This is a genomic window from Micromonospora sp. NPDC048842, assembly GCF_040649935.1.
Taxonomy (GTDB): domain Bacteria; phylum Actinomycetota; class Actinomycetes; order Mycobacteriales; family Micromonosporaceae; genus Micromonospora; species Micromonospora hortensis.
The window spans coordinates 171,149-227,598 of sequence record NZ_JBEZGK010000001.1 but is presented as its reverse complement, the minus strand read 5'-3'; the positions used below and the strand labels follow the sequence as shown (position 1 = coordinate 227,598).

The window sequence follows — 56,450 nt, the reverse complement described above, 5'->3', positions numbered from 1 at the left end:
GGATGGCACGGCCAGTCCGGTCCCGCCGCCCGTCCCAGCCCCCGCGCCGGGCCTTGACCGGGTGCCGAGTCAACGGCCGGCTCGGGCGCGCACTCTGGCAGCGGAGCCGGCGGCCATCTCGGAACCGGCATCCACCCCAGCGTCGACGCCGACGCTCAGGAGAGAGCCCACGCCGAAGCCAGCGGCCGTCGCACCGCGTGTTCGAGATGAGCTGCGGGGGGAGACGTCCTCGACGGCTGGGCGGTGGCCCGCGACGGTGGCGCATCCGACGTTGTTCGCCGTTCTTGTGGCCGTCGGACTGATCGCTGTCGTTCAAGCCGTCGAGATGGTGATCGTCGGCCATGATGCCCGCAACTTCACCGGCATCAACGTGCTCGCCGTCGTCCCGGTCGTCGCTGCGTTCGCCCTGGTTGCGTCTGCGCGGGCCCAGGAGTGGCGCTGGGCGGCCGGGATGGCCGCGGTCCTGGCTCTCACGCTGGGCCAGGCGCTTCTCACATTGTTCAGCGACACCGTCTACGACCACGGTGTGGTGCGTAGCGGTGTCCTGTGGTTCGACGGCAACGCCAGCGCCGAGGGTCCCAACGGATTTCTGCTCCGGCTGGCGGTCAGCGTGCCGCCGATGCTCTGGTTCGCGCTGGTTGGCCCGGCGTGGTCGCCCCGGCCGCGGGCGTGGCGCCGGCTGCGCCAGCCCGGCCTGCTGTCGACCGTCGTCGTCGCCCTTGCCGTGTCGCTGACCGGGGCGGCGATACTCGATCCCGTATCCGATGGCAGCGCAAGTGCGTTCGGCCTCATCCGGCCTCAGCACGGCGCTTCCTACCGGCCGAGCGCCGTCGTCGGCCTGGGCAATGTGTCATCGACGTACGCCCAGACCGGCCACAACTGGGCGACCGCACTGTGGTGCGCCGGTTGGTTGGCGTTGATGGTCACCGCGGCTCTCACGCTCGTGGCGCTGATCCGGGGGCGGCGGATCCGCTGGGCGGTCGTCGTCGGCGTCGGGGTTCTTGCCTCGGTCGCCGGCGGGCTCGTCGCGGGTGGCCGCTACGGACCGTCGGCGCAGTACCTCCTCGCTCGGTACCTGGCGGTGATGACCGTCAGCGTTGGTGTCGGTGTGCTCGCGTACGCGCTGTTCGGCGCTCGGCGGGAACCCTCGGCGAGCCTCGTCGGCGGGAAGTAGCCGCGCTCACCCATCGGCGATGCTCCAGTTCCTCATGGCAGACCGGCGACGTTCAGTTGTCCTCGACGAACAGGTGGGCGTAGCGGGCCAGGTAGAGCGGCCAGCCTTCGTCGTGGGCGACACCGTCGCGGACCGCGGGCCAGCCGGGGCCGTGCCGGTCGAGGTTGCGGTGCTCCAGTTCGACGCGGGTGCGCTGTGGGGTTTCGGCGGTGAAGGTGACCTCCACTTCGCTGGTGTTGGCGAGGTCGGTCTCGACCTGCCAGGTTGGGCTGATGTCCCAGCTGAACACGACGCGTTTCGGGGGTTCGTAGGCCAAGACCCGGGCCCATCGGCATTCTTCGCCGTCGGCGCTGCGATCGTAGATGTGGCCGCCGACCTTCGGCTCGAAGACGGTCTCGGCGGTCCCGGCGCTGAGCAGGGTGTGCTCGCGCGGTTTGAAGTCGCCGAACCGTTCGGTGAACACGGTGAAGGCGCGCTCAATGGGCGCCTGCACGATGATGTGCCGGCGCACGACGACTTCGGCGGTTTCAGTCATGACTCCTCCTCGGTGGGTTGTTCGGCGGCGTCCTGAAATCCTGTGAGGGCGCGGTTCCAGTACGTGTCGAGCTGGTCTCGAAGGGCGGCGACGCCTGCCGGGTTGAGCCGGTAGACCCTGCGGGTGCCGGCGGCGCGGTCGGTGACGAGGCCGGCGTCCTTGAGCACTTTGAGGTGTTGGGAGACCGCCGGCCTGCTGACCGGCAGGACGTCGGCGAGTTCGCCGACGGCGCGGGGTCGCTCGGCCAGGCACGCGACGATGGCGCGTCTCGTTGGATCGCCGAGCGCGTCCCATCCATCATCGGCTTGGTAAGTCGCCACGAACGGTAAGCTAGTACTTACCAAAGGCGGGGTCAAGCGTGCCCGGCCAGACCACCGTCAAGGTCACCTGACCCTGGTGCGCCCGACGGGTCGCCGTCCGGGCCGGAAAAGAATCCGGGCCGAGACCAATCCGCTGAACGGGAGGCGACGAATCCCCCACGACAGCACCTGAGCATCGACGCCGTACCCAGGCGGAGACGGAGATTTGTTGTGAGAGTGTCCCGAGCCCTGCTCGCCGTGCCCGCCGCCGCGCTGGTCCTCGCGTTTCCGGGCGTCGCGCACGCCGACGAGAGCGTGCAGGTCCAGTTGCAGGACCTCAACGAGACCGGCGCCACCGGCACCGCCACGTTGACCGCCACCAGCGGCGGTGACCTGAAGGTCATGATCCGCTCGAAGGGCATGACGCCGAACTCGCCGCACGCCCAGCACGTGCACGGCGCGGCGAACGGCATGGACTTCCACTGCCCGGACAAGTCCGCCGACACCGACGGCAACGGCTACGTCAGCACCGAAGAGGGCCTCAAGATGTACGGGGACATCTTCATCTCGTTGACCACCACCGGAGACACGACCAAGGCCAGCGGCCTGGCGGTGGACCGGATGCCGACGGCCGACGCGAAGGGCAACCTCAGTTACGAGCGCACCATCCCCGCCGCCGACCTGCCCCAGGGCACGATCGCGCACCTGAAGGACCTGCACCTCGTGCAGCACGGCATCGACGCCAACAACAACGGCGAGTACGACATGGATGCGCTCGGGGAGTCGACGTTCGCCAAGTCCGTCGGCGTCAACGGCATCCCCGCCGAGGCCACCGACCCCGCGACGTGCGGCATGGTCAGCGGCGCGGCCGCCGGCTCCGTACCCGCTGGGGGTGTCGCCACCGGCGACGGCAGCACCTCCGGCGGATCGCCGATGATGATCTACGCCGTGGGTGGCCTCGCGCTGCTCGGCGCCGCCGGCGCCGTCGTCGCGCGTCGCCGGCTCGCCGGCGAGCGCTGAACCGACGGCGATCGTGATGGACACCGGCGGCACACCAGTGCCGGCCGCCCGTCGCCGGGGGCGCTACGCGCTCCTGGCGGCGGCCGGCATCCTCACCGTGACGGCGGCCCTGACGATCGGTGTCGCAGTCGCCAACCGGGGCGGCGACCCACCCCGACCCGACGCGTCCGCTGCGACACCAGCCGCGAACGCGTCGCCTGCCCCGGCCACCAGGCCGGGTGAGTTGACCTCCGGACCGCTGATGGCCGGCTCACCGCCGACGCGGGTGTCGATCCCGTCGCTGAAGGCCACCGCCGCGATCGTCGCCCTCGGCCTGCAGGCGGACGGTGCGATGCAGGTTCCTGACAGCGCCACCGACGTGGGCTGGTTCACCAGGGCGCCGACGCCCGGTGCCCTCGGCCCGGCCGTGCTGGCCGGGCACGTCGACTGGAAGGGCCGCCGCGGGACGTTCTTCGACCTGGGCAAGCTGCCCGTCGGCGCCGGGATCACCGTCGACCGTCAGGACGGCAGCACCGCGATGTTCACCGTCACCAAGGTCGAGCAGCAGCCCAAGGACCGCTTCCCCACGGCTGAGGTGTACGGGGCGACCGACCACGCGGCGCTACGCCTGATCACCTGCGGCGGCGAGTTCGACGACACCACCCAGCACTACCGCGACAATGTCATCGTCTACGCGCGCCTCGCCCACGCTCATCCCGCCTAGGCACGAGTGCGGCGGCTCACCGAGCCGTCGCCAGCACAGGAGAGGACATGCCGAGAATGAGCGGTGACCCGGAACAGGGGCGGCGGTTGCGTTCGGTGCCGCCGGACACCGCGACCCCACCGAACGCCGACGAGTTGTTGCCGCGGGTGGCGCGGGGTGACGAGGCGGCGTTCGCCACGCTGTACGACGCCATGGCGGGCAGGGTCCTCGGGATGTCCCGGCGGGTCGTACGCGATCCGGCGCAGGCGGAGGAGGTGACGCAGGAGGTGATGGTCGAGGTGTGGCGCACCGCCGGCCGCTTCGACGCCGGCCGCGGCTCCGCCTCGGCATGGATCCTGACCATGGCGCACCGCCGCGCGGTGGACCGGGTGCGCTCCGAACAGGCCCACACCAACCGCGCCCAGCAGGTCGCCGCGACCGAGACCCACGTCCCCTACGACGAGGTGGTCGAGGATGTGACCGCCCGGTTGGAGCGGGAGCAGGTCCGCCGGTGCCTGGGCCGGTTGACGCCGGTGCAGCGGGAGTCGGTGACCCTGGCCTACTACGGCGGTCACACGTACCGAGAGGTCGCCGAGAAGTTGCAGACGCCCCTGCCGACGGTGAAGACGCGAATGCGCGACGGACTGATCCGGATGCGCGACTGCCTGGGCATCGAGATGGAGGGACGGGCATGAGCGCCGATGTTCACACCCTCGCTGGTGCGTACGTCCTGGACGCGGTCGACGACGTCGAGCGGGCTGCGTTCGAGCGGCACCTGGCCGAGTGCGAGCCGTGTCGCGTCGAGGTGGCCGAGTTGCGGGAGACCGTCGCACGCCTCGCCGACGCCACCGTCGTCGAGGCGACCCCGCCGGGTCTGCGGGAGCGGACCCTCGCTCAGGCGGCCCGTACCCCGCAGCTGCGCGTCAGCGCCGCGGGTGCCAGCGGCGGACGGCCGGCAGGCAGGTGGCGACAGCTCACAGTGGCCGCCGCCGCGGCCGTCCTCGTGGCCGGTGGCGCGAGCGCGGTCACCTGGACCGTCAGCAACGATCGGATCAGCGACGAGCAGGCCAGCAGCGATCAGGCCCGGCAGATCGCCGCCGTCCTGGACGCCCCGGACGCCCGGGTGTTCGAACGGTCACTGCCGCCCGGGGGTGCCGCCACCGTGGTGGTCTCCCGTGGCCGCGACAGCGGTGTGGTGCTGCTGCGTGACCTGCCCGCGCCCGGTCCCGGGCGGATCTACGAGCTATGGCTCATCCAGGGCAGCGAGCCCCGCAAGGTGGGACAGCTCGCCGAGGGGGACAGGGCGTCGACCACTGTCATCGGCCCGGTCGCCGAGGCGGGCACGTTCGGGGTGTCCAACGAGCCCGTCGGTGGCTCGGCCACCCCCACCCGGATCGTGGGTACGGTCGAGCTGAGCTGAGACCGGGCTGGGCTGGGGGCCGGTACATCGGCGCCCGGCCCAGCCCGGTCCGCTGCCCGAGCCCTGGTGCTTCCGGTCACCCCACCCATCCGGACGGCGGACCGCTCCGAACCACTCTCATGGATGACGAGTTGCTCGCCGGCCGGTACCGCAGGCTCCTGCTGATCGGGGACACCGCGACCCCGGGACGCGTCTGGCTGGCACGCGACGAGGTGCTCGACCGGCACGTTGCGCTCAAGCAGATCACCCTCCCAGGATGGGTGAGCGCCGCCGAGCGGTCCCGGCTGCGGGACAGAACACTCGCGGAGGTAAGCGGCATGGCCGCGCTGGATCATCCGGGCGTGCTCGGGATGTGGGACGTGCTGAGCACCGACGGATATCTGTGGCTGGTCATGGAGCACGTACCCTCCCGGTCCCTGTCTGAGGTGGTTGCCACCGACGGTCCGCTGGCACCGGCGGAGGTGGCGCGGGTCGGGCTGCACCTGATCGCCGCACTGAGTGCCGCCCACGCGAGGGGGGTGACGCATCGGGAGGTCCGGCCGCAGAACGTGCTGCTCGTTGACGATGGGCGGGTCATGCTCGGCGGATTCGGTCTGTCGATCTTCGACACCCGGGATCCGGCGACCGTTACCGCGGCGAGCCTGTCGACGGTCCAGTACACCGCGCCGGAGCGGGCCCGCTACGGCAGGGCCACCCCCGCCACCGACCTGTGGGCCCTCGGCGCGACGCTCTACCTGGCCACGGAGGGTCGCCCGCCTTGGAGCCGGCCGTCGACAGTGGCCATGTTCGCCGCCCTGGCCACCGAGGCGCCGGACCGGATGACCGTCGCGCCGCTCGAACCCGCGATCACCGGTCTCCTGTTGCGCAACCCCCGCCAACGCCTCTCCGCGCAGGAGGCCCGTGACCAGTTGGAGCAGGTGGCCGCGGCGACGCCGGCGCCGGTGCCGCGAGCGCGCCGCTGGCCGCGGGTACGCGCCGCGTCGCGCCGTCGGCCCCCGGCCGTCACGCCGACGGTTCCGATCGCCGCGGACGCGATCACTACAATGGTCATTCCGGTTCTGGCGCCCACCACCCGCGATCGGACGACCGGCTGGGCGTTCGCTGGCGCCGTGATGGGCCTGCTGGGAGTCGTGGCCGTCGTCGTCACGGCAACCGGCGTCGTGATCGGCGGCTGGCGCGGCCAGGACAGCACTGTGGCGGCCGAACCTGGCGGTGCGGCGGCCGGCGTGGTGGTGCCGACCGCGACGGCACCGCCGGCCCACCCCTGCCTTGACGATGCCGCCTCCAGCGAGGCCGAGCCGCTGCGGGAGGCCGACGCGCCGCTGCCGTACGCCTTGCCCAACGGGTGGGCGTGGCACCAGGACCCCGCCGGGTTTCTGCTGGCGGTGCCCGAGAGATGGACCCGGCACACCGAGGGCGCACTGGTGTGCTTCCGCGACCCCGCCGAGGTGCGGGCCATCGCCGTCGACCCCGCCGCCGCGGCTTCCTCCGTACCGTCGAGGCGATGGGAGGCCGCCGAGCGCGACGCGCTGACCACCGGGGCGCTGGCCGGCTACCAGAAGATCAGCATCGGGCCGGTCATCCGCCCCGGTGGCGCGGCGGAGTGGGAGTACACCTGCGACCAGGCCGGCGGGGTGCGGCTGCACGCCCGCCGGCTGCTGGTCAACGAGAGCAGAACCCGCGCTTACAGCCTGTCCTGGATCACCCGGGACAGCCAGTGGAACGAGTCCGAACCCTTCCAACGACTAGCCCTCGCAAGCATCCGCCTCGACTGACGCCGAAGGTCACTGCCGCAGGAGCAGGGCGAGATCGACGACCACGTGCCCGTTGAACAGGCCGGTCGTCTGAGCCGCGCCGGTGAGCAGGTCGACCCGGTACAGCCGGGAGCCGGCGATGCCGTTGAGTACGGCGTAGGCGTTGTTCGCCACGGCGCGGTCTCCGCTCAGCGGACTGTGGATGTCGAAGCCCGCGTGGAGGTTCGCGTTCACTCCCAGTGCGCCGGTGGCCACCAGTTGCCCGGAGTTGGCGGGAGATTGCAGGGCAACCTGGTCGAGGGTGGTGTCGATGTCGAACAGAGTCGTAGCGGTGGCGGGGTTGAGGTCGTTGTTGGTGTACGCCGCGCCGGTGACACCGACGGCTGCGGTGCTGGGCGGGTAGGTGAGAGGGCCGTCGACAACTGTCGTGCCGCCGGCGTTGATGTTGTGGCGCAGGTTCTGGCCGGTGTCGCTGATGATCCGGAGTCGGTCGGCGGCGGGGTTGAAGTCGACGCCGAACGACGTGCCGCTCAGTGCGACGGTCAGTTGACTGACCTTTGTGGCCGCTGCGGTGCGCGTGTTCAGCGCGTAGACGCCGCCGGTGTTGCCGACGCCGTAGAGCTGGCCGTCCTGGACGCGAAAGTCGATGCCGATGAGGATTTCGGTGCCGGGCAGGTCGACCGGGCCGATGGTGCAGGCCAGCGCGGGGCGGTTGGCGGCGAACTTGATCAGCTGCTGGTTGGCGGTGAGGCCGATGGCGACGAGCCCGTTGCGGCCTCCGGCGTTGAGCAGGTCCCACAGCAGGGTGCAGGTCCCATTGCCCAACGAGGGTAGGCCGCTGGACGGGACGGTCGCTGTTGTGCGTTGGCTTGGTTGGGCGGCGGTGACCGGCGTCGCGGTGATCCCGATGCTGGCGACCATCGTTGTGGCGGCCACGAGCAGCCCTCGGCGAAGCGTACGGTGCATGAGAGGCACTTCCTTGATCAGATGCACCGACGGGCTCCTCGGCGGAGTCCGACGCCGTTATCGGCGATGGTGCAGGGATGAACTCCCTGCTCAGAGCCTATGTAGAGGCGATCCGCAGCATCTGTCGGGATTTGGCCCCTCCTCCAACTTTCGCACCTTCTGCACAGTGCGGTCGGGATCCGCCGGCCGGTACGCCATCCGGCGGGGTGGGATGGAGGGCAGGGCCGGAAGAACGATCCGGCTCAGGGCACCAACGCCCTGAGCCGGAACGGTTCTGTAGCTGTTGGTTCTGTCGATCAGGTGACGTTGATGTCGCTGCACCACATGTAGGTCTGGTCCAGGTGCGACGCCCTCCAGAGCACGAACAGGATGTGGTTCCCGCTACGCGACGGGAGCGAGACGTTGAACGAGATGTTCTGCGCCGGCGCGTAACGCCCGGTCGTCGTGATCAGGTCGAGGTTGCCCCATCCGAGCTTCTGGGTGGATGGGTTGAACCCCTGCTTGGTGACGTAGACCTGGAAGTAGTCAGCGCCGTGGCTGGCCTGGTCGTACAGCTGGACCGTGAGGTTGCGGCTGACGGTGGTCGTCTTCCACGCCCCTGGCTGGTTCACGCTGTCGTTCCTGGACAGGGCGTTGCTGCACAGCTGCCCGTCCGGGGTGCGAGCCTGGTACTGGCCGCCGAGGCCGTCACGCAGCTGGCTCATCCAGTTCCACATGGTGTCGGGATTGGCCTGGAACGCCCGCCAACACATGGGGTCTTGCTGCTGCATGGCGGGGTTCATGTGCTGGTTGCCCCACGCCTTCCAGCATTGGTAGGCGCGACTCATCGGGTTGATGATCGTGCCGTGGGCCTGGGCTGCCCCGGTGAAGGGCAGCATGCCGGCCACGATGGCGAACACCATGACGAATGCTCGCAGGGACCGACGGACTGGTGACCGGGATCGTCCGCCGGATCGATCGGACTTGAGTGAACGCACTGTTCATCCTCCGCTCTTCGGGACTACAGATCAGCTTGGGAACGCTCCCAAGCCAACTGTTGCATCTATCGACTCAAATATCAATCGTTATCTATCTATGGTCGGATGTGGATCGAGCTGACCGGCGTGTCCGCAGCCGCCCGGTTCGGATCCGGGTGCGGGTGACGACCGCGCCACCGGCCGCCCGGCACTGTCACAGGCCGGCTGCGGCGTCGTACCGGCGACGCTGGTCGGCCATCTCCGACTCCGACAGCGCCTCCTTGAGCGCCAGATCCGCGTACTTGGGCGGGAGCATCTGCCGCACCCGGTCGGTGAACATGACCTCGGCGGTCGCCTCGACCACCTGGATGCCCGGCGGGTCGCTGGACATATCCATGATCACGGGACCGGCCAGTTTGACCGCCACGTCCCACGGGCGCTTCTGTTCGGCGACCCCGCAGAGGTGGAAGCCGTAGACCGTCTGCACCTCGGTGAGCGCGGTGGCCTCGGTCGGCTCGTAGCCGTAGACGCGGACCCCGCAGATCACTGCCGGCTTCTCCGTGCTGGCCGCCTGCTGGGCCCCGTGCCCGGCGTGGTTGTGCTGCCCCGGGTCCGCCTGTTCGAGCGTGGTACGCATCCGGGCGATGATCTGCGATTGCAGATCCGCCGGTTTCGCGTCCGGGTCGGCCCGGTTGACCAGTACGACCGCGCCGGCCGACACCACCAGCAGGATCACCGCTACCCACACGAAGCGGTTCCGGTACCAACCCGCGAAACTCTCTCGGGACATCACGATTGCTTCTCACCTCGTCGCCGGTTCTGGTGCTGGCAGGCCGAATCAGACGCCCCCGGCGGGTCAGGCGTCGAGCGCGTCAGCCGTTGGGGGGACGTGCCGGGGGGTTACCTACGGCGGGCGAGGATGATTGCCCGGCAAGGCGCCCGTCGTCGTAGAGATGGCCCGGCGATCCGGCAGGCGAAGGTCCGCCAAGGCGGCGCGCTGCCGGCGCTGCGATGCTCCCGTGCTGGCCGTTCCCAGCGCGGTTGCCCCCGCGCTGCGGCGATATCAGCCATTCCAACACGTCTGGGCCGGCTCTGGCAACATCGACGAGCATCAGCGTGGATTTGACCCGGCCACCGGCGCCTTCGTCGCGCACGCGTGCTCATCGCCGCACCGCCGCCGGTCTCCTCGAACGGATCCGCAGCGAGCGCAACCGGGATCGGATATGGTGCGTGACACCCGATTTGCCGCTTCCAAGGGGAAATATGAGTCGCTTGCCGTACGTGAACCCGGCCGAGGCCCCGGCGCCGGTCCGCGACGCTTTGCAGGCCGCGCTTCCCCTGAGCTTCTTCCGCGTCATGGCCCACGCCGAGACGGCGTTTCCGGACTGGATGCGCTGGGGCGGCACGCTGCTCAAGGACCTGGCCCTCGACCCACTGCTGCGCGAAATCGCGATCCTGCGAGTCGCCCAGCTGAGCGACGTGCCATACGAGTGGGCTCAGCACGAGTCCATCGCCCGCTCCGTCGGCGCCACGGACGAGATGATCCACGCGCTCGGGCGCGACGAGATCGGGGACGACTGTTTCACGTCGGACCAGCGGATCGTCCTGCGTTTCACCACCGACGTCGTCCGCGACGTCCGCCCGCCCGACGACACCACCACCGCACTGACCGGGCTGCTCTCCCCGCGCGAGGTGGTCGAACTCCTGATGGTGATCGGGCAGTACATGATGATCGCCCGGGTCGCCGCGGTAACGGACCTGGACGTCGACAAGCCGATGGGCGCCGCCGTCTACGGTGGGCGGGCCTGACTAATGTCATGAGTACCTGTGCACCCCGCATCGAACGTCGTGACTAAGTGCACTGGAGCCCACCACGTCCCGTCGATGAGACTCGACTCGACGCCGGAACAACAGCCGGCCGAGTTCGAGGGGCGGCGGGACGGTGGACGAACGCTACGACAGCTACTGCGCCGCGGATCGGCTGTTCTACGACTCGCTCGGCAGCGCCGTCGCGCAGCCCGTCTTTCCGGCCGCCGACCGGCCGACGCCGACCGGCTGGCGCCGCGAGCCGCTCGACGACTGGCTGATCTACGCGCCCGACGGCGGATCGCTGCCGCAGCAGGGCTGGAAGATTCATGTGTCGGCCGGCCTGGCGAACGCCGAGCGGGTGCTGGACGCGGTCTGGAACTACTGCGTCCCCCGCGGGCTGTCCTTCAAGTTCCTGCGCGGGCCGCGCACGCTGCTGCTGCGCAATTCCAAGTACGCCGCCCGGGCCGCCAGCGGCAAGTTCGTCACCGTCTATCCCCGTGACGACGCGGAGCTGGAGCTGGCCTGCAAGGAACTCGACGAACTGCTGACCGGCGAGACCGGGCCGTACATCCTCAGTGATCTGCGCTACGGCGCCGGCCCGGTCCACGTGCGCTACGGCGGCTTCGCCGCCCGCTACTGCCACTCGCCCGACGGCCAGGTGGTGCCGGCGATCGAGGACGACTCCGGCACGCTGGTGCCGGACCGCCGGGAGCCCGTCTTCCACGTACCTTCCTGGGTCACAGTGCCCGACTTCCTCGGCCCGCACCTGGCCGCCCGCAGCGGCACCAGCACTGACCAGGTGCCGTACCGGATCGAGCGGGTGATCCACTTCTCGAACGGCGGCGGGCTGTACGTGGGCAGGGACCTGCGTACCGACACCGCTGTGGTGCTGAAGGAGGCCCGACCGCACGCCGGCCTGGACGCCGACGGCACCGACGCCGTCGCCAGGCTGGCCCGCGAGGCGCAGGCCCTGCGGCAACTCGCCGACCTCCCGCAGGTGCCTCGGGTGCACGACGAGTTCGTCCTCGGCGAGCACCGGTTCCTCGCGCTCGAGTTCATCGAGGGCCGACCGCTGAACAAGGTCCTGGTCGACAGGTACCCCCTGATCGACGCCGACGCGACCGACGGCGACCGGGCGGCGTACGCCCGGTGGGCCCGCCAGATCTACGAGCAGGTCGAATCCGTCGTGGCGGCGATCCACGAGCGCGGCCTGGTCTACGGGGACCTGCACCTGTTCAACATCATGATCCGGCCGGACGACCGCGTCGCCCTCGTCGACTTCGAAGTGGCCGCCCCGATCGCCGGGCACCGCCGACCCGGGCTTCGAAACCAGGGCTTCGCGGCCCCGAGGGACCGCAGCGGGCCGGCTGTCGACCGGTACGCCCTGGCGTGCCTGCGGTTGGCGCTGTTCCTGCCACTGACCCAGCTGGTCCGGCTCGCCCCGGCGAAGGTGACTCACCTGGCCGACATCATCGCCGCGAACTTCCCCGTGCCGAGGTCCTTCCTCGATCCGGCGGTCGAGGAGATCACCGGCGAGCCGCGCGTCACCGCGGAACAGCGAGGGAATCTCGGCGCCGACGACTGGCGCACCAAGCGGGAACGGCTGACGACAGCGATCGTGGCCAGCGCCACCCCCGAGCGCGACGACCGGCTCTTTCCCGGTGACATCGAGCAGTTCCGCAGCGGCGGCCTCAACCTCGCCCACGGGGCGGCGGGAGTGCTGTACGCGCTCGACAAGAGCGGTGCCGGACGGTGGCCCGAGCACGAAGACTGGCTGGTGCGGCGGGCGACAGCGCCCCCGTCCGGCACCCGCTGCGGCTTCTACGACGGGCTGCACGGCGTCGCGTACGTTCTGGAACACCTCGGACGGCGGCAGGACGCGCTGGACGTTCTCGACATCTGCCAGCGGGAACCCTTGGACGGGCTCGACCACAGCCTGGCCAGCGGACTGTCCGGGATCGCGCTCAACCTGGCCGAGATGGCCGCGCGTACCGGGGAGGTGTCGCTGCACGACGCCGCGTGGCGGGCCGCCGAGCGTGTGATCGGGCAACTGGACGACGACGCGGGCCCGGACGTCAGCGGCGGACGTAACCCGTACGCCGGGCTGTTGCGGGGCCGGACCGGACCGGCGCTGATGCTGTTGCGGCTCTACGAGCTCAGCGGCGACGACGAGCTGTTGGGGCACGCCGCCACGGCGCTGCGTCAGGATCTGCGCCGGTGTGTGCTGCGCCCGGACGGTGCCCTGGAGGTCAATGAGGGCTGGCGCACCATGCCCTACCTGGCGCACGGCAGTGTCGGGATCGGGCTGGTCCTCGACCAGTACCTGCGCCACCGGGCGGACGACAGCTTCGCCGAGGCGAGCGCGGGGGTCCGCCGTGCGGCGCGCTCACCGTTCTACGCACAGTCCGGGCTCTTCGCCGGTCGGGCCGGCATCATCGCCTACCTCGCCGCCTCGACCGACGGCGCCGACCGCCGCGAACTTCGCGCGCAGGTGGATCGGCTGGCCTGGCACGCGCTGCCGTACCGGGACGGGATCGCATTCCCCGGTGAGCAGTTGCTGCGGCTCTCCATGGACTTCGGCACCGGCACCGCCGGGGTGCTGTACGTGCTGGCCAGCGCGCAGCACGACCAGCCGCCGGCACTGCCCTTCCTCGCGCCCCTGCCGGGCGCGGACAGACTCCCTCGCGACAGCGGGGGCGACCCGATCGGCGAACGGATGGAAGGGAGGTGAACGACATGGCACTTCTGGACCTCCAGGGCCTGGAGATGGCTCCGGCCGACCGCACCGGTGGCGGAAGCCGGGCGAGCCTGCTGCTCTGCGGCGACAGCTCGCTCTCCGTCACGACCTGCAACTGATCCACGCACACGTGGGGCCCTGGGTGGGCAGACGTGCCCACCCAGGGCAACCGCGTACCAACGGGAGGACCGATGCCGACGTTCGCCGTGGGGGACAGGCTGCTGCGGCAGACGGTCCTGGCGGGTGGCGGCTGGACGGCCGGACTGGCGGCGGTCGCGCTGCTCGGCGCGGCCGCCGAACTATTGCTCCCCGCGGCCCTCGGCCGCGCCGTCGACGCCGCCCTCGATGGCGGCTCCGCCTGGTGGGCGGTGTCCGCCGGCGCCCTGGTCGTCGTCCTCATCTGCGTCGACACCCTGACGGACCTGGCCGGCGGTCTCGGCGCGGCGCGCGCCACCGCCGCACTGCGTCGGCGGCTACTGCGTCACCTGTTCGCCGTGGACGTTCGCGCCACCCGCCGGCACCCGGTGGGTGATCTCGTCGGCCGGTTGGTCGGCCAGGCCGCCGACGCGGGACAGGCCGGCAACGCGGTGGTCCTGACCATCGTGGCGGTGCTTCCGCCGCTCGGCAGCGTCGTCGCGCTCGCCATCATGGAACCGGTCCTCGGTCTCACACTGCTTGTCGGTCTCGGCCTGCTCGCCGTCCTCATGCGCGCCTTCGTGGCCGACGCCTCGGCCGCGACCGCCGGGTATCAGCGGGTGCTCGGCAGCATCGCCGGCCGACTCTTGGAGTCGCTGACGGGTGCCCGGACCGTCGCCGCCGCCGGCACCACCCGCCGCGAGGAGGACCGGGTGCTGGCGGCCCTACCGGAGCTGAACCGGCACGGCCGGCGCACCTGGGGGCTGCTGGCCCGGGCGAGTGCGCGCACCTCGGCAGTGGCGCCGCTGCTGAACCTGAGCGTCATCGCGGTCGGTGGGTACGCCCTGACCGCAGGCTGGCTCACACCTGGCGAACTGGTCGCGGCGGTCCGGTACGCGGCCATGGGCGCCGGCCTCGGTGCGGTGCTCGCCACCCTGAACCACCTGGTCCGCAGCCGCGCGGGAGCACACCGGGTCGCCGAGCTGCTGACGCAGCCCGCCACGTCGGCAGGCGATCGGCCTCTTCCACCCGGCGGCGGTGCCCTGCGACTGCGTGGGGTGTGCGTGCACGCCGACGACGGCCGCCCCATCCTGGACGGCGTCGACCTGGACGTGCCGACCGGCGCTACAGTGGCCGTCGTCGGAGCGTCCGGTGCCGGCAAGTCGACCCTGGCGGCCGTGGCGGGACGGCTGTACGACCCCGACCGTGGTGAGGTGCGACTGGACGGGGTGCCGCTGCGGGACCTCGACCCTGTGGCGCTGCGCCGGGCCGTCGGCTACGCCTTCGACCGGCCGGTGCTGATCGGCGCGACCGTCCACGACGCGATCGGCCTGGCGCTGCCGGTCGACTCGGCGCCACCGGCCGATCGGAGCCCGGCCACACAGGCGGTTCTGCGGGCGGCCCGGATGGCGGCGGTCGCCGACGTGATCGAGCGTCTGCCCGACGGTTACCGCACCCTGCTGGTGGACACACCGCTCTCCGGTGGCGAGACCCAACGCCTCGGCCTGGCCCGCGCGTTCGCCGCCGAACGACTGCTCATCCTGGACGACGCGACGTCCAGCCTCGACACAGCGACCGAACACCGGATCACCGAGGCGGTTCTCAGGCCCGCCGGGGGTCGTACCCGACTGGTGGTCACCCACCGGACCGCGGCGGCCGCGGCGGCCGACCTCGTCGCTTGGCTGGACGGCGGTCGGCTGCGTGGCCTGGCACCGCACCGGCAACTGTGGGTCGACCCGGACTACCGTGCCGTCTTCCAGCCGGCCGGCGGTGGGTCGTGAGCCGTCCCGGCGTGCGCCGGGTGACCTGGCGGGCGCTGCGGGCCCGTCGGCGGGAACTCGCCGGGCTCGCCGGCTGGTCGCTCGTCGAGTCGCTGCCCGCGCTGCTCGCCGGCTATCTGGTCGCGCGCGCCGTCGACGAGGGTTTTCTGGCCGGACGTCTGCTCGACGGCCTGGCCTGGCTGGGGGTCCTCGCCGTGGCCGTACTGGTCGGCGCGGCGGCCACCGGTCGGACGTACCGGAGCCTCGGCGCAGTGGTCGAGCCGTTCCGCGACGAGGTGGCCGCTCAGGTGATCCGGGGAGCGCTACGCGACGCCACCAGGGCGGGTGGCCGCCCGGACAGCGCTGCCGTGACCCGGCTGACCCACCAGATGGAGATCGTCCGCGACACCTTCGCCGGTCTGCTGATGGTGACCCGCGGTTTCCTCTTCTCCGCTGGCGCGGCAGTGCTCGGTCTGCTCGCCCTGGCGCCGGTGGTGGCGGCGCTGGCGGTCGCGCCGCTGGTCGCCGGTCTTGTCGTGTTTCTCGCCGCGCTGCCGGCGATGGTCACGCACCAACGCGCCTACGTCCGGGCCGGTGAGCAGCTCGGCCAGTCGGCGGCGACCGCGCTGGCCGGTCACCGCGACGTGCTGGCCTGCGGCGCACAGACACGCGTGACGGCGGAGGTGGCCCGCTGGGTGTCGGCGCAGGCCGCGGCCGAACGCATGCTCGCCCGGATGGCGGCGATCCGCAGCCTCAGCCTCGGCATCGGCGGCTGGCTGCCACTACTGGTGCTGATGGTGACCGCTCCGTGGCTGGTCGAGCGTGGTCTCACCGCCGGCGCGGTGCTGGGCGCGCTGATCTACGTCTCCACCGGGCTGCAACCCGCCCTGCACACACTGGTGCAGGGCCTCGGCGGCGGCGGGCTCCGCTACGCGGTCACCCTGGAGAACATCCTGCGCACCTACCCGGTCTCCGACGACCAGCGCCCGCCGGCCCTCCGGATAGCCCGCTGTCGACCACCCGTCGGTCCTGCCGATCGCCCGCCAGCCCTCGAGGTCCGGGGACTGACCTTCGGCTACGGCCCGCGCGCCCGGCCCGTCCTGCAGAACTTCTCGCTGACGCTGGCCGAGCGGGACCATCTCGCAGTGGTGGGCCCGAGCGGTGCGGGCAAGTCCACACTGGCCGCCCTGATGACCGGGCTGTTGCCGCCGCAGGCAGGCACCGTCCACCTGGCCGGCACGAGGGTCGCCGAGGTGGAGCCGGTGGTTCTCGCCCGGATGCGAGTGCTGGTGCCCCAGGAGGCGTACGTCTTCACCGGCAGTCTCGCCGACAACCTCCGCTACCTCCGGCCGGACGCTGACGACCACACGCTGGAGGTCGCCCTCGACACGCTCGGCGCGCGTCCCCTGGCGACCCGCCTGGGCGGCCTGGGCGCACCGGTCGCGCCGGCCCTGCTCTCCGCCGGCGAGCGGCAGCTCATCGCGGCGGTCCGGGCCTGGCTGGCACCCGCCCCGCTGGTGGTCCTCGACGAGGCGACCTGCCATCTGGACCCGGTGCTGGAAGCGACTGTGGAGGTCGCCTTCGCCCGGCGGCCCGGCACCCTCGTGGTGATCGCACACCGGATCAGTTCCGCGCTGCGGGCCCGGCGGGTGCTGGTTCTCGACGGCGACGAGCCCGCGGTGGGGACGCACGAACAGTTGATGGCCCACTCGACCACCTACCGGGTGCTCGTCGGCTGCTGGGACGACCCGGGGGTGCCGTCCCCGGTGGCCTCGGCACGGCGGGACTGAACCCCGCCCATCCGGGCCGACGGTGCCGATCAGATCCAGCCCGCCTCGCCAGCCATCCGCACGGCCTCCACCCGGGTACGCGCGCCCACCTTGCGGGCGATCCGACCGAGATGGTTGCGGACGGTGCCACGGGTGAGCCCGAGCGACACCGCCACCTCCACGACCGGCGCGCCGGCGGCCGTCAGCCTCAACACCTCCGTCTCGCGGCTGGTCAGTGGGCTGTCCGAGTGCAGTGCCGCGACGACGAGATCCGCGTCGAGCACTGGCTCCCGGCGGGCGAGCCGACGGATCCCGTCGATGACCCGCTGGGGGGCGGCGTCGCTGCGCAGGATGCCGACCGCCCTGGTCGGGCACAACATGCCTCGCAGCCGCCGGGCCCGATGCGGGTGGGTGAGCACCAGGACGGGGCACCGGCCGAGACGGTCGGGATGGACTCCCTCGACGAAGTCGAGGTCGGCCACCAGCACGTCGGGGCGTTGGGCGCGGACGGCAGCGGAGACCGCGTCTCCGCGATCCACCTCCGCCACGACACTGATGTCGTCCTCGGCGGCGAGGACGAACGACAGCGCGCCCAGCACCAGGGCACCGTCCAAGGCGAGCAGGGTACGGATCACGATGAACCTTCCCGCACTCCGACGACGATCACACAACGTCAACATTCAAACACGCATCCGGTGGGGCCGCACGGCGACGGGGGCGGGCCGGTCATCTCCACCGAGCCCGCCCCCGACGGTCACAGCCAGCCGTTACGTCGCGCGCGCGACACCGCCTCCAACCGGTTGCGGGCCCCGGTCTTGCGCAGGATCACCGACAGGTGATTGCGCACCGTTCCGTGTGCCAGGTAGAGGCGGACGGCGATCTCCTTCAGGGGCAGACCCTCGGCCGCCATCCGCAGCACGTCCATCTCCCGAGGCGTCAACGGCGTCTCCGGGGGACTCAGCACCGCGATCGCCGCGGCCGGGTCGATAGCCCGTTCCCCGGCCGCGAGCGCGCGGATCGCCCGCACCAACTCGGCCAGCGAGCTGTCCTTACCGACGAGGCCGCGTGCGCCGGCTGCCAGTGCCGCCTCCACCAACGCCGGGCTCCACCGAGGGCTCATCGCCAGCACTGCGGCGTGCGGCGCCTCGACGTCGACCCGGGCGACCACCTCCACCGGGTCGGGCAACTCCGGTGTCAGTGCCAGCACCACCACCTGCGGCCGGCACCGCCGAACCACAGTCAACAGTTCACCGACACCCTCGACGTCGGCGACCACCTCCATGTCCTCCTCGCTTGACAGCGCGGCGCAGAGCGCCCCGCGGAGCAAACCCATGTCCTCGGCGACGACAACGTGGATCACCACGTTTTCTCCGATCTCCGGTACGCGTCACGACGGCCACCGATCCCGGAACATCCACGGGTTGGTCAGGGCGGTCGTGCGCTACAGACGGGTGGGCGTCGGCCCGCCGCACCGTCGAGGCGGACGGGCGCGGGCACTGATCGACCGACCAGCGGGTGGAACAGGCAGGCCGCTCGGGCCAGCCACTGGGGTCGGTCGACCCGCCTCAGCCTGGGCGGGCGATCGCAGACGGGGTTCGGCTCTCGACCAGAAGTGGCACGAGATCGCAGCGTGGCCCGGCGCCGAGGTGCGACTGCCGGTCCAGCGGTCGGACCAGCCCTGACCCGGGGGTCGGTCCATTGTCGACGCGAACGGCGTCCTGGTCGGTGGGTGCGACGGGCTGGACAGGAAGCACACCCCGCGCGGCCACCGGTACCGGGCGTGCGGCGAAATGCCCCGCCGGGGCTGCGGCACGCGCGGGGCCGTCGGCGGAATCCGGCGGTGGCGCGGCCCGGGTCGGCGGTGCCGTGACGCGTACTGATGCCACTGCCGGAACCGCCGGTGACGTCGGAGCTGTCAGTACGGGCGCCGGCTGGGTCACCGGCGGGACGGCCGGCCCGAGCACCGGGGGAACGGGCAGTGCGGGTGTCGCCGCCGGAACGATCACCGGGCCGGGAACCGGCGGCAGAACGGCATCGACGACACGGAGGAGCGCCATGACGACGGGCCTGATCGGCACCGTGCGCACGATGTCGACGACGTACGGTAGGGGAGCGGTGACCAAGCCGACCACTGGCGGACCGGGCGGCGTACGCACCGCCGACGGATCGGGGCTGGCGGTGGTCGGCCGTCGCGGCGGATCGGCGGCCGGCCGCGACAGGTCCACCCGGTGAGCCGAACGATGAGCGGCGCGGGTCACGGAGGCCGGTCGGAGTCTTTCGCGCTCCGCCGCGCCGGCTGGGACGGATGCGCCGAGCCTCGACGCACCCGCCGGCCGTCGGGTCTCCGTCGAGGGGGGATCCTCGCGGGGGGCGGCCACCGAGTCGGTGGGTACTGCCAGCGGGGCACGGGGCCGGTCATGAGGGCGGTCGTCGGCAGCCGCCGCTCGCTGACGGTCCTGGCTGGGGCGCTCGGCGACAGTGAGCCGCGCGACCGACTCGACCAGACCGCCGATCCTCCGATGAGGCTCGTCACCGGACCCGCTGCGCACCCCGTCGGCGGCGGCCGGCCCCTGCAACAGGGCGGCCATGACGAAACCGGCCCCGACGGCGGCCGAGATCAGCGCCAACCAACGGGCGAGCCTGCGCAGCCGTCCGGCCGCAAGCGGCGCGGACCGGTCCGGCGCAGACGCCGACGCGGTTCCGCTGACGGGACTTCGCACGCGGGCACGACCCCTTCCCTCTGGGTTGCTGACCCATAGTAGCGATGCGCTCACGTAGCCGCATCCGGTGGATGCGCGCTCGTCGGCAGCACTACGTCTGATCTGCCAGCCGGGCGTCCCGCTGTCCGGCTGGTCGCTGATGGCGAACGTCCCGGACCGGGGAGGGGCCGCCTACGCGGGTGGCGGCGCGGTCGTCCCTCGGATCCGCAGCGACGGGCTGATGACGACCCGGTGGGTGGGGCGGTCGGGGTCGGCGAGCCGGTCGGCGACGAGACGCACGGCGGCTCGTCCGATCGAGCGTCGAGGCGGTCGGACCGCGGTCAGCGGCGGGCTGAAGAGCCCGGCGACCTCGTCGTCGTACGCCACTATCGAGAGGTCGCCGGGTACGGACAGGTGCCGTTCCTCGCAGTGCTGCACCAGCGCGATCGCCTCGGCGTCGGCGTGCACGAGCAGCGCCGTCGTCCCGGTCGCCTGGCACTGGTCGAGGATGCCGTTGAGCACGCTGTCCCGCTCGGGCGACCGCGCGTCGGGCACCACAGCCACCACCGTCGCGTCCGAGTCGAGGCCGCACTCGGTAGTGGCGTCGCGCCAGCCGCGCCGTACGTGCTGACTGGTGGGGCTGTTGGCGTCGAGCACCAGGCCGACCTTGCGGTGGCCGAGCGAGGTGAGATGGCGTACCGCCATGGCCGCACCGAGCGCGTGGTCGGTGACCACCGACTCCATGACAGCGTGGTGGCTGCCTACAGTAGCGGTGCGTTCCAGCAGGACGACCGGGACGCCGACCTCGTCGAGCCACTCGATGGTGCGCTCGGCGGTCGGTGTGTCCATGCTCGGCGCGATGATCAGGGCGTCGACGTCCATCCGCCCCACCATGCGGGCCAGTTGCGGCTGGTCGTCCTCACTGTCGTAGGAGGAGCCGCGCAACACCACACGCATGTCCAGCTCACGGGCGGCCCCCTCGACGCCGCGAGCCACGTCCGGCCAGTAGTAGTCAAGGGAGGGCACGAGCATGCCGAGGGCGCGCCCGACCAGCGGGTCCCGACCAGCGGCAGGTGGCTCATCGGCTGCCGGGACGTCGTCCGGCAGGAGCAGGGCGACCCCGCCGTGGACCCGGCGGACCAACCCTTCGGCGGCGAGCTCCGCGATGTCGCGCCGGATGGTGACCGGCGCGGCACCAAGCGCGTGGGACAGGTCAGAGATGCGCATCGAGCCGTCGCGTTGCAGGGCCGCCAACAGCTGCTGTCGGCGGGCGACCTGGAGCGGCCCTCGGGGGGCCTCCGTCGTGGTGACGACGGGGCTGTCCTTGGTCATGGGTGACCTCCGAGGAGCGCTTTGTGCGGCGAGAGCTCTTGCATGGTGCGGACGACCTCGCCGGCCGGGCCGAACGCGGTGACGTCGATCGCGAGCCGGATCGGCTGATCTCCCCACCCGACGAAGAGCATAGGAGTCGTGCTCCGCCGGGCCGGTCATGACTCCTCTGGCGGTGGAGCGGCTATGAACGATTGTGATCGTATCAGAGCGTTTGGCGTTTCACGGCGGTGTTGTGCGCTCCCTTGATCGGGTGTGCTCATATCGGTTTGGGAACGGCATTGACTTGCTCCTTTGTGAGCGTTTTACTTCGGAAACCCTGGGATGCCTGCACGTCACATTCATGGGCAACGCCCCGCTCGCCACAGTCGACGGAGACGGATCGATGCGACAGGACCACGGATGACGTTCAGGACGACTGGCCGGGTGGCACCGGCGACGGACTCGGATGTCGCTACCGCCGCGACCTGGAGCCGCGATGACTGGTTGGCCCTCGCCGACCGGATCCTCGCCGCCGCCCGACCGTTCGCGTCTCCCGGGCACGCCCTCGTCACCTTCCCCGGGCCGGAGGGCGGCTACGGGCGGGCCGTCGACGGACTGGAGGGTTTCGCCCGCACCTTCCTGCTGGCCGGGTTCCGCATCGCGGGTGCCCGAGGGGTGGGCGTGGACGAGCTCGTGGACCGGTACGCGGCAGGCATCACCGCCGGCACCGACCCAAGCTCCGCAGACCGTTGGGTGCGCTTGGACGAGCACCCCCAGGCCAAGGTGGAGGCCGCCTCCATCGCGCTGGTCCTGGACATGACCCGCCCGTGGATCTGGGATCGACTGCCATCCGTGGTGCGCCAGCGGGTGGTGGACTACCTGCGCCCGGCAGTTGGCGACGACACGTACCCACGGATCAACTGGGTCTGGTTCCGGCTGGTCGTACAGACGTTTCTGCGTTCGGTGGGCGGGCCGCACTCGCTCGACGAGATGGCCGAGGACCTGCGCTCGCACGACGGCTTCGCCCGCCGGGACGGCTGGATGTCCGACGGGCCGGACCGCGCCTACGACCACTACGTGGGCTGGGCCCTGCACCTCTACCCGACGCTGTGGGCGCGGATGGCCGGCGCCGCTGACCTGGCCGAGCAGCGCCGCGAGCGGGACCTGGCCGGCCTCGACCGCTTTCTGGGCGACGCGGTCGCGCTCGTGGGCGCGGACGGATCACCGTTGATTCAGGGGCGGAGCCTGACCTACCGCTTCGCCGCGGCGGCGCCGTTCTGGGTTGGCGCCATCGCCGGTGTGCCATCGGTCAGCCTCGGCCGGTTGCGCGGCGCGGCCACCCGCATCGTGCGTCACTTCGTGGCCAACGGCGCCCCGGATCAACGAGGCCTGCTCACCCTCGGCTGGCACGGGCCGTGGCCGCGACTCGCGCAGTCGTACTCCGGGCCGGGCTCGCCGTACTGGGCCAGCAAGGGCCTGCTCGGCATCGCGCTACCCGCCGACCATCCGATCTGGACGGCTCCCGAAGAGCCGTTGCCTGTCGAGGAGCGGGACGCGGTGCGGGCGATACACGCGCCAGGCTGGCTGATCTCTGGCACCCGTGCCGACGGCATCGTCCGCGTCGCCAACCACGGCACCGACCACGCCGTCGAGGGTGCCACCGTCTCAGATTCCCCGCTCTACGCCCGACTGGGCTACTCCACCGCCACCACCCCGGTCCTCGACGACAGCGGCTGGGACGGTCCGCTCGACCAGTCCGTCACTCTCGTCGACGACGCGGGCCGGGTCACCCACCGCGCCGGCATGCGCCTGCTAACCGTTCGCGTCGGCACCGACGGCATGGGCGTGGCCGGGTCACGTGCCCTCGCCCACTGGGTCGACCCGAATCCCGGTCAGCGCGATCACGGCGGCGGCCGGGTGGGCAGGTCCCGACCGGCCGGGCACCTCACTGTGTACTCGCTGGTCCGCGGCCCCTGGGAACTACGTCTGACCCGTGTCGACGGCCTCGCCGACGGCGTCGAGGCGGCTGCGCTCAGGCTACGGATCGGCGGCTGGGCCATCGCCGGGAATGCGACGGCCACCGCCGGCGGCGGTGTGGCGGTCGCGACCGGGGCCGACCTGACCAGCCGGCTCGAAAGCCTGCACGGCGGCGGAACGGCCGGCGTCACCGCCGTTGCGCACGGCGGGCCCCTGGCCGGCGGGCTGGTCGTGCCCTGGCTGGACCACCCCGTCCGGCCGGGCGCGTGGGCCGCCACCTTCACCGAACTGTCCAGGGTGCCGGTGGCCACGGCCGAGCAGGCATGCCAGGTCGCGGTCGACGAGGACGTCGACGGCCTTCACCTGGCGGTCGACTGGCCCGACGGGATCAGCACGTCGACCCGTCTGGACACGGAGCATGCCAGGCCCACCCAGGCGTCCTGGTAGCAGTGCGGGCCCGTCCGGGCCCTTTGACCTAAGGAGAGAGGGATGAAGCGTGCGATACCGGCCGTCATCAGCGCTGCGATGGCCCTGACGCTTGTTCTTACCGGTTGCGGCGGCGGAGACGAGCCAGTCGACCCCAATGCCCCGGTGACGATCAGCCTGGCTGGCTGGAGCCTGTCGTCCACGCCGGAGTTCAAGGCGCTCGCCGACGGCTTCAAGGCGACCCACCCGAACGTGACTGTGGAGCTCAAGGAGTACGCCCCAGGCAACGACTACGACACCCAGATGATCACGGACCTGGCCGCCGGCACCGCCCCGGACGTCTACGTCATGAAGAACCTCAAGAACTTCTACACGTACCAGAGCGGTGGTCAGCTGCTCGACGTCTCGGACGCCACCTCCAGTCTCGGCTCGAGCCCGGCGCTCGCGTCGTACCAGGTGGATGGCAAGTCGTACGCGGTGCCGTACCGGCAGGACTCGTGGGTGCTGTTCTACAACAAGGACCTGTTCGCGAAGGCGAAGGTGGCGCCGCCGGACGGCAGTTGGACCTGGGACGACTACACCGACGCGACGAAGCGACTGCACACCGGGCTGAAGGGGGCCGGTTCGAAGGCGACCGGCGCGTACCAGCACACCTTCCAGTCGACAGTGCAGGGATTCGCGCTCGCCCAGACCCCCAACGCGGACCTGCTCTCCGGGGACTACGGCTACCTGAAGCCGTACTACGAGCGGTCACTTGACCTGCAGGCGGCGGGCGCGCAGCCAACCTTCGGCACCGCGAAGACCAACAAGCTCACCTATCAGGCGCAGTTCGGCAAGCAGCAGTCGGCGATGCTGCTGATGGGCACCTGGTACGTGGCCACGCTGCTCAACCAACGACAGAGCGGTGACGCCGACAAGTTCCAGTGGGGCATGGCGCCGGCGCCGCAGTTCGACAAGTCCACCACCGGCACCTCCGCCACGCCTGTCACCTTCGGTGATCCGACCGGCCTGGGGATCAACCCGAAGATCAGCAAGTCCAAGACCGCCGCGGCCAAGGACTTTCTCAAGTACGCGGCCGGCCCGGAGGCCGGCAAGGCGCTGGCCGGGATCGGCATCACCCCGGCCCAGGTCACCGACGCGGTCACCGCGACGCTGTTCGGGCTGGACGGCGTACCGCAGGACGACCTGTCGAAGTTCGCCTACTCCAAGCACACCATCAAGCCGGAGAACCCCGTGTCGAAGCACACCGCCGGCCTGCAGAACCTCCTCAACGAGACGCACTCGGCGATCCTCTCCGACAGCAAGGGCGTCGACGCGGAGCTGAGCAAGGCGCGGGACCGCGCCAAGAACGAAGTCCTCAACCAGTGAGCCGATGGCGGGCCCGGCGCGCCTGCGCCGCACGCCGGTCCCGCCCCCAGGCCGAACGCTTCCGGAGACTCCCTATGGCAACCCTGCCGCGCACGAGACCCAGGAACCGGCGGCTGGTGTCGCGCAACACGGTCGCCGGCTGGTCGTTCATCCTTCCCAACTTCATCGGCTTCGCCGTGCTCACCCTGCTACCCGTCGTCGTGCTGTTCTACGTGGCCTTCACGAACTGGAACGTCTTCGGGGTGGCCGAGTGGACCGGCACCGCCAACTTCCGGCGGATGTGGGATGACTCGAGCTTCTGGACCGCACTGCGCAACACCGTCTACTACGCCGTCTTCCACATTCCGCTGACCCTCGCGGCAGCACTCGGGCTGGCGCTGCTGCTCAACCGCAAACTGCGCGGCGTGCGGTTCTTCCGTACCATCGCCTTCTTCCCCTACATCACCTCGATCGTGGCGATCGCGGTCGTCTGGAACCAGCTGTTCAGCCCTGAGTACGGCCCGATCAACGCTCTTCTCGGTGCCGTCGGGGTGGACAATCCGCCGGGCTGGACCGCGTCGGCGACCTGGTCGATGCCGGCGGTCATCATCGTCGGCACCTGGCGGTACATGGGCTACTACATGCTGCTGTTCCTGGCCGGCCTGCAGACCATCCCGGCCCAGCTCTACGAGGCGGCCGAGACCGACGGCGCCTCACCGTGGCAGCGGTTCGTGCACGTGACCCTCCCCGGGTTACGAACTACTACCTTCTTCGTCACGGTGCTGCTCACCATCGAAAGCTTCAAGGTCTTCGACCTCATCCTCGTGATGACCGGCGGCGGACCGGGCCAGTCGACACTCGTGCTCTCGCAGTACATCTACCAGAAGGGCTTCGAGGAGAACCAGTTCGGCTACGCCTCGGCGGTCTCCATCGTCCTGTTCGCCATCTGCTTCGGCATCACGGTCATCCAGTTCATGGTCAACAAGCGGAGGAACAGCTGATGACCGCTACCGACCTCTCCCTGCCCACCCCGGCCGTCGCCGCGCCCGGCAATCGCCGCGCGCCCCGCCGGCCGGTCCGGTCCCTGGGCGGGCGGCTCCTCGGGTACGCCGCTCTCGTGCTCGCGGCGGCCGGGCTGCTGCTGCCGTTCTTCTGGATGGTGGTGGCGTCGTTGAAGACCAACAACGACGTCTTCACCATCCCGATCACCTGGCTCCCCGATCCCGTGGTGTGGCGGAACTACCTCGACATCTGGCAGCGCTCGGACATGACGACGTGGCTGTGGAACACCCTGCTGCTGTCGGTGATGGTCACCTTCCTGCAGGTGTTCACCGGCAGCTTCGCGGCCTACGGCTTCGCCCGCGTCCGCTTCCCCGGCCGCAACCTGCTCTTCCTGGCGTACGTCGGGACGATCGCGGTGCCCTGGCAGTCGTACATGATCCCGCAGTTCATCCTCATGTCGAAGCTGCACCTGTCGAACACGCTGTGGTCGATCGTCGCGATACAGGCGTTCGGCGCGATCGGCGTGTTCCTGATGAAGCAGTTCTACGAGACGATCCCCGAGGAGCTCAGCGAAGCGGCGCGGGTCGACGGGCTCAGCGAATACGGCATCTACCGACGGATCATCCTGCCGTTGTCCCGGCCGGCGCTGGCCAGTCTGGCCCTGCTGATGTTCACGACCACCTGGAACGACTACCTCGGCCCGCTCGTCTACCTGCGCAGTCCGGAGCTGCGCACCATCCAGCTGGGGCTGAACACCTTCATCTCCCAGTACAACGCCGAGTACGCGCTGATCATGACGGGCTCGGTGCTGTCAGTGCTGCCCGTCGCTGTCATCTTCCTGCTCGGCCAGCGCTACTTCATCGAGGGCGTCGCCTCGACCGGACTGAAGGGCTGACCGATGATGCCGCGTCCGCGCCACGACACCATCACCGCCGTCTTCGACGGGATCTACGCCGCGCTCGCCACCAACCTGCTGCTGCTGCTCGGTTGCCTGCCACTGGTGACGCTCGCGTTCACCACCGACGCGGCGCGCTCGTGGCCGCTGTACGCGCTGACCGCTCCGCTCTGCGCGCCAGGGCTCTGTGCGGCCTTCGCTGTCATGTCCGCCTACTCGGCAGGCGACACCGGCGGCGTGCTGCGCACCTACTGCCGCGCCTGGCGAGCCACCGCCCGACCGGCGATGCTCTGGACGGCGGCGGCCATGACTGCCCTGGTAGTGCTCGCCGTCGACGCCCGCGTCGCGTGGGGCCACCGGGTTGGAGCGCTCGCCCTGCCGGTGCTGGCGACCCTGATCGTCCTCACCGTCGCTACCACGCTGCTCGGGCTGGTGACCCTCGCCGACCGACCCACAGCGCGGCTGCGTGAGGTGGCCCGCGCCTGCGTGTACCTGGCGGTGCGCCGCTGGTACCTCAGCGCCGTGTCTCTGCTCGTCCTCGTGCTGCTCGCCCAGATCCTGGCGGCCCGTCCCGCGATCGCGCTCGGCCTCGCCGCGGCGCCACTGCTCTACGTCGTCTGGGCAAACAGCCGCTTCACACTGCGCGCCGCCCTCGACCCACCGACGACCGCACCCCAGACCACCTGAGCATCAGGTTCCGGCCATCGAGCCGGGACGCCGACGACACACCTGCCCGGCACCGGACCGGACCCACGAGGGAGAACAGCATCCATGACGGCGACCGACGTCCGTCCCAGCTCCGACGCAGAGGCCACGGCGGCCGCGGTGGCCGCCGCGATACGTACCGTTGACGCGAACATCGCCACCTTCGGCGACCGGTACCCGGCGGACACCACCGACGCCAACCGCTACCCGCTCCGGCCAGCGAGCGGTGGCCAGCCCGAGGGCGCCAACGTCGGCTGGACCACCAGCTTCTGGCCCGGCATGCTCTGGCTCGCACATGACCTGACCGGCGACGAGCGCCACCTGCGGGCCGCGCTCTCCCACGTGGACAGCTTCGCGGCCCGGGTGACCGACGGCATCGACCTCGACACCCACGACCTCGGTTTCCTCTACACCCTCGCCTGCGTCACCCCGGCCCGCCGTACCGGCGACCCACAGGCCCGAGAGGCGGCCCTCGCCGCCGCCGACCACCTGATGACGCGCGTCCTCGAACCAGCCGGAATCATCCAGGCCTGGGGCGACCTGAACGACCCCCGCCAACGCGGGCGCACGATCATCGACAGCCTCATGAACACGCCGCTGCTCTTCTGGGCCAGCCAGACCACCGGCGACGACCGCTACGCCGCAGCGGCCCGCCGGCACACCGCTCAGCTGCGCCAGCACATCCTGCGTCCGGACGGAACCACCTTCCACACCTTCTACTGGGACCCGGCCAGCGGCGCGCCACTACGCGGCGAAACCGAACAGGGCCACTCCGACCACTCCTGCTGGGCGCGTGGGCAGGCATGGGGCATCTACGGGTTCAGCCTCAACCACCGGCACATCGGCGACCCCGCGCTGCTCGCCGCCGCGAGGACCTGCGCCGACCGCTTCCTCGCCCACCTGCCGGACGACCACGTCGCGTACTGGGATCTGGAGTTCGGCGACGGCAGCGGACAGGAGCGGGACAGCTCGGCAGCGGCCATCGCCGCCTGCGGCCTTGTCGAACTGGCGGACGGCCTCACCGACGACACGGCCAGCGCCGACCGGTACCGGAAAGCCGCCGCCGAGATCCTGCGTTCGCTCATCGGCCACTACTCCACCGACGGTCATCCGTTCTCGAACGCGCTGATCCTGCACGGCGTCTACGACAAACCCAAGAGCGTCGGCGTCGACGAGGGAACCCTGTGGGGCGACTACTTCTACCTGGAAGCCCTCACCCGCGCCACCATCCCGGGCTGGACCAGCCCCTGGTGACCACCGCGCCCCGACCCGCCCCGCCCCGCATTCCGAAAGGTGACCATGGACTACCGCTACCACTGCTCCATTCCCGCCGTCGACGGCCGGAACACGCTGCCCTTCAATCCCTGCCGGCTGCTGGACTTCACGCTGCTGCGGCTGTCGGCCGGCGAGTCCTGGACCGGCGAGTCCGGTGACCGGGAGATCCTGGCCGTCATCCTCGGTGGCACTGCCAGCTTCACTGTCGCCGGCCGCCACTTCCCGCAGGTCGGCCAGCGTCCGGACGTCTTCTCCGGCAAGCCGCACTCCGTCTACATCCCGGCCGGCTCGGCGGTGACAGTCGAGGCGGTCACCGCCGTGGAGATAGCCCTACCCAGCGCACCCAGCGAACTGGCCACGGACCCCTATGTCATCGCACCGGAGCAGGTCGTTACCGGCCGCTGGGGAGCGGCCAACTTTGGCCGTACCTACCACCAGATCCTCACCGAAATCTCCCAGCCGGAGTTGCCCGCCCGCCGGCTCATCGTCGGCGAGACCTACACGCCCTCGGGCAACTGGAGCACCTACCCGCCGCACCGGCACAAGGTCGACGACCTGCCCGCCGAGGCCGCACACGAGGAGATGTACTACTACCGCGTCAACCCGGCGAACGGGTTCGGCATCAGCCGGGTCTACACCGACGACGGGTACGAGGAGAACGTCACCATCCGCGATCACGTCATGCAGATGATGCCCGAGGGGTACCACACAGTCGTCAGCGCGCCCGGCTACACCACCTATTTCCTGTGGTTCCTGGCCGGCACGCAACGCACCCAGGGCGCTCGCGAGGACGCCGACCTCGCCTGGGTGGGCCAGACCGTACCGACCCTGCGGAGCCTGGGCCTGTAATCACGTCGGTGGGACCCATCGCAACGAGGTAGCGGACAGACCCTCCGTGGCCCTATTCTACTAGGCAACTAGTGGAATGGGGTGGCGAGGTGATCGAGTTTCACCTGGACTCACGGTCCGGGGTCGCGCCGTACATGCAGCTCATCCGACAGGTACGGCACGCGCTCCGGCTCGGAGTTCTCAACGAGGGCGACAAGCTGCCCACAGTGAAGGAGGTGGTCGCCCGGGTCGCTATCAACCCGAACACCGTGTCCAAGGCGTACCGCGAGTTGGAGTACGAGGGCCTGGTCACCGCCCGGCCCGGGCTGGGCACGTTCGTCACCCGCACGCTGGTCGGTGACTCGCTGAGCAAGCACGAGCCGCTGCGGCAGGGCCTGGCCCGCTGGCTGACCGAGGCACGGGAGGCGGGCCTGGACGACGAGAGCATCGAGGCGCTCTTCCTCAGCAGCTTTCGGACATTTTCGGAGGCCCGAGGATGACTAGCGCCCTGATCACGGACGGTCTGACCAAGCGGTACGGTCGGCGCTCCGCACTGAAGGACTGCACTCTGGACATTCCGGCCGGCCACGTCGTGGGCCTGGTCGGGCCGAACGGCGCCGGCAAGTCCACGCTGCTGCAACTGGCCTGTGGGCTGCTCGATCCGACCGCGGGGCGGATCGAGGTCCTCGGCGCACTGCCGGTCAGCGGGTCGCCGCGGGTCGGGTTCGTCGCGCAGGACACCCCGGTCTACGCCGGCCTGACCGTCGCGGACCACCTGCGGATGGGCGCGCACCTCAACCCGTCCTGGGACGCTGCGCTCGCCGAGCGGCGCATCGCCCAGGTCGGCCTGGACCCGGCACAGAAGGCAGGCAAGCTCTCCGGCGGCCAGCGCGCCCAACTGGCCCTGACCGTGGCAGCGGCGAAGCGTCCCAATCTCCTGCTGCTCGACGAGCCGGTGGCGGCACTCGACCCGCTCGCCCGACGCAACTTCCTGCAGGGGCTGATGGAGCTGGCTGCCGAGCAGGGCATGAGCATCGTGATGTCCTCGCACCTGGTCGCCGACCTGGAACGGGTCTGCGACCACCTGATCGTGCTGGTCGCCTCCCGGGTACGGGTGGCCGGCGACGTGGACGACCTGCTCGCCACCCACCACCGTCTGGTCGGGCGGCGGCGCGACACCACCGAGCTGGGCGTCGGGCGAGCCTTGGTCGAGCAGAGTCACACCGAGGTGCAGTCGACACTTGTGGTGCGCAGCACCGCGCCGATCGTCGACCCGTCCTGGCAGGTCGACCGGCTGGACCTGGAGGACATCGTGCTGGCGTACATGAGCGGTGCCACCAGCGACGGTACGGGTCGGGTTCTGGAGGGGCAGCGATGATCTGGATGACCTGGCGGCAGTTCCGCACCCCGGCCCTGGCCACCGGCACCCTGTTGCTTGCGCTGCTGGGCGCTCTGGCGCTGACCTGGTCGGAGGTCACCGAGCTGGCCACGCAGACCGGATACACCGGCTGCCAGGGCGATGCCTGTCGTGCCGCCGCCGAGACGTTCCTCCAGGCGCTGCAACCGGGATGGGCGAGTGAGGTCCACATCGCCGCCATCGGCTCCCTCTATCTACTGCCTGCCCTGGTGGGCATCTTCTGGGGCGCGCCGTTGGTGGCTCGGGAGTTGGAGTCTGGCACGTACCGCATGGTTTTCAGCCAATCCGTCAGCCGCGGGCGTTGGCTGCTGGTCAAGCTCGCGGTCGGGGGCGGCGCCGCCGCGCTCGGTGCCGGCCTGCTCAGCCTGGTGCTGACCGAGTGGGCGCAGCCGATCGACGGGGCCTCGGCGGACCGGATGAACCCGCTGGTGTTCGCGGCCCGGGGCATCGTGCCGATTGGCTACGCGACGCTGGCCTTCGTGGTGGGTGTCGCCACCGGGCTGCTGCTGCGGCGGACCCTCGCCGCGATGGCGGTGACCCTGCTGGTGGTGGTCAGCCTCCAGATCGCCGCGCCGTTCGTGGTGCGCCCCTGGCTGGCCCAGCCGGTCACCACGGTCAGCCCCCTGGCGTTCGACGGTGACTTCGGGATCTCGATGAGCCCCGACACCGGGCGGATGACGGTCCACGTCGAGCCCGACCGCAGGGGTGACTGGGTCGTGTCGAGCACCACGATCACCTCGACCGGAGCGGAGTTCACCGGTCCGGCCGACATGACCCAGTGCGGGCCGAGGGCGCCCGGTGGGCGCGATGCGTGCCAGAGGTGGCTGGGGGAGCAGAACCTCAGCCTGAAGGTGAGCTACGTGCCCGGCTCGAAGTTCTGGGGCCTGCAATGGCGGGAGTTCGGCGTGCTGATCGCGTTGACCGTCGTGCTGTCCCTGTTCTCCTTCTGGTGGGTCCGCCGCCGACTGGTCTGACGGCAGAGCCGGTGGGGGGCAGGCCGAGCGCCTGGCCCCCACCGGTCTGGTTGTCCCAGCGGGAAGTGTCAGAAGCTGCTGACCAGCTTCACGAACGCCTCGTCGACCTTGGTGGGGTCGGTGGCGTCGTAGGCCTTGCCCGACGATGCCTTGGCGATCCGGTCCAGGGTGGCGAAGTCCGAATCCCGGTCGAAGGCGATGCAGAACACCTTCACCGGACGCCGCGGGTCCAGGGCGACCTCGGCGAGCAACCGGGCCAGGTCGTTGTCCTTGCTGTACTCGTTCTTGCCGTCGGTCAGCACGACGATCGCGTTGATCCGCTGCGGGTCGTACCGTTCGAGCAGCTCTCGGTGTGCGGCCCGGACCGTCGCGTAGAGCGCGGTATCGCCAGCGACCTGCAGGCCGGCGATCTTGCTGTTGAGCCGCTTCTGATCGAACTCGCCGAGAGGGACCTCTTGCCGATAAGGGCTCTTCGGCTGCTGCTTGGTCTCCGAGGAGAACGACCAGAGCCCCACCCGGTCTTCGCTGTTGAGCAGTGCGAGACCCTTGCCCGCCGCCGCCGCGGCGACCTCGAATCGGGAACGGGTGCCGACCTTCGCCAGCATGGACCCCGAGGTGTCCAGGGCGATCAGGATGTTGGCCTTCTTGCGGAGCGTGCGCCAACCGTCCAACATCGCGCCGACCACCTCCGGGGCCGGCGGCTCGAAGTAGTTCAGCCCGCCGCTGGGCTCGGCGCCGACGCTGGCGAGCAACTCCGCCGAGGCGCGCCGCTCATGGTCCCGGAAGCCGAGGCGGGCGAAGCTCTCCTGCTGGGCGTCCTCGGTCAGGAACTTCTGGAAGTCGGCCGCTGCCGCGCGCTGGCGCTCGTCGGCGGAGGGCAGCACCACGAAGGGGTGGTCCAGGTTGAACGTGCCCTCCTTGGGATGGACCGCGACCAGCGGGACGTTCGGCCTGCGGCCCCGCTCCTGCCCTTCCTGCCGAGGGCTCAGCGCACCCGTGTTGTAGAGGTCCACCAGCTCCTCCTGCAGGACGATGGCACTCATGTCGTCAGTGCTGCCCGCGCCGCCGGCCAGGTCCGCCTCGGCGAGGCTGCGCAGCAGGTCCACCGAGTCGTCGCTGTAGTGCGACACGTTGGCCTCGATCCGGCGGACGAACTGGGTGACCGCCGGGTCGGCCAGGTCGGACCGTGTCAGGTCGCTGGCCCGTTGCACCGCCGCGTAGTAGGTGGCGATGGTCGCCGCCAGCCCGGAGGTGGACAGGTTCGGGTTGTCCTTGCCGAAGGTGAAGCGACCCCACTCCGGCTTGCCGAAGTCCGCCCACCCGTCCCGCCCGGACAGGCCCAGGATCTCTCCCCAGCCCAACGATCCGCGCTTGCGTACCAGTTCGGCCTTGGGCTGCGGCATCGCGATCACCAGCGGGCTGTTGGCGATCGACGGGTAGCGGTCCGGAGTTTGTAGCTCCCGCCCGGCGGCTTCGTCGAGCAGCCGGAGCTGGCCGGTCCACAGGCTCGACGTCGGCAGCCAGACCTGTGGTTGCGGCAGACCGGTGTGGGTCCAGCCGGAAGCCAGCGCCTCGGTGGCCTTGCCCGAGTTCAACGCGCTGACGTGCACCTGGGCGCAGCCACCGCCCTTGATCGACCGATCGCTGCTGTTGTAGCGCTCGGCCAGGTCGACCAGCAGAGCCGCCTTCTCCGTCGAGGAGTTGACCTGGAGGATGATGGCGCAGTCGTTGCCCGCCTCGCGCTGTCGGACGAACACGAACGCCCCGGCGATGACCACCAGCCCGGCGGTGACGGCGGCGGTGTACGGCAACCACTGCCGCGTGCGCGTAGCGGGTGGGGCCATCGGGACGTCCTCCTCGGCGGGCGACTGGTGGCAGTCAACCTATCGATGCGGCGCCAGTCGGCGACCCCGACCCCGGCGCGCCGGTCACCCGCGGCCGGGCCGTCTCCCGAGGGCCGTCGCGACCAGCAGCCGAACCAGGTAGACCACGACGAAGGCGACCGCACCGACCGTGGCAGCCGGGCCAACGGCGCTCGACGCGACGTAGCCGGCGGCGGCGCCAACCGAACCGAGGAAGAGCGCTGTCGAAATGCCCCAGGCGTCAAGGGCCTCACGACGCAGCCGCCGCAACGCGCCGCCGCCTTCAGCACCAACGCCCGGTTCCGTCGCCGGCAGGTCCGCCGGCTGCGTAGGCACCGTTAGGTGCGCCGGCTGGATCGGTTGGGCCTGGGTCGGCACCGTCGGCCGGGCCGGCACCTGCGGCTGCGTCGCGCCCGGTTGCGGTGCCGTCGGCGTGAGCTGGGGGAGCGGTTGGTCGGGAGTCGGCGCGCCCGCCGTCTCGTTGCCGACCTCGAGCAGGCTCTCCCGACGTAGCGGCTCGGTGACCCTGCCGTCCTGCCGAAGCAGCCGCACCAACACCCGCTCGGCAGCCGGCCGGTCCGCCGGATCCTTGGCCAGGCACTCCCGGATCAGCTCGTCCAGAACGGGAGGCATCGCCGGCAGGTCGGGCGACTCGTTCAGCACCCGGTGCATCACGGCGAACAGCGAGTCGTTGCCGAATGGCGGCCGACCACCGGCGGCGAAGGCGATAGTGGCCGCCCAGGCGAAGACGTCGCAGGGTGGACCGATCGGGTCGTTGCGGAACCGCTCCGGCGCCATGTACGCGGTGGTCCCCATGACCCGGCTCGACGCCGTCTCCGTGTTGCCCAACGCCCGGGCGATACCGAAGTCGATCACCCGAGGACCGTCCTCGCCCAGCACCACGTTGTCCGGCTTCAGATCGCAGTGCACCACCCCGGCACTGTGGATCGCCGCGAGCGCCGTGACGGTGCCGACCGCGAGCCGGTGCAGGGCGTTACCCGTCACCGGACCACGCTCGCGGACGTGCCGGTGCAGGGTCAGGCCCTCGATGAACTCACTGACCACGTACGGCCGCTCGCCGTCCACCTCCGCGAAGAGCACCTGCGCGGTGCAGAACGGGGCGACCCGGCGGGCGGCGGCGATCTCCTTGACGAACTGCGACCGCGCCCGTGGATCACTCAGATCGACGTTCACCATCTTGACCGCGACCCGGTCACCGGCGTCGTCCTCGCCGAGATAGACGACCCCCTGCCCACCCGCGCCCAACCGCCCGACCAGGCGATACGGGCCGGCGGTGACCGGGTCGTGCGTCCACAGTTTCGCCAACCCTGGCACCGGCGGGCCGGCCAGCTCTGACATCCCGACTCCATCAGTGTCGTGCCCGGCCACCGGCGGCGCAGGACACGGCCATCGTGCCATGTCGGCCGCCGACGACCGAGAACGGCGCGATTGCCGTCGGTTATCGCAGTACATCCGAATCAGCTGCCACAGCGGCTTGATCCGGTGGTGGTTGGCGGCGGATGACCAGCAGGGCGATGTCGTCGTTAGGGTGCTCCTCCGCGCTGGTGGCCATGATGTGGTCGCACAACGCCTCGGCTGGCCCCGACTGCACGGCGTCGGCGAGGCGCTCGATGCCAGTGTCGATCAGTTCGCTGCGACGTTCGACCAGTCCGTCGGTGTAGAAGACGAGCGCCGCGCCCGGCGGTAGGTCCAGAACGGTGGTGCGGCGATTGACTGATGGTCGGCCCACCCCGAGTGGCCGGTCCACCGTCAGGTTGACGAGCGCGGTGGGATGGCCGGGGACGGCCAGCAGTGGTGGTAGGTGGCCCGCGGAGGAGAGATGCACCCTCGTCCGGTCGGGTGTGATCAGGGCGTAGACGGCGGTGGTGAGAGTGCCCGCTTCGAAGTGGTGGATCTTGCGGTCGAGGGAGGTCAGCGCCGCGGCGGGATCGTCGGAATCGAGGGCGTAGGCGCGTAGCGCGCTGCGGATGCGTCCCATGACAACGGCGGATGGCAGCCCGTGGCCGGAGACATCACCGATGACGGCGCCCAGCCAGCCCGAGGGCAACGTGAACACGTCGTACCAGTCGCCGCCGATGCCCAGGTGATGGCCGGGCACGTACCGGGCGGCCAGGTCCAGGCCGGGAATGTCGGGTAGCCGGCCAGGTAGCAGGCTGTGTTGCAGGGCCAGCGCTGCCTGCCGGTCGAGGACCTGTGCTCGGGCCTGACCTGCGAGGCTGGCACGATCGGCGACGAGCTGCAACAGCTTCACGTCTTCGGAGCCGAACCGCCGCAGGGCCAGGGAGCCGACGTGCAGCACGCCGACGAGGTTGCCGTTGGCGAGCATGGGCACACCCAGCAGGGCACGTATGCCAGTGGCGAGCAGGATCGGATTGACCACGTCGTCGGGCGTGACGTCATGGATCGTGACCGGCGCGCGTGTCGCCGCCACCCGCCCGGCGAAGCCGCGTCCGACCCGGATGCGGAATCCGCGGCGTACCTCCTCCTCCAGGCCCTTGGCCGCGGTCGCGACGAGCTCGCCGGTGTGGTCGTCGAGCAGGAGGATGGTGGCGGTATCGACCTTGAGTAGATCCCGGACCCGTTCGAGGAGCTCGTCGAGCAGGTCGGCGACGTTCAGCCCTGAGAGGGCAGCATCGGTGATCGCCTCGATACGACGCAGCCGTTCCTCGTTCGTCACCACCTCGGCATCGGCCACCCAGGCAGCCTAGACGCCGGCACGCCGCCGATGGCACGTCAGGAGCGAGATCAACAGTGTTGTGCCTTCGATGTGGGGTATCTTCCCAGGCTCCATGTCCGACAGGGAGGGGAGTTGATGGTGAACCCGCCGCTCGACCACCATGCCCCCACCGCTCGGGAGCCCCTGCTCTCGACGTCGTTCACCCTCGCCGACCTCAACCGCGTCCGACACGAGGTCGAGGCCGTCAGTCGCCGGTGCGGCCTCGACCATGACGAGATCGAGAACTGGGTCATCGCGGTCAACGAACTGATGATCAACGTGATTCGGCACGGGGGCGGCGAAGGTGACCTACGCCTGCTCCTGAACGGTCAGCTCACCTGTGAAGTCACTGACCAGGGACGGGGCTTCTGCGCCCCTCGCTACGTTCCGTGCGCCGAGCGACCGCCGCTGTCCGACACCGGAGGAATGGGCCTCTGGGTGGTCGGGAACATGGCCGACTACCTCCTCGTCGACAGCGGACCCGCAGGCACCACCATCCGCATCGCGGCACGCACCCGCAGTACTCTCGGATAACTGTTGCACGGTCCAATCTGGAGCATGAGCGGGTGTACCGTCGCCGCATGACGGTGCTGCAGGAGTTTGTCGCCGCTCTTTCCAGCGGCCGGATCCAGGTTGTCGACCTCACCGCTCCGCTCTCGGACCAGACCCCGATCCTGGGCCTGCCCGAGCAGTTCGGCCAGACCTGGCCGTTTCAGCTCAGCGAGATCAGCCGGTACGACGACAGCGGTCCGGCCTGGTACTGGAACAACTTCTCCACCGGCGAACACACCGGCACCCATTTCGACGCTCCGGTGCACTGGGTCACCGGTCAACAGGGCGCCGACGTGTCGCAGGTCCCGGTGAGCCAGCTGATCGCCCCGGCAGTGGTGATCGACCACGCCTCCGACGCCGCCGCCGACCCTGACTTCCTGCTAGAGGTCGAGCACGTCAAGGCATGGGAGGCGGAACATGGCACCCTGCCCACCGGTGGCTGGCTGCTCTACCGCACCGGCTGGGACACGTACGGCGACGACCCGGAACGGTACGCCAACGCGGGGCGTACCCCGGGCATCTCCGTGGAGTGCGCCCGCTGGCTGGCCGAGGATTCACCGATCCAGGGCGTCGGGGTGGAGACGGTCGGGACCGACGCCGGCGCCGCCCACTCGTTCGACCCGCCGTTCCCGTGCCACTCGTACCTGCTCGGCCAGGACAAGTACGGCCTGACCCAGCTCCGTAACCTGGGGCAGTTGCCGGCGACCGGCGCGGTGGTGATCGCCGGGCCACTGCCGATCGTCTCCGGCTCCGGCAGCCCGTGTCGGGTCCTCGCTCTCGTCGAACGGTAGGCCGGGCCACCGATGCGGGTAGCCGAGGTGGTCGGGCGGGTCCTGTACGGACACGGCGCACGGCACGTCTTCGGGGTGGTCGGCAGTGGCAACTTCCATGTCACGAACGCGCTCGTCGCGGCCGGTGCCCGGTTCGTGGCGGCGGCCCACGAGGGCGGCGCGGCCAGCATGGCCGACGGGTACGCCCGCACCGCCGGGACGGTCGGACTGCTCTCGGTGCACCAGGGCCCAGGCGTCACCAACGCGCTGACCGGCCTCACCGAGGCCGCGAAGAGCCGTACCCCGATGGTGGTCCTGGCCCCGGAGGCGACAGCGCCGCTGTCGAACTTCTTCATCGACCTGCCGGCGCTCGCCGCCGCGGTCGGGGCCGACTTCCATCGGGTACGCGCGACGCACGCGGCCGAGGACACGGGCCGGGCGTACCGGGCCGCCGCCCGGGGCGCGACTGTGGTGCTGGGCCTCCCGTTGGAGGTGCAGCAAGCCGTGACCGAACCGTGGTCCGGCCCGGTCCCTGCGGCCGCGCCTATCCCGGTCACCGCCCCGCAGGTCGAGCCGTTGTTGGCCGCGCTCCAGGCCGCACGTCGACCGGTCTTCATCGCCGGTCGGGGCGCCCGGTCGGCCCGGGAACCGCTGACTCGGCTCGCCGACGCGTGCGGCGCGCTGCTCGCGGTCTCTGCCGCGGCGAAGGGACTGTTCGCCGGCAACCCGTGGAACCTCGACGTGGCCGGTGGCTTCGCCACCCCGCTCACCGCCGAGCTGATCGGCACGGCGGACCTGGTCGTGGCGTGGGGCAGCACGCTGAACATGTGGACCACCCGGCACGGCGAACTGATCCCGCCCTCCGCCGTCGTCGTCCAGGTGGACCATGACCCGGCCGCGTTCGGGGTGAACCGTCCGGTCGACCTGACGGTGGCCGGTGAGGTGTCGACGGTCGCCGAGGCGCTGCTCGCGCGGTTGGGCGTCGGCACCACCGGGCCCGCGGGCGCCGGAACCGGCGGGTGGCGTACGCCGGAGCTGGCACAGCGGATCCGCGACCACGGCCGGTGGCGGTCGGTTCCATACCAGGATGAGGGCGGCGGTGCCTCGGCGACGATCGACCCGAGGACGCTCTCGACCGCCCTGGACGACCTGCTGCCGGCCGACCGGACGGTGGTGGTCGACTCGGGCAACTTCATGGGCTACCCGTCGATGTGGCTCGACGTACCGGACGTGGCTGGGTTCTGTTTCACCCAGGCGTTCCAGTCGGTCGGGCTCGGTCTGGCCAGTGCGCTCGGCGCGGCGGTCGCCCGGCCGGACCGGCTCACCGTCGCCGCGGTCGGCGACGGTGGCTTCGTCATGTCCGCGACCGAGCTGGTCACCGCCGTCCGGCTGGCGTTACCCCTGCTCGTGGTGATCTACGACGACGCGGCGTACGGGGCCGAGGTGCACCACTTCGGCCCGGACGGACACCCGTTGGAGGCTGTCACCTTCCCCGAGACCGACCTGGCCGCGATCGCCAGTGGCTACGGCTGCGACGGGTTGACCGTCCGGACCGTCGACGATCTCGAACCGGTACGCCACTGGCTCGCCGGTCCCCGTACCCGGCCGTTGGTGATCGACGCCAAGGTCAGCGCGGCGCGCGGCTCCTGGTGGTTGGAGGAGGCGTTCCGTGGCCACTGAGCCACCACCGCCGTGCCCAAGGTCCCCAGCGCTCCCGGGCGTCAGCCGGGTCGGTGACAGGGCGTCATAGCTGACGTACGTTGACGCGGTGGCCACTCTCTGGACCCTGGGATGCGATGCCGACGATCCCCAGCGGATCGCTGCCTTCTGGGCGTTGGCCCTCGGCTATGTCAAGGAGCCCGGTTTCGACGAGCCCGACAACGCGTCCATCGTCGACCCGGACGGCAGGGGTCCTGCCATCAGCTTCCTCAAGGTCCCCGAGGGAAAGTCCGCCAAGAACCGGATGCACATCGACATCCGGGTGGCCGGTCCAGGCTCCGGGGACCTGGCCGAGCGCGCCCGGTTGATCCGGCAGAAGGTGCCCGATCTGGTTGCCGCCGGCGCGACTGTGGTCCGCGAGGAGTGGTACGGCGATGTCCTCGGCCACGTCGTCATGCTCGACCCCGAGGGCAACGAGTTCTGCGTCGCGTGATGCATGATCACGGCCCCGGTAGCCCTGCGGCCGGCTGATCGGGCAGCTCCGGCGGGACCGTTTGCTGGGGGAGCCGGAGGGTAGTGGGAATTCATGACGACGCCTGAGCAGAGCCAGCAGGAGAGGGCCCTCGAGACCGGGGCGGTGTATCAGGACGCCGAGGGGCGCCGGACGACGGATCCCGGCTCCGGGGCCGCGCACGCCGACAGCGAGGCCGACCGCAACGCGGAACACCTGAGGCGGGGAGAGGTCGGGCCGCGCGTCCCGGAGGAGTAGTGGGCGGGGGTGTGTGGGAAACATCTGGGGGTAGCGGTAGGGGCGAGGCAAAACCCCCAAGGAGGACGAGATGACCGATCCCAGGTACGTACCAATCGGTGTGGCCGACGCCGGGCGGCTGATCGACGACGACGGCGCGGATGCCGGTCCTGTCGGGGAGATCGTCGGCGCCGACGACGCGAAGGCGGACGCCGTCCGGACCGGTGCCGAGGTGGACCTGTCGCACGCGACCCGCGACGGCGACGGCACCCCGACCGGCGCGACGGACACCGAGGCCGAGCGGTAAGCCCGCGGCCCGTGCCCGGCCCTGGTCAGCGCCGAGGCTTTCCGGCTGCCCGGTCCACCAGTGTCTGAGCCACGTCGCGGAGCTTGCGGTTGGAGTCCTGCGAGACCTTCGCCAGGATGTTGAACGCTTCGGTGGCGCTGCACCGGCGCTCAGCCATGATGATGCCCTTCGCCTGCTCGATGACCGCGCGGCTGGCCATCGCGTCCTGCATCTGGCGGGCGAGGTTCGCGGTGCTCTCGTAGAGTTGGGCGTTGGCCAGGGCGACGGCGGCGTACGCGGCGAAGGTCTCCAGCGCGGCGACCGTGTCGTCGTCGAAGGCGTGCGGGATGCGGGCGTAGACGTTGAGCGCGCCGACGACCGCCTCCTGGATCGGCATGCCGACCGAGACGGAACTGCCGACTCCCGCCTTACGGCCGCGTTCGGCCCAGTCGGGCCAGCGATCCTCGGCGGTGAGTTCGGGCACGGAGAGGATGTCGCCGGCGGTGGCGGCGGCCAGACACGGACCGCTTCCCTGGGCGTACTGCCGCTCGTCCATGTCGAGAGCCAGTTCGTCGGTGAACGCCGCGGTGTACCCGGTCCCACCGCGAACCAGCGTGACCGACACCTCGACCGGCACGGGCAGCACCCGTTTGGCCAGCTCCGCGACTCGCTGCAGAACGTCGTCGAGGCTGGTCTCAGCGAGCTTGATGCGGCCGAGTTCGGCGAAAGCCTCGGCGGGGTCCGTCGGCGAGTGGGTCATGGCACCGAGTCCTGATGGCCGGTACGCCCGCGGGAAGTCGAAGATCGAGGTGGCCTGGGCGCGGGGATGGCAGCCCGCGTGACGCGGACCGCTGCACGGACCCCCTACCGAGCGGAGCCGGGACCAACGCCGGTTGCTCGACGCCGATTCGTCACATCCGATACGCGGACGTGGACTACAGGCCCGCCAGGATACCCGGATTGTCAGTCGGCGACGACGAGCGCCTGGGGCGCGGCAGCCTTCATCCGGGTAGGCAGCCACTTGAGCTGGATCGCGGTTTCTCCCTCGCGGCGCCGTACGACCGCGAGCAGTTCTGTATCGCGGGCTCACTCCACGCGTCGGCGATCCGGTCCACCACGATGTCCTCCTTCCGGTGACGACGCGGGCGCCGCCCACAGCGGCATCGGCCGGCCCGACACCCGTCCGTACAGCCAGTCGACGACCGTGACCAGCACCACCGCGCCGGCCACGACGAGCAACTCGGTAGGGGTACGGAGCAGGCCCAGGCTCACGATCAGTGTCGTCGCACCCGCCGGGGCGTGCGACGCCTTCAGCAACACCAGCACCGATGCAGTCACCGCCAGTGACCCGGCCACCGCCACGATCCTCAACCCGGTCACCCCCTCCTGGAGCGCCGAGGGTTCGTCGGCAAGCCCGCAGGCCACCAGGAACAGGTATCCGGCCAGCAGGGCCACCCCGTGCCCGATGAACGTGTTGCGCGGCGAGGACTCGGGCGACGCCGGCTTCTCCACGTGCAACATCACCGCCGGACCCAGACTGGGAAACAGCCACGGCTGATGCGTGACGAGTGCGACCAGCCCGGCGAGCACCACCGCCAGCGCGCCGCCCGCGAAGGCGTGCGCGGAGCGCACCGCTCGGCCCATCACGTTCCCCCTGTCGCTCGTGCCGCTCCGCGTCTGATTGGGGACGTCCGCCCTTCAGCATGTGCCCTACCCCGGGCCGGCGGACCGAACCGGATAGGCAACACCTCTTCGAGACTCGCCACCGCTCACGAATGGTGTCAACGGCGAACGCCGTGGGTAGGGTGGTTCGCGGGTCAAGACATGCGCCCAGGTCCGCCGCCCGCGTCTCATCGCCGCGGGAGGGTCCGACTCACCGATGCACCAGATCGGGAGGCGTCATGTCGATCCTCGAACAACCCACCCGCCAGCACGCTCAGCCCACCCGGCAGCACGCTCAGCCCACCCGGCAGCACGCTCAACCGACTCGGCGCCTCGCTCAGCCCGCCAAGCCGATCATGACGCTCGACCTGCGCAACGACCGGCATGCGCCAATGATCACCGTTTCCGGCGAGGTCGACATGAGCACCGCTCATCTCATCAGTGAGTTGGCCGAACACGTGATCACCCGGCGACCCGCACGTTTGGCGCTCGATCTCTCCGGGGTGACCTTCTTCAGCGCTCACGGCATCAGCGCCCTGCTGCGAACCCAGCACGCGGCCGAGACCGCCGAGGTCACGTTGACCCTGCACGCCACCGCTCCGTGCGTCACCTACCTGCTGGCAGTGACCGGCACCGGGTTAGACCTGGACATGCCGGCGACCAACGCGAGTCGATGATCCCGCCGGCTGGTGGATCTTTGACCGCGCACGTGTCGGTCTCCGCCATCCCGCCTTACGGCGACGCGCCGCCCGGGACAGGACCCGGGCGGCGCGTCTCCGACATGGCGGTTGGCGCGGTACTAGGCGCGCCTGGCCCACTGCTGGTTGGCGCCGCCGTGGCAGGCCCAGAGGTGAAGCTGCGTCCCGTTGGCCGTGCCGGAGGCGATGGCGTCGAGGCACAGCCCGGACTGGGCGCTGGTGATGGTGCCGTTGGAGTTCAGGTTCCACTGTTGGTTGGCCTGGCCGTTGCAGTCCCAGATGAGGACCGCTGTGCCGTTGCTGGTGCCCGCGCCGCTGGCGTCCAGGCACTTGTTGCCGTAGACGGTCAGGGTGCGGTTGGCGGTGTGGGTCCAGCGCTGGTTGGTGCCACCGTGACAGTCCCACAGTTGCGGGCGGGCGCCGTTGGCGGTGCTGGAGTTGGGGATGTCGATACACCGGCCGGACGGGCTCCCCACGATCTGCACGTTCTGCTGGCCGGGCGGCGGGGTCGTCGGCGGGGGAGTGGTGGGCGGCACGTCCGACCCGAACTGGGTGAAGAACCGCCACACCTCCTGCTTGACCCAGCTGCGCGCGCCGCTCTCACAGCCGGCGCACCCGTCCACCGGGCCCTGCTGGTGGCCGCCGTCGAACGCTGCCCAGAGCACCGGGTATCCGGGCTGGCAGGAGTACGCGGTGGTGATGTGGGTCAGGCTGCCGGCCCTCGGCTCGGGCGGGCTCTGTGCGGCACATCCGTTGTTGCGGACGAACCTGTCGCGCAGCGACCGTCCACTGGGAATGTTGTCGTTGATGCCGTGAATGCCCAGGTACGCCACGGGCTGGGTGCCGCCGCTGCATCCGCTGATCGCCCCCGGCGCCGCGATTGCCGCGACCGCCCGGAACACCGTCGGCCGGGAACACGCCAACGAGTAGCTCATCGCGCCGCCGTAGCTGAACCCGACCGAGAAGCGTTGGGTGGTGTCGACGCAGAGAGCGTTGTCGATCATGCGGATCATGTCGTCGGTGAAGGTGACGTCCTCACCGTTGGAGTTTCCCCAACCGTTGTTGAGGCCCTGCGGGGCGACGAAGATGGTGCTGTTGTTCGACTGCGAGAGCATGCCGTAGTAGGCCCACGAGGCTCCGTCAGAGCCCCCGCCCGCGACCTGGCTGGCGGTGCCGCCCAACCAGTGGAACCCGAAGGCCAGCCGGTGGGCGTAGGTGTTGTTGTAGTTGTCCGGCAGCCGAAGGATGAAGCTGCGGCTTTTTCCGCTGCTCTGGATGGTGTGGGTGCCGCTGTTCAGCCCGGGCGCCTTGCCGCAGCCGGCAGTGGTGGCCGCGGCCGCCGGTGCGACGGTCGTGAGGACGTACGTTCCGACGGCGATCAGAACCATGACCGCCATGGCTGCCCCCAGCCAGGGGGCGGAGAGTTTGCGAAGTGGCACTGTTGAGCCTCCTTGTGGGTGGTTGAACATCCGTTGGGCCGGTCCCCTCTGCGGGAACCTCGCCGGGCTCAGCTCCGGCTCCATCGTTGGTTGGCCGCGCCGGTGCAGTCCCAGATCTGGACGCGCGTGCCGTTGGCCGTGCCGTTGCCGACCATGTCCAGGCACCGGCCCGAACCAACTCCGGTGATCGAGCCGTCGGTGTTGAGCCGCCACTTCTGGTTGGACTGGCCGTTGCAGTCCCAAATGATCACCGAGCTGCCGTTCGCGGTGCCGGCGCCGTTGACGTCGAGGCACTTGCCACCGAAGACGCGCAGTTCCTGGGCGGCGGTCGAGGTCCAGCTCTGGTTGCTCTGGCCGTGACAGTCCCAGATGATCGCCGCCGCGCCGTTGGTCTGCGAGGCGCCGTTGACGTCGAGGCACCGTCCGGAGGACGTGCTGCGCAGGGCCGACGTGCCGCTCGGTGGCGGGGTGGTCGGTGGTGGCGTCGTCGGGTCGGTGCTGCCACCGAACTGGGTGAAGAACCTCCACACCTCACCCTTGGTCCAGGTCCTGGCGCCGCTGTCCCCGCCGCCGTCCACCGGTCCGGGCGTGTGCCCGCCGTCGAAGGCGGCCCAGACCACCGGATAGCCGGACCGGCAGCCGGAGTAGGTGGTGGTGATGTGGGTCAGGCTGCCCGCCCTCGGCTCGGGTGGGCTCTGTGCGGTGCACCCGTTGTTCCGCACGAACGTGTCGCGCAGGGACCGTCCGGCGGAGACGTTGAGCACTGAGTCTCCGATGCCATGGATCCCCATGTACGCGACCGGCTGGGTGCCGCCGCCGCACCCGCTGAGCTGCCCCCCGGAGTAGACCGCTACAGCGCGGAAGACGCTTGGCCGGGAGCAGGCCAGCGAGTAGCTCATGCCGCCGCCGTAGCTGAAGCCGAGGGCGAAGCGTTGCGTGGTCTCGACGCAGAGGTCTGCCTCGATCACCCTGATCATGTCGTCGACGAAGGTGACGTCCTGGCCACCGGGGTTGGCCCAGCCGTTGCCGTTGCCCTGGGGGGCGACGAAGATGGTGCTGTTGTTCGCCTGCTGCCGCAGCCCGTAGTAGGACCAGGCCGCCCCGTCGGACCCGCCGCCGTCGACGTCGTTCGCGGTGCCGCCGTTCCAGTGGAATCCGAAGATCAAGCGGTAGGCGTGGTTCCTGTCGTAGTTGTCAGGAATCCTCAGGATGAAACTACGGTTCTGGCCACTGCTCTGGATGGACCGTTGGCCGCTGGTCAACGTGGGCGCCTTGCCGCACCCGGCGGTCGCTGCGGCCGCTCCGATGTCCGCGGCCGACGCGGTGGTGCTCGAACCACCGGCCAGTGCCCCCGCGCTCACTGTCACGACGACGGCCGCCGCCGTCGCAAGCAGTCCAAGGATGGGTCTACGTCTTGTCATGAAGGGGCTCCCGCCACTCGGCACGAACTGGTTGAAAGCGGTCCACGGCAACCCGTACGCCGCCACGACGCGCCGCCGAGGGCCACCCTCGTCGACTACGTTCGACGCGGACGAACTCCAGAAGACGCGATGTGCCGGCGGCGCCCGGCCGGTCGTCGACGCAGGTTTCCGCCACTGGTCTCGCCGCCCACGCAGGACCAGTCGGTCGTCGAATCGACTGTGGCCACACCGTGTGCCCGAACACCACGCGACCGTTCGCCCGACGGTGCCTGAGCACCTGACTCGGCGTCGAATCGATTCGCCCCGACGCTAGATCGCGCAGTGAAAGATGTCAATGCTATGTCCGGCAGGTTGCGACTCCGGGTGGGCCGCTCAGGCCCTCGTGAGATCTGCCGCACCGAAGGAGACCGCGAACCGCTTGCACCAGATGGAGACGCTGCGGAAGTCGCCCGGCTCCACCGACGCCGGTAGCTCGTACACCTGGTTGCCCCTGTTGCCCTTGAGCTTCGCCAGCTCGACCCATTCACCGTCGTCGAACACCCGCCAGCCGGCCGTGCCCCGGATGACCGGCTGGTCGGTCAGCCACACCCGCAGGTCCGGACCGTTGGACGTGTTCAGGTCCCGGATGACGAGCTGGTGACGCCCGTCGGCGAGCCGATGGATCTCGGCACTGCCGGTCGTCCGGTGCTCATGGGTGACGAACTCGCCGGCGGTCAGGATCTCGTTCGCCGCTGGGGTGGGCGCCGAGGTCGCGGGGGCCGGCGTCGAGGACTCCGCGGTCGAGGACTCCGGGGTCGCGGACGCCGGGATCGGCGCCGCCGATGTCGTCCCTACGCGGGGAATCGCTTCGTCGACGTAGGTGTCGGTGAACAGCTTCCACGGCTGGAACCAGTAGAGGCCGAGCATCGCCACGACGACAGCGGCTGCGAGACCGGCTCGGACCACCGGCGACCGGAACATCCGTTTTCTCACCCTCGCAGCGTACGACCGCAATCGCCGTCGAACTGTTCGCGAACCCTTTCGGAACTCTTACGACACTCACCGCCCGGTATCTGCCAGCGCCTGTCCGCACGGGCAGGTCCCCTGGTCCTCCGGCAACGTCTGCACTGCGTCGCCGAGAAGGAGCCGCAGGCGATCGATGTTGCGGGCGAAGACAGTGAACACCTCCTGCTGGGTCACGCCCTGACCAACCTCGACGCCCGAGTCGAGGTCGGTCACCAGCGACAGCGCGGTGTAACACAGTGCCAGTTCGCGGGCCAACACCGCCTCCGGGTGGCCGGTCATGCCGACGACCGACCAGCCCTGCTGGCCGTACCACAGCGATTCGGCGCGGGTGGAGAACCGGGGCCCTTCGATGACGACCATGGTCCCGCCGTCGACCGGCTGCCAACCGGCCGATCGGGCGGCGTCGAGGACGGTGGCCCGTCCGACCGGACAGTAGGGGTCGGCGAAGGGCACATGAACGACCTGGGTGGGCTTCCCGTCCGCGCGTGGCTGCCCGTCGTAGTAGGTCTGCTCCCGGCCGCTGGTCCGATCGACCAGTTGGTCCGGTACGACGAGCGTCCCCGGGCCCAGTTCCGGTCGCAGGCCACCCACGGCACCCGGTGCGAGCACCTGGCGAACGCCGAGCGCGCGTAGCGCCCACAGGTTGGCCCGGTAGTTGATCCGGTGTGGAGGGAGAGTGTGCCGGCGCCCGTGGCGCGGCAGGAACACCACCGGCCGCCCGGCGACACTCCCGACGGCCAGTGTGTCGCTCGGCGGTCCGTACGGTGTGTCGACGGTGACCTCGGCGACGTCGTCGAGAAACTCGTAGAACCCCGATCCGCCGATCACGGCGACCGGCGGGCGATTGGTCGTGCTGGCGTGTCCTGCTGACATGTGTAACCCCTCCTGGGCGAACAGTGAAAAGCGGCTGGGGGTCGACTCAGCGACGGTCGGCCCGTCGGTTCGCGACGCGTCGGTCGACAGTGGTGGCGACGACCAGGACGACCACTATCGCGGCCCAGAGGACAGCCAGCCCGACAGTGAGCCCCAGCGGGTAGTCACGGTCCGGTAGGCCCGGATTTGGAGGCGCCGAGGGTGGTCGCCACAGCAGGGGCACCGCGATCAGCACCACCGTGGCACTGGCCAGCAGACCCGCGGTGATCCAAGCCAGGCGCAACCGGTTCGTCACCAGTCGACCGAGCGCCAAACCGACCAGTCCGACCAGCGGTGCCACCAGGACGTCGTGCAGCACCGGGCCGCCGATCAGCCACGGCAGGGCGGTGCCGAACTGGGGGAGGAGCAACCAACCGCCGTACGCGGTGGCCGCGACGCCGACCACGAACAGGAGCAGTCGCGCGGTTCTCACCGCAGCACCTCCAGCCGGGCCACCCACTTGGTCTGCAGGACGCCCGGCCGGCTCGGCGCGATGAGTCGGCAGGGGAAACCGTGGTCGGGAGACAGCTGCTCGCCGTTGATCCGCAGGGCGAGCAGGGTCAGCGGGTCGCGGGCATGGGCCGCAGGAAGTGTGCTGGCCGCGTACAGGCCGTCGGTCTCCAGTGAGGTGACCCGAACCGGTCGGCCGGTCGGCGCGCCGGCCCAGCGGAGCAGCTGAACGACGGGCACGCCGGTCCAGTGGGCCGAGGCACTCCAGCCCTCGACGCAGGCGATCGGCAGTTCTGCCGTCCGTTGCGGCAGGGCCGCCAGGTCGGCCAGGGAAAGGCTGCCTCGCCCGCCCGACCAGACGACCTCCAGACGCCAGTCCGGGGGAACGACGATGCGCGCGGCAGCCGCCGTGCGGTTGATCGGTACGCCCTGCGGCCCGGACGCGGAACGCCACGCCAGCGGTGACACCCGACGTAGCCACGGCACGGTTACCCCGGCGGTGGCCAGCACGGCGATGCCGGCGACGCCCGCCGAGGTACGTAGGAACGCCCGTCGTCCGGACGAGTCCCGATCGTCAGGCCCCGGTGTCGCAGCCGGCACCGCTCTGCGGCGCCGCAGTGGCGTGCCCAGCGCCGCGCGGGCGACCGGGAGCTTCACCGCGACGTGCAGCAGCATCGCCCCGACCACCAGCCAGGCGACCGCGTAGTGCGCCGTCGGGAAGAAGAACCCCCACGGGTACGACTGGGCGACGTTGAACAGACCCGTGACCAGTTCGAAGAACGCGCCGCAGACCAGCACCAGGACGGAGACCCGTTCGAGGGCATGGGCGGACAACCGGATCGGCTGACGCAATGGCGGACGGGCAAACAGCCGGGGGTAGACGCTCCACAGCTTGGCCAGCAGCAACGGGATCGCCGCGACACCGGAGAGCACGTGAACGCCCTGGGTGACCCGGTACAGGTTGACCGGCCGGGTCGGCCAGGTGAACCAGCCCGGCGGGTGCTGGATGTAGTGACTGAGCAGCCCGGTGCCGAAACACAGCCCGAACGCCACCCCGAGCCAGAGGCCGAGCCGGGCGGTGACCAGCGGTGAGTGCGAGGGTGCTGTGAAGTCCTCGGGGGCGGGGACGCGTGGCCGGCGGATCATGAGCGGGCCAACTCGGCGAACCAGCGTGGACCGAACCGGAAACTGTCGACGACGCGCAGGCCGGCAGCGGTGGCGGCACGGGCCACCGCCTCCGCCCCGACCCGCGCCCAGCGGAACACCGGCCCCCGCAGCTCCCGATCGCCGGACGATCCGGACGCTACGTACGCCTGTCCCTGCCACAGCCCGGCCCCCGGGGGCTCCACCTCGACCAGCAGCGTTCCGTCGGCCGCGATCAGGGTGCCGCACCGGCGCAGCAGGCGGACCGGGTCGCCACCGATGCCGATGTTGCCGTCGACGAGCAGGGCGTGCGCCCACCTTCCCTCACCGGGAAGGGGTTCGAAGACGTCGCGTCGTAGAGCCACCACACCCCGGCCCTGGGTCAGACGTACCGCCTCGGCGGAGATGTCCACCCCCAGTGCGACGAGGCCGCGCTGGGCGAGTGCCCTGGTCAGCCGGCCGGGGCCGCACCCGAGATCGATAGTAGGGCCGGTGCAGCGTGCGGCGACGGACTCGATCGCCGGTTCGGGCGGCCCGTGCCAGCGCCGCACCGGCAACAGGTCACGTCGCCCGTCGTTGTGCACCAGCCAATGGTCGGGTGGGGTCGTAGGCCTCGGGCCGACCGGCGTGCCGTAGGCGTCGTGGCCGGCGGACCACCCGCCCAGTCCGCCCAGCACCACGTCGAAACCGTCGAGGCTGATCGTCGAGTTCACCGGGGGCGTCCGCTCAGCAGATGGCCGCCCACCGACGCGACGGCGTCCGCGAACCGGGTGCCGGGCAGTTCGGCCGCTACCGCCAGCGCCGCCGACCAGTCGTCGACATCCCGCAGCACGGGCAGGGTCGCCGGTTGCACGCCGCGCCCACGCAATGCGGCGAGGGTGTGGCACCCGGTGTCGTCGGTCGACATGGGTACGTCGCGTAACGCGCTCGCGTACCTCGGATCGCGCAATCCGAGTGCCCACCAGCCGCCGTCCAGCGCCGGGCCGAACACCGCCTCGTGTTCGGCGAGCCGGTCGAGCGCGGTGGTGAGCACTGCCGGCCGGATCTGCGGGGTGTCCATGCCGATCTGCAGCACCGGCCGGCCGGGAAATGCTGCGGCGGTGTCGGCGTGGGCGTTCGCGAGGCGGTCGGCGAACGTGCCGCCGCGCTGCGGAAGCAGGTGCCAGCCCGCCAACGCGGCGGTCAGCTCCGCGCCGAACTCGGCATCGGCGAACCGACCGGTGTGGGCCAACACGGGAATGGTCGAGGCGGTGGCGCGCACGGCCGCGAGGGTGTCCAACAGCGACGCCGCCGCGATCCGAGCCGCCTGGGTGGGATCGGCGGGCGGGCAGAGGCGCGTCTTTGCCAGCCCGGGGACCGGTGCCTTCGCGACCAGGAGCAGGACGTTCACCGGCCACCACCGGCGTCGGCGCGCAGCACTCCGGCGAAGTCCCGGGTCGCCCGCAGCGTGCCCCGGACCGACCCGGAGACCTTCGACCTGGTCCCGGCGGTGCGGGGCGCGTACGCGACGTCCAGTTCGAGGATCCGCCAGCCCGCTCCGGCCGCGCGCAGCAGCAACTCCAGGGGGTAGCCGAACGCGCGGTCGTTGACCCCGAGGCCCAGCAGCGCCGCCCGGCGGGCCACCCGGATCGGGCTGATGTCGTACACCGGCACGCCGCGACGCCGCAGCAGGGCCGCGACCACCGCGTTCCCGGCGCGAGCATGCCACGGCCAGGCATCCGCCGAGACCGGCAGACGGCGCCCAACGGCGATATCGGCCCGACCGTCGAGCACCGCCGAGACGAGCCTGGGCAACTCGGCCGGGTCGAACGAGCCGTCCGCGTCGAGCACGCAGACCAGATCCGCCTCCGCCGCCAGCAGGCCGGTGTGCACCGCCGCGCCGTACCCGCGTCGCGGCTCGTGGACGACCCGGGCCCCGTACTCGGCCGCGACGGCCGGCGAACCGTCGGTGGAGCCGTTGTCGACCACTATGGCGCGGTAGCCGGGCGGTAGTCCGCTCAGTACGGCAGGCAGTGCGGCCGCCTCGTCCAGACACGGCAGCACCACGTCGATCGTTGTGTGCATACCGGCGACGCTAGGCCCGCCACCGGCCGTCCGGACCGCGGTTTCTCCTTACGAATCGCTTACACGGCAACGGATCTTACGACTCGCTGACGTCTCACCGTCTGGCCGTCGAATGCCTGGTGGGAGGTCGTATCGTCGGCCGTCACCATGACCATGATGACCCGGCCGGGACGAACCCGGTCCGCCGACCTGATCGTCCTCGGCGCCGAGGTGGCACTGCTCGCCGTCGCCGTCGCCGTCGGCGCCCTGCTCAACCATCAGGGCGTGCGGCTGCACGCCGACGCGGCGCCGCTCTACGCGAGTTGGCAGCCCCATCTGGGGCCCGGCACCCCCGCCGCGCTTCTCGTCGCGGCGCTGTTCGTCTGGCGGGGCGTGCGCTGGGGAACCGACACGCCGTGGCCGCGGCTGCTGGCGGTCGGCTATCTCGCCTCGCTGCTCTGGACGCTGTCGCTGGCCCTGGTGGACGGCTGGTCCGCGGGGTTGACCGAGCGGCTCACAGTGCAGGCCGAGTACCTGCACGAGGTGCCCCGGGTGACGGACGTCGGCATCATGCTGTCCGGCTTCGCCGACCGGATTCTCGACTTCCAGCCCGATTCATGGTCCACCCACGCTGCCGCTCACCCACCGGGAGCGTTGCTGTTCTTCGTCTGGCTGGAGCGGATCGGCCTGGGCGGCGGGACCGCTGCCGGGCTCGCCTGCGTCCTGCTCGGCGCCACGGTCTCGGTGTCGGTTCCGGTGACGTTGCGGGCACTCGGCGCCGAGGACGCGGCCCGGGCGGTGTGGCCGTTCCTGGTGCTCCTCCCGGGGGCGGTCTGGGTGGGAGCGTCCGCGGACGGGATCTTCGCCGCGGTGGTCGCCGCCGGGCTGGCGCTGCTGGCGGTGGGTGGCCGACCAGGGGCCGCACTGGGCGGGCTGCTGCTCGGCTTCGCGCTCTACCTGTCGTACGGGTTCGTCCTGGTCGGGTTGCTCGCGCTGACAGTGGTGCTGCTCCGGGCGCGGGACCGCCTCGCCGTGTTCCTGGTCGCGGCGACGGCGGTCGCGGCCGTCGTCGCCGTGTTCACCGTCGCCGGCTTCTGGTGGCTGGACGGCTACCACCTGGTGGCACGTCGTTACTACCAGGGCTGGGCGGCGGAACGTCCGTACGGTTACTGGGTCTGGGCGAATCTCGCCGCAGTGCTGCTCTCGGCCGGCCCGGTGGTCGGGCCGGCGCTGCGGCGGGCGGTGGCCGCCGTGTCGATCCGAGCACCGCGCCCACCGCTCGCGACGGCCCTCCGACAGCGGATCGCCAGCGCCGGACCCACCGTGTGGCTGCCCCTCGCGGCGACGGCGGCGGTGCTCGCGGCGGACCTGTCCGGGCTGAGCAAGGCCGAGGTCGAGCGGATCTGGCTACCGTTCACCGTCTGGCTGCTGGTAGCCACCGCGCACCCGCCCCACTGTCACCGACGGTGGTGGTTGGCCGCCCAGGCCGCCACGGCTCTCGCCGTCAACCACCTACTGTGGACGGTGTCGTGACCGATGCCGGTTCCCGCATGACAGCGGTGGTGAAGTCGGCGATGCCGGCGGCGAAGCCGACCCGGGCGGTGAAACCGAGCACCCGGGTGGCGCGTGCCGGATCGGCCACGACGTGCCGTACGTCCGCCGCTCGCCCGCCCCCGACCGTGACCGGCGCTGGTCCGCCCATCGCCGACGCCAGCTCGTGGGCCAGCTCGCCGACGGTGTGCGGCTCACCCGAGCAGACGTTGATCGGGGTCAGGGGCTCCGGTGCCGGTGTCGTGAGGGCCAGCAGGTTGGCCCCGGCCACGTCGGTCACGTGCACGAAGTCCCGCCGTTGCCGGCCGTCTTCCAACACCCGGGGCGGTCGTCCGGCGGCCAGGGCCGACCGGAAGATCGACGCGACACCCGAATACGGGGTGTCGCGGGGCATTCGCGGACCGTAGACGTTGTGGTAGCGCAGGGCCCAGACCGACCCGCCGGTCTGTCGGGCCCAGGCACCAGCGAGGTGTTCCTGGGCCAACTTGGTGGCGGCGTACGTGCTGTGCGGCTCCAACGGCGCGTCCTCGGGCACGAGACCGGGGGAGAGCTCCCGGTCGCAGCGAGGGCAGGTCGGCTCGTACTGGCCCTCGGCCAGGTCGACGACCCGGCGGCCGGCAGGCCGGACGATCCCATGCGTGGGGCAGTGATAGCGGCCCTCGCCGTAGACCACCATCGAGCTGGCCAGCACCAGTCGGCGTACCCCGGCGGCGTGCATCGCCGCGAGGAGGGTGGCAGTGCCGAGGTCGTTGTGCGCGGCGTACCGGGGGGCGTCGGCGGGGTCGATGCCGTGGCCGACCATGGCTGCCTGATGGCAGACAGCGTCGACCCCGGCCAGTAGCCGGGTCAGCAGCTCGCTGTCGCGTACGTCGCCGACCACCAGGTCGTGCCGCTCGGTCCACTGCGGCGCCGTCGCAGCGTGCGCCTCGGGTAGGAGCGCGTCCACTGCCACCACCTCGTGCCCGTCGTCGGTGAGCAGGTCGGCGACGTGTGAGCCGATGAAGCCGGCCGCACCGGTGACAAGGATCCGCATTCCGGTCACCGTATGACAGCACGTACGCCTGCTCGGGTCTTCGCGCGCAGCCGTAAGAACCTCGCAAGGTTTGCTGGTACGGGCGGAGTCTGCCGCGTGGTTACGCTGGGCCGATGGACACCTGGGGGAGACGTTGACGGGGCGGGACGGGGACGGTCCGTGACACAGCGCGTGCTGGTGGTCGACGACGATCAGACCGTGAGTGACGTCATCCGTCGTTACCTCGAGAACGACGGCTTCCAGGTGAGCCTCGCGGCCGACGGTGCGGCGGCACTGGCGGCCGTGGAGCGGCAGGCGCCACACCTGGTAGTGCTCGACCTGATGCTGCCGCTGATCAACGGCCTGGAGGTGTGCCGGGCGCTGCGGGTACGGCCGGACGGCGTACCGATCGTCATGCTCACCGCGCGCGGTGACGAATCCGACCGCATCCTCGGGCTGCAGCTCGGCGCGGACGACTACCTGACCAAGCCCTTCTCACCCCGGGAGCTGGTGCTACGGGTCCGTTCGGTGCTCCGTCGCGCCGGCGCTGCGACGCCACCCGAGCGGCCCGAGGCGCTCACGGATGGCAACCTGGTGGTGCACACGGCCTCCCGAACCGCCCGCCTCGCCGGCGCGGATCTGGCCCTGACGCTGCGCGAATTCGACCTGCTCGTGCACCTCATGAGGCATCCGTCCCGGGTGTTCGGCCGGGCCGAGCTTCTGGAGCAGGTCTGGGGCTGGAACTTCGGGGACCACTCGACAGTGACAGTGCACGTACGCCGGCTGCGGGAGAAGATCGAGGCGAACCCGGCCGATCCGCGGCGGATCGTGACGGTCTGGGGCGTCGGCTACCGCTATGAGCCTGCCCATGCGTGACGTACTCCTGATCTTCGCGATCGCCCTCGGCGCGGCGCTCGGCATCGGGCTCGCCGGCGCGGTGCTGCTCCGCGCGCTCCGGCGCAGCTCGATCACCGTGCACCTCAACGTGCTGCTCACCACCACCGTGGTCGCCGTCGCCGTCGGGGTGATGGCGGTCGCGGAAGCGATGTTCCTCTCCGCGCACGACCTTGAGGTGGTCCTGATCACCGTCGCGGCGGCAGCGGTGGTCAGTCTCGCCGTCGGCGGGCACTTCGGCCGGCGGCTGGCCCGCGCCGCGGTGTGGCGCGACCAGGCCCGGGAGCGGGAGCGGCAACTGGAGAAGGGGCGGCGTGACCTTGTCGCCTGGGTCTCCCACGACCTGCGGACACCGCTCGCCGGGCTGCGGGCCATGGCGGAGGCGCTGGAGGACCGGGTGGTGCGTGATCCGGATACGGTCGACGAGTACCACAGACGCATCCGGCTGGAGACCGACCGGATGACCCGACTCGTCGATGACCTGTTCGAGCTGTCCCGGATCAACGCGGGAGCGTTGCGGTTGTCGTTGACGGCGGTGCCGCTCGGAGAGGTGGTCTCGGACGCGCTGGCCAGCACCATCCCGTTGGCCGACGCTCGCCGGATCACGTTGATCGCCAGCGAGTCGGGGTGGCCGACGGTCGCCGCGAGCGAACCGGAGCTGGCCCGGGTCGTGGCCAACCTGCTGCTCAACGCGGTCCGCTACACCCCTGAGGACGGCACCGTACGCATCGAAGCCGGCCGGGAGGACGACCACGCCTGGCTGTCGGTCGCCGACACCTGCGGCGGCATCCCGCCGGCCGACCTTCCCCGCCTGTTCGACATCGCGTTCCGCGGTGAACCGGCCCGCACGCCCGGCCCCGGTGACGGCGGGGCGTCCGGAGGGCTCGGCCTGGCCATCGTCCATGGCCTGGTGGAGGCGCACGGCGGTCGGGTCGAGGTGCGCAACACCTCCGACGGCTGCCAGTTCATGGTCCGTCTGGCGACCGCCTGAAGCGACGTTCGCTCGGAGTGGCGGGATGAAGCCGTCGGACTGCGGCCCCATCCCGTTGTCGGCGGGCGAGGATCAGGCGCCGCCGTGCCAGCCGGGCCATCGCCAACTGTGGACTGCGGGCCAGGTTGTCGCAAGGCCGGTGGAGAGCGCGCCGCCGAAGGCCACTGTCCCCTCATGGGACGCGTAGGCGACCCAGTCGTGATGCTCGTCGCTCCAGAGCCCTTCGGGACCGGTGTACCGCGGGGCAAAGATCTCGGCATCCAGCAGGCAGTCGGCGCCGTCCTCACTCAATTCGACCACCCGACGGCGGCCCAGCCTCCGCAGCACCCGGCGGACCTGGTCGACGCCGTCGTCCTCCCACATCGAGTCTCCGGTCAGCACGAGCACGTCGTGCGGAACATCGCCGGCCAACAGGGGGTGCCAGCAGCCGTCCTGCACACCCCATCGTTGCCGCAACGACGCGTGCCAGGCCGATGACTCCTCAGAGGTCAGCACACGCCGGTACGGAAGCGGGTCGACGCTGAGGTCGGGCTGTGCCAACCATCGCCGCACGTTCGCGGCGAAAAGCCGACGCTCGTCCGCGATGGCGTCTGCCGCAACCTCGTCCTGCGTTGACGTGGTGAACCGAGAGTTCGCGCTCTCGGCAGCGGCGAGGAGGACGTGGGTCATCACGTCAATGCCGGGGAGGTGGTCCGGGTCGAGGCGCTCAACCTCAATGAGGATGGCTGCGACCACGTTGTAGC

Annotated in this window: 55 protein-coding genes (2 of these 55 running past the window's edge); 31 read left to right on the top strand and 24 right to left on the bottom strand. The window is 70.7% G+C overall.

All coding sequences use genetic code 11. The features are described from left to right. Positions 1-1,174, top strand: partial view of a caspase family protein gene (locus AB0C19_RS01065; RefSeq protein ID WP_357177513.1) — the 3' end only. The gene continues 1,298 nt to the left of window position 1, outside the view; only the last 1,174 of its 2,472 coding nucleotides appear in the window; its start codon lies beyond the left edge, outside the window; it ends in the stop codon at positions 1,172-1,174. Between the two features lie 52 nt (positions 1,175-1,226). On the opposite strand, the gene AB0C19_RS01060 is transcribed toward AB0C19_RS01065, so the two are convergent. Beyond that, positions 1,227-1,709 (bottom strand): SRPBCC family protein, encoded by a 483-nt coding sequence (locus AB0C19_RS01060; RefSeq protein WP_357177511.1) that lies wholly within the window; start codon positions 1,707-1,709, stop codon positions 1,227-1,229. Continuing rightward, positions 1,706-2,029 (bottom strand): metalloregulator ArsR/SmtB family transcription factor, encoded by a 324-nt coding sequence (locus AB0C19_RS01055; RefSeq protein ID WP_357177509.1) that lies wholly within the window; start codon positions 2,027-2,029, stop codon positions 1,706-1,708. Before AB0C19_RS01055 ends, AB0C19_RS01060 begins: the two co-directional genes overlap by 4 nt. A 210-nt stretch (positions 2,030-2,239) precedes the next feature. Here AB0C19_RS01055 and AB0C19_RS01050 point away from each other — a divergent pair, with 210 nt between their 5' ends. The 5 genes from AB0C19_RS01050 to AB0C19_RS01030 all read left to right on the top strand — a co-directional run bounded on the left by AB0C19_RS01050 (position 2,240) and on the right by AB0C19_RS01030 (position 6,905). Next, positions 2,240-3,028, top strand: a complete 789-nt coding sequence (locus tag AB0C19_RS01050; RefSeq protein WP_357177507.1) for a hypothetical protein — start codon at positions 2,240-2,242, stop codon at positions 3,026-3,028. 16 nt (positions 3,029-3,044) lie between these two features. Further along, the gene (locus AB0C19_RS01045) at positions 3,045-3,731 is read left to right on the top strand and encodes a class F sortase (protein ID WP_357177505.1); all 687 of its coding nucleotides are present in this window, start codon (positions 3,045-3,047) and stop codon (positions 3,729-3,731) included. Positions 3,732-3,778: 47 nt separating this feature from the next. After that, complete coding sequence (locus tag AB0C19_RS01040) at positions 3,779-4,405, top strand: sigma-70 family RNA polymerase sigma factor (protein ID WP_357177503.1); 627 nt, start codon at positions 3,779-3,781, stop codon at positions 4,403-4,405. Beyond that, the gene (locus AB0C19_RS01035) at positions 4,402-5,130 is read left to right on the top strand and encodes an anti-sigma factor (RefSeq protein ID WP_357177501.1); all 729 of its coding nucleotides are present in this window, start codon (positions 4,402-4,404) and stop codon (positions 5,128-5,130) included. The genes AB0C19_RS01040 and AB0C19_RS01035 overlap by 4 nt, the downstream gene beginning before the upstream one ends. Before the next feature lie 119 nt (positions 5,131-5,249). Next, positions 5,250-6,905 (top strand): serine/threonine-protein kinase, encoded by a 1,656-nt coding sequence (locus tag AB0C19_RS01030; protein ID WP_357177499.1) that lies wholly within the window; start codon positions 5,250-5,252, stop codon positions 6,903-6,905. A 9-nt stretch (positions 6,906-6,914) separates the two neighbouring features. On the opposite strand, the gene AB0C19_RS01025 is transcribed toward AB0C19_RS01030, so the two are convergent. The 3 genes from AB0C19_RS01025 to AB0C19_RS01015 form a co-directional block, all read right to left on the bottom strand. Beyond that, positions 6,915-7,850 (bottom strand): DUF4394 domain-containing protein, encoded by a 936-nt coding sequence (locus tag AB0C19_RS01025; RefSeq protein ID WP_357177497.1) that lies wholly within the window; start codon positions 7,848-7,850, stop codon positions 6,915-6,917. Positions 7,851-8,146: 296 nt separating this feature from the next. Then, positions 8,147-8,752, bottom strand: a complete 606-nt coding sequence (locus AB0C19_RS01020) for a lytic polysaccharide monooxygenase (RefSeq protein WP_238680842.1) — start codon at positions 8,750-8,752, stop codon at positions 8,147-8,149. Positions 8,753-9,020: 268 nt separating this feature from the next. Continuing rightward, entirely contained in the window at positions 9,021-9,596 is a 576-nt protein-coding gene (locus AB0C19_RS01015; protein WP_357177494.1) for a hypothetical protein, read from the bottom strand. 473 nt (positions 9,597-10,069) lie between these two features. Here AB0C19_RS01015 and AB0C19_RS01010 point away from each other — a divergent pair, with 473 nt between their 5' ends. The 5 genes from AB0C19_RS01010 (at position 10,070) to AB0C19_RS00990 (ending at position 17,037) form a co-directional block, all read left to right on the top strand. Next, a complete protein-coding gene (locus tag AB0C19_RS01010; protein ID WP_357177492.1) occupies positions 10,070-10,615 on the top strand; it encodes a carboxymuconolactone decarboxylase family protein in 546 nt (181 codons plus the stop codon). Positions 10,616-10,748: 133 nt separating this feature from the next. Beyond that, positions 10,749-13,346: a class III lanthionine synthetase LanKC gene (gene lanKC, locus AB0C19_RS01005; protein WP_357177490.1), complete on the top strand. Its 2,598-nt coding sequence runs from the start codon at positions 10,749-10,751 to the stop codon at positions 13,344-13,346. A gap of 5 nt (positions 13,347-13,351) precedes the next feature. Beyond that, on the top strand, positions 13,352-13,471 hold the full coding sequence (locus AB0C19_RS01000) for a SapB/AmfS family lanthipeptide (RefSeq protein WP_013734295.1): 120 nt from the start codon (positions 13,352-13,354) through the stop codon (positions 13,469-13,471). Positions 13,472-13,543: 72 nt separating this feature from the next. Beyond that, on the top strand, positions 13,544-15,268 hold the full coding sequence (locus tag AB0C19_RS00995; RefSeq protein WP_357177488.1) for an ABC transporter ATP-binding protein: 1,725 nt from the start codon (positions 13,544-13,546) through the stop codon (positions 15,266-15,268). Further along, positions 15,265-17,037 (top strand): ABC transporter ATP-binding protein, encoded by a 1,773-nt coding sequence (locus AB0C19_RS00990; protein WP_357177486.1) that lies wholly within the window; start codon positions 15,265-15,267, stop codon positions 17,035-17,037. The genes AB0C19_RS00995 and AB0C19_RS00990 overlap by 4 nt, the downstream gene beginning before the upstream one ends. Positions 17,038-17,066: 29 nt before the next feature. Here the strand turns inward: AB0C19_RS00990 and AB0C19_RS00985 are convergent, their stop codons facing one another. Further along, the gene (locus AB0C19_RS00985; protein WP_357177484.1) at positions 17,067-17,651 is read right to left on the bottom strand and encodes a response regulator transcription factor; all 585 of its coding nucleotides are present in this window, start codon (positions 17,649-17,651) and stop codon (positions 17,067-17,069) included. 119 nt (positions 17,652-17,770) lie between these two features. Further along, positions 17,771-18,379: a response regulator transcription factor gene (locus AB0C19_RS00980; protein ID WP_357177482.1), complete on the bottom strand. Its 609-nt coding sequence runs from the start codon at positions 18,377-18,379 to the stop codon at positions 17,771-17,773. 692 nt (positions 18,380-19,071) lie between these two features. On the opposite strand from AB0C19_RS00980, the gene AB0C19_RS00975 reads away from it, so the two are divergent. Next, positions 19,072-19,248, top strand: a complete 177-nt coding sequence (locus AB0C19_RS00975; protein WP_357177480.1) for a hypothetical protein — start codon at positions 19,072-19,074, stop codon at positions 19,246-19,248. 659 nt (positions 19,249-19,907) lie between these two features. On the opposite strand, the gene AB0C19_RS00970 is transcribed toward AB0C19_RS00975, so the two are convergent. Next, a complete protein-coding gene (locus AB0C19_RS00970) occupies positions 19,908-21,047 on the bottom strand; it encodes a substrate-binding domain-containing protein (protein WP_357177478.1) in 1,140 nt (379 codons plus the stop codon). A gap of 399 nt (positions 21,048-21,446) precedes the next feature. On the opposite strand from AB0C19_RS00970, the gene AB0C19_RS00965 reads away from it, so the two are divergent. The 10 genes from AB0C19_RS00965 (at position 21,447) to AB0C19_RS00920 (ending at position 31,872) form a co-directional block, all read left to right on the top strand. Then, positions 21,447-23,450, top strand: a complete 2,004-nt coding sequence (locus AB0C19_RS00965) for a DUF2264 domain-containing protein (RefSeq protein ID WP_357177476.1) — start codon at positions 21,447-21,449, stop codon at positions 23,448-23,450. A gap of 42 nt (positions 23,451-23,492) precedes the next feature. Further along, positions 23,493-24,797, top strand: coding sequence for an extracellular solute-binding protein (locus AB0C19_RS00960; protein WP_357177474.1), 1,305 nt, complete (start codon positions 23,493-23,495; stop codon positions 24,795-24,797). Between the two features lie 116 nt (positions 24,798-24,913). Next, entirely contained in the window at positions 24,914-25,777 is an 864-nt protein-coding gene (locus AB0C19_RS00955) for a sugar ABC transporter permease (RefSeq protein ID WP_357177472.1), read from the top strand. Beyond that, positions 25,777-26,673, top strand: a complete 897-nt coding sequence (locus AB0C19_RS00950; protein WP_357177470.1) for a carbohydrate ABC transporter permease — start codon at positions 25,777-25,779, stop codon at positions 26,671-26,673. Before AB0C19_RS00955 ends, AB0C19_RS00950 begins: the two co-directional genes overlap by 1 nt. Before the next feature lie 3 nt (positions 26,674-26,676). Continuing rightward, positions 26,677-27,360: a hypothetical protein gene (locus tag AB0C19_RS00945; RefSeq protein ID WP_357177468.1), complete on the top strand. Its 684-nt coding sequence runs from the start codon at positions 26,677-26,679 to the stop codon at positions 27,358-27,360. 84 nt (positions 27,361-27,444) lie between these two features. Continuing rightward, positions 27,445-28,632, top strand: coding sequence for a glycoside hydrolase family 88 protein (locus AB0C19_RS00940; protein ID WP_357177466.1), 1,188 nt, complete (start codon positions 27,445-27,447; stop codon positions 28,630-28,632). A 45-nt stretch (positions 28,633-28,677) separates the two neighbouring features. Beyond that, positions 28,678-29,502 carry a 5-deoxy-glucuronate isomerase gene (gene iolB, locus AB0C19_RS00935; protein ID WP_357177464.1) on the top strand — a complete coding sequence of 275 codons (825 nt, stop codon included), beginning with the start codon at positions 28,678-28,680 and terminating at the stop codon, positions 29,500-29,502. Positions 29,503-29,591: 89 nt separating this feature from the next. Then, the gene (locus AB0C19_RS00930; protein WP_357177462.1) at positions 29,592-29,981 is read left to right on the top strand and encodes a GntR family transcriptional regulator; all 390 of its coding nucleotides are present in this window, start codon (positions 29,592-29,594) and stop codon (positions 29,979-29,981) included. Then, a complete protein-coding gene (locus AB0C19_RS00925; RefSeq protein WP_357177460.1) occupies positions 29,978-30,859 on the top strand; it encodes an ABC transporter ATP-binding protein in 882 nt (293 codons plus the stop codon). The genes AB0C19_RS00930 and AB0C19_RS00925 overlap by 4 nt, the downstream gene beginning before the upstream one ends. Then, positions 30,856-31,872, top strand: coding sequence for a hypothetical protein (locus AB0C19_RS00920; RefSeq protein ID WP_357177458.1), 1,017 nt, complete (start codon positions 30,856-30,858; stop codon positions 31,870-31,872). Before AB0C19_RS00925 ends, AB0C19_RS00920 begins: the two co-directional genes overlap by 4 nt. 68 nt (positions 31,873-31,940) lie before the next feature. Here AB0C19_RS00920 and AB0C19_RS00915 read toward each other — a convergent pair whose 3' ends face one another. The 3 genes from AB0C19_RS00915 to AB0C19_RS00905 all read right to left on the bottom strand — a co-directional run bounded on the left by AB0C19_RS00915 (position 31,941) and on the right by AB0C19_RS00905 (position 36,450). Beyond that, complete coding sequence (locus AB0C19_RS00915; RefSeq protein ID WP_357177456.1) at positions 31,941-33,716, bottom strand: substrate-binding and VWA domain-containing protein; 1,776 nt, start codon at positions 33,714-33,716, stop codon at positions 31,941-31,943. Between the two features lie 84 nt (positions 33,717-33,800). After that, the gene (locus AB0C19_RS00910) at positions 33,801-35,093 is read right to left on the bottom strand and encodes a protein kinase (RefSeq protein WP_357177454.1); all 1,293 of its coding nucleotides are present in this window, start codon (positions 35,091-35,093) and stop codon (positions 33,801-33,803) included. Positions 35,094-35,193: 100 nt separating this feature from the next. Next, entirely contained in the window at positions 35,194-36,450 is a 1,257-nt protein-coding gene (locus AB0C19_RS00905; protein WP_357177452.1) for a GAF domain-containing SpoIIE family protein phosphatase, read from the bottom strand. Positions 36,451-36,567: 117 nt separating this feature from the next. Here AB0C19_RS00905 and AB0C19_RS00900 point away from each other — a divergent pair, with 117 nt between their 5' ends. From AB0C19_RS00900 to AB0C19_RS00880, 5 genes are all read left to right on the top strand, one after another. After that, positions 36,568-37,005, top strand: coding sequence for an ATP-binding protein (locus AB0C19_RS00900; RefSeq protein ID WP_357177450.1), 438 nt, complete (start codon positions 36,568-36,570; stop codon positions 37,003-37,005). A gap of 47 nt (positions 37,006-37,052) precedes the next feature. Next, on the top strand, positions 37,053-37,814 hold the full coding sequence (locus AB0C19_RS00895) for a cyclase family protein (protein ID WP_357177448.1): 762 nt from the start codon (positions 37,053-37,055) through the stop codon (positions 37,812-37,814). Positions 37,815-37,826: 12 nt separating this feature from the next. After that, a complete protein-coding gene (locus tag AB0C19_RS00890) occupies positions 37,827-39,473 on the top strand; it encodes a thiamine pyrophosphate-binding protein (RefSeq protein ID WP_357177446.1) in 1,647 nt (548 codons plus the stop codon). An 88-nt stretch (positions 39,474-39,561) separates the two neighbouring features. After that, positions 39,562-39,945 (top strand): VOC family protein, encoded by a 384-nt coding sequence (locus AB0C19_RS00885; RefSeq protein WP_357177444.1) that lies wholly within the window; start codon positions 39,562-39,564, stop codon positions 39,943-39,945. 346 nt (positions 39,946-40,291) lie between these two features. Then, on the top strand, positions 40,292-40,507 hold the full coding sequence (locus tag AB0C19_RS00880) for a hypothetical protein (RefSeq protein ID WP_357177442.1): 216 nt from the start codon (positions 40,292-40,294) through the stop codon (positions 40,505-40,507). 25 nt (positions 40,508-40,532) lie between these two features. Here the strand turns inward: AB0C19_RS00880 and AB0C19_RS00875 are convergent, their stop codons facing one another. Together AB0C19_RS00875 and AB0C19_RS00870 are read right to left on the bottom strand one after the other, a co-directional pair. Further along, positions 40,533-41,246 (bottom strand): GAF and ANTAR domain-containing protein, encoded by a 714-nt coding sequence (locus AB0C19_RS00875; protein ID WP_357177440.1) that lies wholly within the window; start codon positions 41,244-41,246, stop codon positions 40,533-40,535. A 326-nt stretch (positions 41,247-41,572) separates the two neighbouring features. Further along, the gene (locus AB0C19_RS00870; RefSeq protein ID WP_357177438.1) at positions 41,573-42,130 is read right to left on the bottom strand and encodes an HPP family protein; all 558 of its coding nucleotides are present in this window, start codon (positions 42,128-42,130) and stop codon (positions 41,573-41,575) included. A gap of 257 nt (positions 42,131-42,387) precedes the next feature. Here AB0C19_RS00870 and AB0C19_RS00865 point away from each other — a divergent pair, with 257 nt between their 5' ends. Next, a complete protein-coding gene (locus AB0C19_RS00865) occupies positions 42,388-42,825 on the top strand; it encodes an STAS domain-containing protein (protein ID WP_357177436.1) in 438 nt (145 codons plus the stop codon). Between the two features lie 122 nt (positions 42,826-42,947). On the opposite strand, the gene AB0C19_RS00860 is transcribed toward AB0C19_RS00865, so the two are convergent. The 9 genes from AB0C19_RS00860 to AB0C19_RS00820 form a co-directional block, all read right to left on the bottom strand. After that, entirely contained in the window at positions 42,948-44,234 is a 1,287-nt protein-coding gene (locus AB0C19_RS00860) for a ricin-type beta-trefoil lectin domain protein (RefSeq protein ID WP_357178254.1), read from the bottom strand. 119 nt (positions 44,235-44,353) lie between these two features. Continuing rightward, positions 44,354-45,706 (bottom strand): ricin-type beta-trefoil lectin domain protein, encoded by a 1,353-nt coding sequence (locus AB0C19_RS00855; RefSeq protein WP_357177434.1) that lies wholly within the window; start codon positions 45,704-45,706, stop codon positions 44,354-44,356. A gap of 372 nt (positions 45,707-46,078) precedes the next feature. Beyond that, positions 46,079-46,666 carry a DM13 domain-containing protein gene (locus tag AB0C19_RS00850; protein ID WP_357178251.1) on the bottom strand — a complete coding sequence of 196 codons (588 nt, stop codon included), beginning with the start codon at positions 46,664-46,666 and terminating at the stop codon, positions 46,079-46,081. Between the two features lie 78 nt (positions 46,667-46,744). Next, positions 46,745-47,584: an S-methyl-5'-thioadenosine phosphorylase gene (locus AB0C19_RS00845; RefSeq protein WP_357177432.1), complete on the bottom strand. Its 840-nt coding sequence runs from the start codon at positions 47,582-47,584 to the stop codon at positions 46,745-46,747. A 46-nt stretch (positions 47,585-47,630) separates the two neighbouring features. Then, positions 47,631-48,056 carry a hypothetical protein gene (locus tag AB0C19_RS00840; protein WP_357177430.1) on the bottom strand — a complete coding sequence of 142 codons (426 nt, stop codon included), beginning with the start codon at positions 48,054-48,056 and terminating at the stop codon, positions 47,631-47,633. After that, positions 48,053-49,219: a molybdopterin-dependent oxidoreductase gene (locus tag AB0C19_RS00835; RefSeq protein ID WP_357177428.1), complete on the bottom strand. Its 1,167-nt coding sequence runs from the start codon at positions 49,217-49,219 to the stop codon at positions 48,053-48,055. The genes AB0C19_RS00840 and AB0C19_RS00835 overlap by 4 nt, the downstream gene beginning before the upstream one ends. Then, on the bottom strand, positions 49,216-49,803 hold the full coding sequence (locus tag AB0C19_RS00830) for a class I SAM-dependent methyltransferase (protein ID WP_357178248.1): 588 nt from the start codon (positions 49,801-49,803) through the stop codon (positions 49,216-49,218). Before AB0C19_RS00830 ends, AB0C19_RS00835 begins: the two co-directional genes overlap by 4 nt. 122 nt (positions 49,804-49,925) lie before the next feature. Next, positions 49,926-50,606 carry a DUF2064 domain-containing protein gene (locus AB0C19_RS00825; RefSeq protein WP_357177426.1) on the bottom strand — a complete coding sequence of 227 codons (681 nt, stop codon included), beginning with the start codon at positions 50,604-50,606 and terminating at the stop codon, positions 49,926-49,928. Then, positions 50,603-51,280: a glycosyltransferase family 2 protein gene (locus AB0C19_RS00820; protein WP_357177423.1), complete on the bottom strand. Its 678-nt coding sequence runs from the start codon at positions 51,278-51,280 to the stop codon at positions 50,603-50,605. The genes AB0C19_RS00825 and AB0C19_RS00820 overlap by 4 nt, the downstream gene beginning before the upstream one ends. A gap of 156 nt (positions 51,281-51,436) precedes the next feature. Between AB0C19_RS00820 and AB0C19_RS00815 the strand changes: the two genes are divergently transcribed. Further along, entirely contained in the window at positions 51,437-52,792 is a 1,356-nt protein-coding gene (locus AB0C19_RS00815) for a hypothetical protein (protein ID WP_357177421.1), read from the top strand. On the opposite strand, the gene AB0C19_RS00810 is transcribed toward AB0C19_RS00815, so the two are convergent. Then, a complete protein-coding gene (locus AB0C19_RS00810) occupies positions 52,764-53,843 on the bottom strand; it encodes an NAD-dependent epimerase/dehydratase family protein (protein ID WP_357177419.1) in 1,080 nt (359 codons plus the stop codon). The two genes, AB0C19_RS00815 and AB0C19_RS00810, sit on opposite strands and share 29 nt — an antisense overlap. A gap of 159 nt (positions 53,844-54,002) precedes the next feature. Here AB0C19_RS00810 and AB0C19_RS00805 point away from each other — a divergent pair, with 159 nt between their 5' ends. Both AB0C19_RS00805 and AB0C19_RS00800 read left to right on the top strand, forming a co-directional pair. Further along, the gene (locus tag AB0C19_RS00805; RefSeq protein WP_357177417.1) at positions 54,003-54,698 is read left to right on the top strand and encodes a response regulator transcription factor; all 696 of its coding nucleotides are present in this window, start codon (positions 54,003-54,005) and stop codon (positions 54,696-54,698) included. Further along, positions 54,691-55,707, top strand: coding sequence for an ATP-binding protein (locus tag AB0C19_RS00800; RefSeq protein WP_330438012.1), 1,017 nt, complete (start codon positions 54,691-54,693; stop codon positions 55,705-55,707). Before AB0C19_RS00805 ends, AB0C19_RS00800 begins: the two co-directional genes overlap by 8 nt. Positions 55,708-55,779: 72 nt before the next feature. Here the strand turns inward: AB0C19_RS00800 and AB0C19_RS00795 are convergent, their stop codons facing one another. Beyond that, positions 55,780-56,450: the 3' portion of a hypothetical protein gene (locus AB0C19_RS00795; protein WP_357177414.1), read on the bottom strand. It continues 148 nt past the right edge of the window; the window shows 671 of its 819 coding nt (coding positions 149-819); its start codon lies off the right edge, out of view; its stop codon occupies positions 55,780-55,782.

Coding starts and splice junctions, on each gene's coding strand:
- AB0C19_RS01030 (WP_357177499.1), top strand. CDS start 5,250: ATGGATGACGAGTTGCTCGCCGGCCGGTACCGCAGGCTCCTGCTGATC.
- AB0C19_RS00850 (WP_357178251.1), bottom strand. CDS start 46,666: ATGTTCCGGTCGCCGGTGGTCCGAGCCGGTCTCGCAGCCGCTGTCGTC.
- AB0C19_RS00960 (WP_357177474.1), top strand. CDS start 23,493: ATGAAGCGTGCGATACCGGCCGTCATCAGCGCTGCGATGGCCCTGACG.
- AB0C19_RS01060 (WP_357177511.1), bottom strand. CDS start 1,709: ATGACTGAAACCGCCGAAGTCGTCGTGCGCCGGCACATCATCGTGCAG.
- AB0C19_RS00855 (WP_357177434.1), bottom strand. CDS start 45,706: ATGACAAGACGTAGACCCATCCTTGGACTGCTTGCGACGGCGGCGGCC.
- AB0C19_RS01010 (WP_357177492.1), top strand. CDS start 10,070: ATGAGTCGCTTGCCGTACGTGAACCCGGCCGAGGCCCCGGCGCCGGTC.
- AB0C19_RS01020 (WP_238680842.1), bottom strand. CDS start 8,752: ATGGTGTTCGCCATCGTGGCCGGCATGCTGCCCTTCACCGGGGCAGCC.
- AB0C19_RS00890 (WP_357177446.1), top strand. CDS start 37,827: ATGCGGGTAGCCGAGGTGGTCGGGCGGGTCCTGTACGGACACGGCGCA.
- AB0C19_RS00915 (WP_357177456.1), bottom strand. CDS start 33,716: ATGGCCCCACCCGCTACGCGCACGCGGCAGTGGTTGCCGTACACCGCC.
- AB0C19_RS00820 (WP_357177423.1), bottom strand. CDS start 51,280: ATGCACACAACGATCGACGTGGTGCTGCCGTGTCTGGACGAGGCGGCC.
- AB0C19_RS01000 (WP_013734295.1), top strand. CDS start 13,352: ATGGCACTTCTGGACCTCCAGGGCCTGGAGATGGCTCCGGCCGACCGC.
- AB0C19_RS00860 (WP_357178254.1), bottom strand. CDS start 44,234: ATGGTTCTGATCGCCGTCGGAACGTACGTCCTCACGACCGTCGCACCG.
- AB0C19_RS00870 (WP_357177438.1), bottom strand. CDS start 42,130: ATGGGCCGAGCGGTGCGCTCCGCGCACGCCTTCGCGGGCGGCGCGCTG.
- AB0C19_RS00845 (WP_357177432.1), bottom strand. CDS start 47,584: ATGTCAGCAGGACACGCCAGCACGACCAATCGCCCGCCGGTCGCCGTG.
- AB0C19_RS00900 (WP_357177450.1), top strand. CDS start 36,568: ATGGTGAACCCGCCGCTCGACCACCATGCCCCCACCGCTCGGGAGCCC.
- AB0C19_RS00975 (WP_357177480.1), top strand. CDS start 19,072: ATGACGACGGGCCTGATCGGCACCGTGCGCACGATGTCGACGACGTAC.
- AB0C19_RS01040 (WP_357177503.1), top strand. CDS start 3,779: ATGCCGAGAATGAGCGGTGACCCGGAACAGGGGCGGCGGTTGCGTTCG.
- AB0C19_RS00895 (WP_357177448.1), top strand. CDS start 37,053: ATGACGGTGCTGCAGGAGTTTGTCGCCGCTCTTTCCAGCGGCCGGATC.
- AB0C19_RS00815 (WP_357177421.1), top strand. CDS start 51,437: ATGACCCGGCCGGGACGAACCCGGTCCGCCGACCTGATCGTCCTCGGC.
- AB0C19_RS00970 (WP_357177478.1), bottom strand. CDS start 21,047: ATGACCAAGGACAGCCCCGTCGTCACCACGACGGAGGCCCCCCGAGGG.
- AB0C19_RS00880 (WP_357177442.1), top strand. CDS start 40,292: ATGACCGATCCCAGGTACGTACCAATCGGTGTGGCCGACGCCGGGCGG.
- AB0C19_RS00920 (WP_357177458.1), top strand. CDS start 30,856: ATGATCTGGATGACCTGGCGGCAGTTCCGCACCCCGGCCCTGGCCACC.
- AB0C19_RS00875 (WP_357177440.1), bottom strand. CDS start 41,246: ATGACCCACTCGCCGACGGACCCCGCCGAGGCTTTCGCCGAACTCGGC.
- AB0C19_RS00940 (WP_357177466.1), top strand. CDS start 27,445: ATGACGGCGACCGACGTCCGTCCCAGCTCCGACGCAGAGGCCACGGCG.
- AB0C19_RS00835 (WP_357177428.1), bottom strand. CDS start 49,219: ATGATCCGCCGGCCACGCGTCCCCGCCCCCGAGGACTTCACAGCACCC.
- AB0C19_RS00865 (WP_357177436.1), top strand. CDS start 42,388: ATGTCGATCCTCGAACAACCCACCCGCCAGCACGCTCAGCCCACCCGG.
- AB0C19_RS00910 (WP_357177454.1), bottom strand. CDS start 35,093: ATGTCAGAGCTGGCCGGCCCGCCGGTGCCAGGGTTGGCGAAACTGTGG.
- AB0C19_RS00995 (WP_357177488.1), top strand. CDS start 13,544: ATGCCGACGTTCGCCGTGGGGGACAGGCTGCTGCGGCAGACGGTCCTG.
- AB0C19_RS01035 (WP_357177501.1), top strand. CDS start 4,402: ATGAGCGCCGATGTTCACACCCTCGCTGGTGCGTACGTCCTGGACGCG.
- AB0C19_RS00925 (WP_357177460.1), top strand. CDS start 29,978: ATGACTAGCGCCCTGATCACGGACGGTCTGACCAAGCGGTACGGTCGG.
- AB0C19_RS00950 (WP_357177470.1), top strand. CDS start 25,777: ATGACCGCTACCGACCTCTCCCTGCCCACCCCGGCCGTCGCCGCGCCC.
- iolB (WP_357177464.1), top strand. CDS start 28,678: ATGGACTACCGCTACCACTGCTCCATTCCCGCCGTCGACGGCCGGAAC.
- AB0C19_RS01015 (WP_357177494.1), bottom strand. CDS start 9,596: ATGTCCCGAGAGAGTTTCGCGGGTTGGTACCGGAACCGCTTCGTGTGG.
- AB0C19_RS01025 (WP_357177497.1), bottom strand. CDS start 7,850: ATGCACCGTACGCTTCGCCGAGGGCTGCTCGTGGCCGCCACAACGATG.
- AB0C19_RS01045 (WP_357177505.1), top strand. CDS start 3,045: ATGGACACCGGCGGCACACCAGTGCCGGCCGCCCGTCGCCGGGGGCGC.
- AB0C19_RS00965 (WP_357177476.1), top strand. CDS start 21,447: ATGACGTTCAGGACGACTGGCCGGGTGGCACCGGCGACGGACTCGGAT.
- AB0C19_RS00810 (WP_357177419.1), bottom strand. CDS start 53,843: ATGCGGATCCTTGTCACCGGTGCGGCCGGCTTCATCGGCTCACACGTC.
- AB0C19_RS00945 (WP_357177468.1), top strand. CDS start 26,677: ATGATGCCGCGTCCGCGCCACGACACCATCACCGCCGTCTTCGACGGG.
- AB0C19_RS00800 (WP_330438012.1), top strand. CDS start 54,691: ATGCGTGACGTACTCCTGATCTTCGCGATCGCCCTCGGCGCGGCGCTC.